Raw genomic sequence first — 57,671 nt, 5'->3', positions numbered from 1 at the left:
AATAAAGAAAACAACACGATTGTAGTAAAACGTGAATTTGCCGCAGACCTTGAATTAGTGTGGAAAGCGTGGACAACAGCAGAATTGTTAGACCAATGGTGGGCGCCTGCCCCTTGCCGTGCAGAAACTAAATCAATGGATTTTCGTGAAGGCGGATATTGGTTGTATTGTATGATTGTTCCCGAAGAAGGCAGTAGTGAAGCTAATCAAGTACATTGGGGAAGACAGGATTTTGAAAAAATTGTGTTGCACAAAAGTTTTTCAGGCACAGATGTTTTTTGCGATGAGAATGGCTATGCAAGTCCAGAACTTCCAAAAGGTAGGTTTGAAAATGTGTTTAGCCAGGAAACTGACGGGAAAACGCTTGTTGTCATTACTTCAACACACAACAGCCTTGAAGAGCTTGAGATGGTAATGGAAATGGGCTTCAAAGAAGGATTTACGGTGTCACTTGAAAATTTAGATAATTTATTATCGACTTTAAAAAAATGAAAAAGGAAACATTAAAAAGTACCGGGGCTGTTATTGCAGGATTTGCAGCATTGGTAATTTTATCAATGGCAACAGACAGCATTTTGGAAAAAACGGGAGTTATGAAAACCGAACCGTTTGACGAAAACCCTGTTTGGTTAATTGCAATAATTGTAGCCTATAGAACGATTTTCAACACAACCGGTTGTTATTTGACTGCGCGACTTGCACCAGGCAAGCCGATGAAGCACGCCATTATTCTTGGAATAATCTGTTTTGTTTTGACCGTTGCGGGACTTGTCGCTATGTGGGAACTTCCTCCACGTTGGTATCCTGTTTCACTTATGGTATTAACTTTGCCTGCTGCGTGGCTTGGTGGAAAAATGGCAGTAAAAAAAGGAAACGATCAAAACCGATCGTTTCCCTAAGTGCAGTTCAGGAGACTCCAATCGAACTCTTTACGAAACTTCTTGTCTTTTTGGATGGCCTAAAAAAGGTATAATTCCCCGGTGGTTTACTGTAGGCATACGTATTTTACGAATTGTGTGGATTATGGTGTTCCCTATTTGTTCCTCAGAAAATGGAAAGGAAAACGCTGAAACAAGGCCAGAACCCACCGCAAATTTTACGAAGGTTTTAGTCTTAGGATTTAATATGCAAAAGCGGTAGTTATCTATTTCTCTCCGGTTCGGGTGAAATATTTTCTTGTTCCATCGAAAATATGACACTTGTGATTTTCCATTCTTTATTTATCTTGACAAGCCCCCAGGATTCTTTTCCCCATAATCCTTTTTTCCCCCCGGCCCAGAAACTAAAGTCAAATGTAACCGAAGCGATGGCGCCGTCTGTATCGATATTAACGTTATAGAACTTCTCTTCTTTTATAGATCCCTTGGTTGTGCTTCTGAACCAAGTTTTATAATCGGCTACTTTGTAATCCAATGCACTACTATCTTTTTCCAGCCTTCTTCGTTGAGTTTTTTCTTTATATACACCTACCCAAGTCACATTTCCCTGATAAAACAGATTGTAAAGACTGACGCTGTCTTTTGTTTTTAGACTATTCATAAAAGTATTCAGCACTTCATTCAATGCTATTTTATCTTTGTCCAGTTCTGACTTGTCCTGAGCGTGTAAGGCATTAAAAACCAAAAAACAAATTCCAATAGTCAAAAATATTTTTTTCATGTGCTGTATATTATTTTAATGATACAACCTTCCTGACTCAACGATTCTGGGTTGTTAGCAATGGTTATTTCCTTTTTAATGAATTAATATATAGAAGAAGGGAATGAAAATTTCCGTCTATATATTATTCTGCTAAGGAGTGTGTACTATAAAAACAAGGTTTATCGAACTCGCGGGGTGCTACCTTTCTTGGCGCATAACTTACGCATAATGAGGGAGAAACATCTCCTTGAGGTAGATGAAAAAAGGGGAAATTTGTCAATTTCCCCCTTAGGTGTGCGGAGGAGGAGATTCGAACTCCCAAGCCCTTTCAGGCACTACCACCTCAAAGTAGCGCGTCTACCAATTTCGCCACCTCCGCAGGTATGAAGTGGTGCAAAAATAATCCGTTTTTGAGAATGTGCAAATTTATTATCCGCTCCCCATCCGCCGCACTCTACTTCCGCAGCACGATCCTGAACGTCGTCCCCTTGCCCACCTCGGACGAACGTACATACAGCCGCCCCTTATGGTATTCCTCTATAATGCGCTTCGCCAGCGACAGGCCCAGCCCCCAGCCCCGTTTCTTGGTGCTGAAGCCCGGTTTGAACACCTTTTCATAATACGGCTTCGGGATGCCCTTGCCCGTATCCGTCACGTCCACCGTTACCTCTGCCGGGTGGTTGGCAATATAAATGTCAATGGTTCCCTTGCCCTCCATGGCGTCCAGCGCGTTCTTCAGCAAGTTTTCCACTACCCAGTCAAACAGCGGGGGGGAGATCATGGCCGGTATGTCCCTCTCCATTGTATGCACGCCGATCTGTACCCGCTGTGGCGCCCGCTTGCGGATGTAGGCCGCCATATGTGATATCTGCTCCACCACGTTCTTCTCCTCCAGGTTGGGCACGCTGCCTATCTTGGAAAAACGGTCCGTGATCAGCTTCAGCCGGTCCACGTCCTTGCCCAGCTCCGTCACCATCGCCGCATTGTCCGGGTTGTCCTTCAGGATCTCCAGCCAGGCTTCCATGGAGGAGAGGGGGGTGCCCAGTTGGTGGGCCGTTTCCTTGGCCAGCCCCACCCATACCAGGTTCTGCGTGGCGCGGTTGGTGGAGGAGAGGGCAAACAGCGTTACCCCGATAAACAGCATCACCACCAGCAACTGTATATAGGGGTAATACCGCACCTGCTTCAGTATCAGGGAGTCCCCGTAGTAAATGTAGTTGTAGATATTGTGCCGCGCGTCTATCTCCATAATGAACGGCGGGTGCTTTTTCTTGAAATTGTCCAGTTGGCCGGGCAGGTAGCCGGGGTCCCGGGCTATCTGTACGGAGTCCAGGTTGCGGCTGTCTATAATATCCCCCGCCTCGTTGGTCAGTATCAGCGGGATGGTGGTATTGGTAGTCACTATTTCCACCGCCAGGTTCAGGTTGGCGTCTGCCGGCGCCTGCAGCAGCTCCCGGTTGGCCTCCACCCAGGTGGCCACTTTCTTGGTCTCTTCCTCCTGTATGCGGCGCGACAGGCTGCTCACAAACCAGATGGTGGCTACAATGATCACCACCGCCATGGATACCAGTACAAACTTCCAGCCGATGTATTGTTTAAACATTTGCAACTAAGTTAATATAATCCCCCGATACTGCAGGCCCGCCCTTTCCCCATACTACCGCATATGCGCTTTTTCCTGTTATATTTGCAGCACAAAAATATTGATCACGCATAAACGAATTTTCTTTTGCCAGTATTGCCATCAGTAGCCGTTGTTATTTTAAACTGGAATGGAAAGGGCTTCCTGGAAAAGTTCCTTCCTTCGGTATGCCGGTCTTCCTATGGCAATCTGCAGTTGTACCTGGCGGACAATGCATCCTCGGATGACAGCGTGGCCTTTGTACAGGAGCATTTCCCGCAGGTAAAGATCATCCGGAACCCGAAGAACAACGGTTTTGCCGGGGGCTACAACCAGGCTTTGCAGCAGGTGCAGGCGGATATTTATGTGCTGCTCAACCAGGACGTAGAGGTGGAGCCAGGCTGGATAGCGCCCGTGGTGGCCCTTATGGAGCAGGATACCCGCATAGCTGCCTGCCAGCCCAAACTGCGCGCCTACAACGACCGGGAGGCCTTTGAATACGCGGGCGCCGCCGGCGGCTGGATGGATATCCTGGGCTACACCTTTTGCCGGGGCCGTATCCTGTACACCACGGAAAAGGATACCGGGCAGTATGACGATGCGCAGGACGTGTTCTGGGCCACCGGGGCCGCCCTGTTCATCCGCGCGCACTGTTTTCATGAAGTAGGTGGTTTTGATGCCGCTTTCTTTGCCCATATGGAAGAGGTGGACCTCTGCTGGCGCCTGCAAAGGGCCGGCTACCGCATCAGCTATTGCCCGCAGTCCCTGGTGTACCACGTGGGCGGCGGCAGCCTGCCGCAGGGCAATCCCCGCAAGCTCTACCTCAATTTCCGGAATAACCTGATGATGCTCTGGAAGAACCTCCATCCGGCGGACCGCTGGATCGTGCTCTCACAGCGCTTTTTCCTCGATCTGCTGGCCGCGCTCAAAAGTCTGGTGGCCGGCAAGCCAAAGGATATGGCCGCCATCATCCGCGCCTACCGCGATTACCGCCGCTGGAAGCGCCGCTACGATGCCGCGCAGGACCAACTGCCCCGCAGAAAGCTGCTGCAGATGACCGGCGTATTCCACGGCATCATGATATGGCGCTACTATTTCCTGGGCCGCAAAAAATTCTCGGAGCTGGAGCGCTGAGCGGTATATATGGATAAATATTGCTTTGATTATTATTTCACATAATGTAAGTTTGCAACGCGAAAAGAAAAATTATGGAACAAAATACGATCGAAAACAAGAGCGATTTTTCCCGTGACTGGGTATCTTCTTCACGTTTCCTGTTTTATGTGAAGATTGCCTGCATCCTGGCTTTCGTACTGGGCGGCTGCTACAATCTCTACAAACATCGCTACCAGGGCAAGCCTGAAGTAGCCGTGCCTGAAAGCACACTCTACAATCCCAAGTATAAATAATTTGGATATTTCAGGGACTTTCTTATTTTTGCAGTCCGAAATTCAAAAACGGGAAAGTTCTTAACCAGCGGAAGTAGCTCATTTGGTAGAGCACGACCTTGCCAAGGTCGGGGTGGCCGGTTCGAGCCCGGTCTTCCGCTCAAAAGATAAAATAAAAAAGGCCGTCTCACCTGGGACGGCCTTTTCTATTTTATTATCCTGCCTTCACCTGCTTCAGATACGCCGAAGGAGGTATCCCGAACTGCGCTTTAAAGCATTTGCTGAAATAGAACGGGTCGTTCATGCCCACCTTGTAGGTGACTTCCGCTACCGTATAATCCCCTGTTTGCAGCAGCGTGGCCGCCTGCTTCAGCCGCACCAGCCGGATGTATTCATTGGGCGAGTAGCCCGTCAGCCCTTTCACTTTTTTGTAGAACAGCGTGCGCCCCAGCTTCATAGCGGCCGCAAATTCATCCACGGAGAATTGCGTATTGTCCAGGTTCTTTTCGATCACCAGGTGCAGCCGGTCCAGGAAACTGCGGTCCGCCGCCTGTTCCGTAATATGCACTTCGAAAAATCCCGGGTCATTGGAAAACCGCTTCCGGATCTTTTCCCGCTGCTCTATCAGCCGGATAATGCGGGTCAGCAGCAGCCGCGTGCTGAAAGGTTTGGTAATATAAGCGTCTGCACCGGCATCCACGCCCTGCAGGTGGTGCTCGTCGGAGCACAGTGCCGTCAGCAGCACAATGGGAATATGGCAGGTCTGGAACTCCTGCCGGATGCGCCGGGTTATTTCAAAGCCGTTCATCTCCGGCAGCATTACATCGCATACCACCAGGTCCGGGCTGCCGGCAATGGCCAGCGCCAGCCCTTCCCGCCCGTTATGCGCCGTTTGCACCTGGAAATAAGGCCCCAGTTGTTCCCCCAGGTAATCGCAGATGTCCGGGTGGTCCTCTATCAGCAGCACCTTGTATCGCGTGGCGGGCGCGGGCAACGTGATCCCTTCCGTGTCCGCTATGTAGCCGGGTTGCAGGGGGCTGCTGCCTGTGCTGCTGTCTGCCGGGGCGGCCAGTTCCGCGGCGGTATAGGCGGTTTTGAACAGCGGCAGGGTCAGCGTAAAGGTCACGCCGGCATCCGGGTTGTTCCGGAACGTAACGCTGCCTTTGTGCAGCATTGCCAGCTCACGGGTCAGCGATAATCCTATGCCCGTGCCCGTAGGAGAGAAGCTGAGCTGGCTGAAACGCTGGAATACCTGCTCACGCCGGCTTTCCGGGATGGAGATGCCCGTGTCGGACACGTGCACCTGCAGGGTGCCTGCCGCTTCGTCCACTTCGGCCCGTACTGTAATGGTGCCGCCGGCAGGGGTGAACTTGTGCGCATTGGAAAGCAGGTTGTACAGCATCTTGTCCAGCTTGGGCTCGTCTATCCACAGGTGGTATTCCGGTACATTGCTTTCAAATACCAGGTGAATGTGCTGCTGCTCCGCCAGGTCGTTAAAGTTGTCGCACAGTTCCTGCAGCAGCGCTATCACAGCCACCTCCTGCACCTGCAGCGGCATGCGCTGGTGCTGTATCTTGCGGAAGTCCAGCAACTGGTCGGCCAGCCGCATCAGCCGCTGCACGTTCTTTTGCATGATGTGCAGGTGCCGCCCTGCCTGCAGCGCGCCGGACCGCCCGCCAGGCAGGTGCTCCATGGCGCTCAGGATGAGCGACAGCGGCGTGCGGAACTCGTGGGAGATATTCGTAAAGAAGTTAAGCTTGTATTCCGTCAGCTCCTTTTCCAGGGCCACGGCATGCTGCAGCCGGAAAATACGCCGCCGCACCAGGTAAATGCCTGCCGCCAGCCCGCCCGCCAGGCACAGGTACAACAGTATTGCGGGGCGGGAGCGCCAGAAGGGAGGCAGCACGGTAATGCGCAGCGCCGCTTCCTGCCGGCTCCAACTGCCGTCATCATTGCTGCCCTTTACCCGGAAGGTATAAGTGCCCGGCGGCAGGTTGCGGTAGGTGGCTACATTGTAGCTACCGGGCGCGTTCCAGGCGTCTTCATAATTTTCCAGTATGTAGGTATATTTGTTCCGCTGCGGGTTGCGGAAGGCCAGGGCGGCAAACTCGATGCTGAACACTTTCTGGCCCGGCGCCAGGGTAATGGCCGGCTCGCTGCCGGCCGGCAGGGGCGCCGGGTGCCCGGCAATGCTGAAGCCCGTCAGCACCACCGGCGCATCATGCCGCCTGCTGCGCATCAGCGAAGGATGGCAACTGTAAAAGCCGTCCATGCTGCCCCACAACTGCTGCCCGTTCCTGCGCCGGCAACAGGCCGCTTCTGCAAAAAGATTGCCCAGCGTGCTGTTGGAAAAATAAAAGATCTCGAAAGTGTGCTGATCCGGGTTAAAACGGGTCAGCCCGTTCTCCGTGCTGATCCACAGCTCGCCCTGCCCGTCTTCCAGGATGCCGTTCACAATATCATGGGAGAGGCCCTGCTGCGCCGTGTAGGTCTGGAAATGGCCGGCCTGTTCGCCCTTTCCGGGCACAAAGCGGCTGATGCCGCCGCCGGAGGTGCCCACCCACAGGCGGCCCTGCCGGTCCTCGCAAAGTATTTTGATCACATTGCTGCCCAGCCCGTTCGGCTGCGCGGGGTCCGAGCGGTAGGCCCGGAATGCGCGCCGGTCCTGCAGCAGCGCTGCCGGGTCAAAGGCCAGCAGCCCGTTGTTGGTGCCGGCCCAGATCTGCCCTTCGCGGTCCTGTAGTAAACAACGTATATCCTTCAGCGTTTCATGCCCGCTGAAAAAGGAACTGAAATGTATGGCCTGGCCGCCTCCGTAGCTGGCCTGGTACAGCCCGGCCCCGAAAGTGCCTACCCACATGCGTTGCTGCCGGTCGGGTAACAGCGCATATACCAGGTTATGCTTGTTGCTGCGGTCGCCGGCGGTCGCCGGCAGGCTGAAGTGCCGGGCCGCCTGTTGCAGCGAGTCCAGGTGCACAATATATAATCCCTGTCCTTTGCTGCCCAGCCATAGATAGCCTTTTGCGTCTTCCGCAATGCAATAGATATTGGGGCTTTGCCCGGGAAACAGGTGGCCCATGGCCCCTATCTTCTCCAGCCGGCTGTTGTACAGGTGCAGGGCCCCGTTCTTGGTGCTGGCCCAGATGCGGCCCCGGCTGTCCTCGAACAGGGTCTTTACAATATTGGCGCTGTAGCGCCGCGGCGTAGTAGTGTCCGGGTAAAAATGCGAGATGGAAAAGGACTGCGGCATCAGCTTGTTCAGCCCCGTATGCTCCGTGCCGGCCCATATCAGCCCGGAGCGGTCCACCAGTACGCTCAGCAGGTAATTGGAGCTAAGTCCGTTGGCCCGGTCTGTGGCGTAGCTGAAATGCTGCAGCGTATCCGTATGCCGGTTGTAGCAGTACAGCCCCCCGCCATAGGTGGTGATCCAGGTGCGCTGCTGCCGGTCCCGGTGAAAGGTGAGACGCCCGTCGTCTATCAACTGCATCACCCGGGGGGGTATCAGCGTAAAGCGCCGGGTGTATTGCTGCCGCAGGTCGTAGTACCATACCTGGCCGGAATGGTTGTTCACCCAGACGCCCAGTGTATCGCTTACCAGGTCGGCCGGCCCGGGGATGGCCTCCCCGAAAACAGTGCTGGCCGGCAGCACCCGCCCGCTATGGGTGTGCAGCACCCAGGCGCCGGACTGCGGGGTGCCCAGCAGCAGTTGTCCTTCCTGCAGCAGGGCCGCGCCGGTTAGCGGCATCGGCCGCTCCATCCGCAGCGCGCCAAAGTGCTGCTGTGCTATGTTAAAACTGTATATGCCGCTCTGGCGGCTCACGAAATAAAGCTGCTCCCGGCCGGCCACCGCTTGTATGAAATCATGCCGCTGCTGCCCGGCGGCCGCCTGCCCGAAAGCGCCGCGAACCCGGCCCTGCGGGTCCAGCCGGTACAGGCCGTTTGTGGTGCCCAGCCATAAATAATGCATGGCATCCTCGAAAATAAAGTTCACCAGCCGCTGCCCCGGCAGGGCGTACTGCTTCGCTGTAAAAGCATGTCCTTCCCGGCGTATGCGCAGGCAGCCCCCGGTATGCCCGTACAGCCAGGTATCGCCCCTGCTGTCCTGGTACACCTGGTCATAGGCCGGCGGCTCCGCCTGCCCGGCATAGGGGATAAACTCCTCCCGGGCCGGGTCAAAGCAGTGGATGCGGCCGTCAAAGGTCTTTACCCAGATAAAGCCGTAGCGGTCCTCGTGCAGCTCCCGGATGCGCGCGTCTGTAATAGAGTGCGGATGCCCGTAGGCCGGCCGGTAAATGATGAATTTCTTCCCGTCGTACCGGTTCAGCCCGTTCAGCGTGCCGATCCAGATAAATCCTTTTTTATCCTGCAGCAGGCAGCGCACGGTGTTCTGGGAAAGGCCGTCATGGGTGGTCAGTTGCTCCAGGCACAGGCCGTTATTAATGGTACGGGTATCAGGGGCAGGGCCATTGCTGGCAAAGGCGGTGAAAGGGAAGGATAGCAGCAGCAGCCGGCTGCAAATGGCAAACAGGCATTTCAGTGATTGCATAACGGAACTTATAATAGGCTACCTGAATTTGACCTTTATTCTCCGGAAATGCATCCTATGCTTTCCCACTGCAGCAGCAGCATGTACATTTTTACAGCATAAAGCCAGTTTTTCCATGTTGCCGCCCTGTTTTTACAGGCATCTTTGCTACGCCTGCATTATTAAATCAACAGGCGGGAATTATGCGGCCGTTCATTTTTACAGGACTGCTATTAGTGTACGCCATCCTGTTAGGTCCCCTGGAGGGACTGGCGCAGGTGGGCAGGTATCAGCAGGGCTTTCACCGGGAAGGGAACATTTTTCATTTTATCACCACCGGGGCGGCGGTGCAATTGGAATTTTGCACCCCGTCCATGTTCAGGGTAAGGGTGAGTCGCAGCAGCGCATTTGCGCCACCCGAGCCCTGGATGGTGGTGCAGTACCAATGGGAGCAGGTGCCGGTACAGGCCGCGGAAACCCCGCAGCAGTTCGAGCTGCGTACAGCCGCCCTCCGGGTGCTGGTTAAGAAAGCGCCTTTTTCCCTGGATGTATATACGACAGATGGCCGCCTGCTGTCCGCAGAGTCCGGCGCTGACGGTAATGGCGCTTTCCTGGCAGGCGATACCGCGGGATGCCGCAAGGCCCTGCAGCCGGACGAGCATTGCTTCGGCTTCGGGGAGCGCATGGATGCCCTGGACCGCCGCGGCAGGAAACTGCGGCTGAATGTAGGCCGGGGCCAGGGCCGCCCGCACATTATCGGCGCTTACAATATACTGGAGGCCAACTACAGCCCCGTGCCCTTTTTCATGAGTACCCGCGGCTACGGCATTTTCCTGCATACGGCTTCCGCTTCGGAATGGGATATGGGGCATACCCACGCAGACCGTTATACGTTCTCCGCCGCCCCCGGCAATGGGGAGCTGGATTATTATTTCATCTACGGTCCCCGCTTTGCCGGCATCCTGGAGCAGTACACCGCCCTTACCGGCCGCCCGCCCCTCATGCCCCTTTTTGCTATGGGCCTGCATGTGGGCACCTACAGCGGCGGCACCTGGGGGCATGAGCAGCATACCTCCGTCAGCTACGTGCTGGCCCTGGCGCGCCGTTTCCGGCAACTGGGCATACCGGTGGATATCCTGTTCCTGGACTCTACCTGGCGCCTCTTTGGCAAGCAGGGCGGCAAAGGGGCCACCACCTTCGAGTGGCGGGAAACTTTCCATAACCCCCGCGCCATGATGGACAGCCTCTATGCCCTCCATTATAATATGGTGGGCCTCCACATCCGTCCCCGGCTGGACAATGGCCGCCATCATCACCTGCTGGACAGTGCGGCGGCATTAGGCTACACCTATCCGGAGGCTGACAACCCCGGCGAGTTCGTCAACTTTTTTGATACCGCCGCTGTCAACTGGTGGTGGAACCATGCTGCCATGAAAGTGGCCGGCATCGGCGCGCGCTTCTTCAAAACGGACGAAGGCAGCGCTTTTGGCCATCCGGCCAATGAAAGCAGCAAGACCGGCCCTACGGACAGCGTAGCGCTGCAGTTGCACAACGTATTTCCCATTGCCTACGCTAAGGCCGCTTATGAAAAGTTTGCCGCCCACAACGGCATGCGCGGCATGAACCATACCCGTGAAGGCTATGCAGGCATCCAGCGCTACCCCTTCATTTTTGCAGGCGACTGGCCCAGTGAGTGGCAATATTTTGGGCCGGTGGTGCAGGCGGGTCTCAACATCGGGCTGTCCGGCGTGGGTTACTGGGCGCATTGCATGGGCGGTTTCGAGCATCCCGCAGATCCCGAGCTGTACATCCGCTGGTGCCAGTTCGGCATGTTCAGCCCCGTGGCCATGGTGTTCGGCATGGACCATCCCGGCTACAAGGAGCCCTGGAATTACGGTAAGGAAGCCCTGGACATTTTCAAGCAGTACGCCCTGCTGCGCTACCGCCTGCTGCCTTACCTCTACAGTCATGCCTATGAGATGTATACTACCGGTAAGCCCCTCATGCGCGCCCTGGTGCTGGACTACCAGGACGATGTGAACACCTATAATATTACGGACCAGTACCTGCTGGGCAGCAGCATCATGGTATGCCCGGTAACGCAGAAAGGCGCGGCCACCCGTATTGTATACCTGCCGGAAGGCCGCTGGGTGGACTACTGGACGGGCAAAAGCTACGCCGGCAAACAATACCTGAACGTACTGGCCCCACTGGATAAAATGCCGCTCTTCATCAGGGCGGGCAGCATCATTCCCACGCAGCCGCCCCTGCAGTATGTAGGCCAGCGCACCGTGGACACGCTCACGCTGGAAATATATCCCGGCGACAGCGCCCGCTGCCGCATTTACGAAGATGATGGCAAAAGCCTGGAATACCGGCAGGGTGTTTTTGCGCTTACGGAGATCAGCAGCCGCACGATGCAGGGCAATATCATCATACAGATGGGTAAGCCCGAAGGCCGCTACCGGAGCCCGGTAAAAAGTTACCGGCTCCGGCTGCACCTGCCGGCGCCTCCAGCAGCCGTAAGCGGCAGCAGTCCCGTTCGCTGGGAATATGATGCCACGGAAAATGTGCTGCTGGTAAGCGGGCTGAGAGCGGGCAGCCGGTTAACCGTCACGAAAGGAGCGGAGGGCTGACGGGGCTGTAGCTGCCGGAATTTACAGGGATTTGTACGATCCTCCATTCCCGCCGCGCGCCGCGGCCGCTAATTTAGCCGGACGAGTTTATGCAGATGAAGCAGCAATTTAACCGGCAGAAAAACCTGGAACGCATTGCGAAGCTGAAAAGGCTGGAAAAGATATTGATCATCACTTTCATCCTTGTTTGTGCCCTCTTGTCTTTTTTCCTGTTATGAAATGAAACTAAAACTCTTACTCGCCGCTTTACTATTCTTCCATAACAGTTACGGCTACACCGGGGAGGATACCATCACGTTGTCAGGCAACTGGCAGTTCCGGGAAGACCCTGCAGACCAGGGCCTGCAGGAAAAATGGTACGCGCAGCGCCTGGGCGGCCGTATCCGCCTGCCCGGCTCCATGCGGGAGAATGGCAAAGGTGGTGAGGTAACCCTGCACACGTTATGGACGGGCAGCATCTATGATAGCTCCTGGTATTTTAATCCCGAAATGGCAAAGTACCGGCGGCCCGGCCGGCTTTGGTTCCCCTTCTGGCTTACGCCGGTAAAATATTACACCGGCCCCGCCTGGTACCAGCGCAGGATCAGTATTCCCGCTGCCTGGAAGGGCCGCCGCGTGGTGCTCACCCTGGAAAGGCCCCACTGGGAAACCACCGTATGGGTGGATGGAAAAGCCGCCGGCATGCAGAACAGCCTTAGCGCTCCCCATGTCTATGACCTGGGCACTGCGCTCACACCCGGGGCCCATACCATCACCATCCGCGTGGATAACCGGGTAAAGGAGATCAATGTAGGCCCGGACTCGCACAGCATTACCGATCACACGCAGGGCAACTGGAACGGCATTACCGGCCGCATGGACCTGGTAGCCGGCGCTAACATATGGCTGGAGGATGTGCAGGTGTACCCGGATGTGGATAACAAACGCATCAGGCTGCGCCTGCAGGTGGTGCAAAAGGGAAATACGCCCCTGGCGGCCAGGGTGCTGCTGGCTGCCAGCAGCTTCAACAGCGCCGTGCCGCATACGCCCCCGCCCCTGCAAAAGCAGGTGACCATCAGCGGGGATACCGCCCTGCTGGAGCTGGTATACCCGATGGGTAACGACCTGCAATTGTGGGATGAGTTCCATCCTGCACTCTACCGCCTCACGGTAACGCTTATACCGGAACATGGAGCGCAGGATAAAAAGCGGGTCAGCTTCGGCATGCGCGCCTTTAAGACCGATGGCCGTCGCTTTACCATCAACGGCCGGCCGCTGTTCCTCCGGGGTACGGTGGAGAACTGCGTATTTCCGCTCACCGGTTATCCCCCCACCAGCGAAGCGGACTGGCTGCGCATTTTCCGCATCGCCCGCGCGTTTGGGCTCAACCATATGCGCTTTCACTCCTGGTGCCCGCCGGAAGCCGCGTTCAAAGCAGCGGACCTTGTCGGGTTTTACCTGCAGCCTGAAGGCCCCAGTTGGGCCAATCACGGTTCCTCCCTGGGCGATGGCGCGCCCATTGACCAATACATCTACGATGAGACCAACCGCATGGCCAAAGCCTACGGCAATTATGCCTCTTTTTGCATGATGGCCTACGGCAACGAGCCAAGAGGCGGTAAACAGGCGCAGTACCTGGGTCGCTTTGTGAACTACTGGAAAGCAAAAGACCCACGGCATGTATATACCGGCGCTTCCGTGGGCATGAGCTGGCCCTGGGTGCCGGAAAGCGAGTTCATCGTGAAGTCAGGCCCCCGCGGCCTCCGCTGGTCTAAACCGCCCGGTACCGCTTTTGATTATTACGACCGCATAAAGGAACAAAAGGCGCCCTACGTGACCCATGAAATGGGCCAGTGGTGCGTATTTCCCGATTTCTCCGAGATACCCGCCTACACCGGCGCATTCCGCGCGCATAACCTGGAGCTGTTCCGCGATCACCTGCAGCGCCATCACCTGGCGTCGCAGGCCCGGCATTTTTTAATGGCTTCCGGCAAACTGCAGGTGCTGTGCTACAAGGCGGAAATAGAAGCGGCCTTCCGCACGCCGGGCCTGGCTGGTTTCCAGCTCCTGTCCCTGAACGATTACCCCGGGCAGGGCACCGCCCTGGTAGGCGTGCTCAATGCTTTCTGGAAAGAAAAAGGATATGTAACAGCGCCGGAATTCCGCCGCTTTTGCGATACGACCGTGCTGCTGGCAAAAATGGATAAGCTGGTGTACACCAGCGGGGAAACGCTGGAGGCCCGCGTAACGGTGGCGCATTTCGGGCAGGGCCCGCTGGCGCAGGTGCAGCCGCAGTGGCAGGTGAAGGATGCCGCCGGCAGGATAGTGGCGCAGGGCCGGCTGCCTGTGCAGGAAGTGCCGCTGGGCGATAATATTTCCCTGGGCGATATCCGCCTGCCCCTGCAGCGTTTTGACACGGCCGCCATGCTTACCCTCGAAATAGGCATCCCGCATACCGCCGTTGCCAATAGCTGGCAGTTTTGGGTATACCCGTCTGCGTTATCCATGCCGGATGCTGCAGGTATATATGTTTGCGATACCCTGGATGCCGCTGCCGTAAAGCGTTTGGAGGAAGGCGGCAAAGTGCTGTTGCTGGCCGCCGGAAAGGTGCAGCGGGGCAGGGAAGTGGTGCAGTCGTTCACCCCCGTTTTCTGGAACACTTCCTGGTTCAAAATGCGGCCCCCGCACACCCTGGGCCTGTACTGCGATCCCGCCCACCCGGCTTTCCGGTACTTCCCTACGGAATATCACAGCAATTACCAGTGGTGGGAGCTGGTGAATGGCGGGCAGGTGATGGACCTGGAAAGCTTCCCGCCCGGTTTCCGCCCCCTGGTGTACAGCATTGACACCTGGTTCCTGAACCGGCGCCTCGCCATGCTGGCAGAGGCCCGCATTGGCAGGGGCCGGCTGCTGCTGTGCAGCATGGACATCAGCCATGAGCTGCAGCAGCGCCCCGCAGCCAGGCAGTTGCGGTATAGCCTGCTCCGTTATATGCAGTCGGAGGATTTTCATCCGCCGGATGAATTACCGCTGGCTGCTGTACAGGATATTTTCACGCCGCCCGCCCGCCCGGCATTTAACCCGTATACAAAAGGCAGCCCGGACGAGCTGAAGCCGAAGAAACAAGCGAATTGATATTAAAAAAACTGTTCCACGATGAAGTATATTTTATACCGCAGGTTGATCTGCTGCGCCCTCTTGCTGTTGCAGCATTTTTACAGCCATGCTTTTCAATCCGGCCCGGATATCAGCGGCCGCGTACTGGATGCGCAGGACAGGACACCCCTCCCCGGCGTGAACGTGCGTATAAAAGGCAGTAACAATGGCGTGGCCACCGGCGCGGATGGCCGCTTTACCCTGCCTGCAGCGCAGGGCGCCGTGCTGGTATTTACTTATGTAGGCTATGAAACAAAGGAAGTAACGGTAACAAGTACACGCAATATGACCGTGCCCCTCAGCAAAAGCAACCAGGACCTGAACGAAGTGCTGGTAGTGGGCTATGGTACGCAAAAGAAGGCCAATGTGACCGGCGCCATCGCCACCCTCAATGCGCAGCACCTGGATGAGCGGCCCATTGCGCGGGTAGACCAGGCGCTGGTAGGGCAGATGGCAGGGGTGCAGGTAAAGCAGACCAGCGGTGCGCCCGGCAAGGGCTTCCAGGTAAAAGTGCGCGGCACCGGTTCCATCAACGCCGGCACAGAGCCCCTGTACGTGATAGACGGTTTTCCGCTGGATGTGTCCAGTCCCAGCGCCAGCGGCAACTTTGCCCAGGGCTCCGCGCTGGATAATATCAACCCCAATGACATTGCCTCTATACAGGTGCTGAAAGATGCTTCGGCGGCCGCTATCTACGGCTCCCGGGCGGCCAACGGCGTGGTGATCATTACCACCAGGTCCGGGAAGTCCGGCCGCAACCGCATGGAGTTCAATACCTACGTGGGCTGGCAGGAAACCGTTAAAAAGATCGATATGCTCTCCGCGGAAGAATGGATAGACCGCGCCCGGGAGATCATTGATTATAACTATGTGAACCCGGCCCTGGGCCGCCTGGCGTCGGACAACCCGCAGGTAAGGCGCGAAAAGCTGGGCGGCTTTGATTTTACCCGGATATATGATGAGCGCTGGTACCAGCCGGGACATCCCGGCCTGCGCTTTGTGAACTGGCAGGATGAGCTGTTCCGCAAAGGCCTGGTGCAAAGCTACCAGTTGGCCGCCTCCGGTGGCACGGATAGGATCACCTACCGCATTTCCGGCGATTATCTCAACCAGGAAGGTATTGTGATCCATACCGGGTATAAAAGATATTCCTTCCGTTCCAACGTGAACCTGAAAGCGAATGAGCGCATTAACCTGGGGCTCAACATCGCCACATCCTATAGCGCCGTTACTGATCCCGGCGCAGAAGGAAAGGACCAGCAGTTGCACAAGGCCGTGAGCGCCACCCCCATCGTGGAGGACAGCGTAGGGCTGGAAACCGGTGTGGTGCCCAACCCACGCTATGCCTGGGCCAGCTCCACCGTCAGCCCCGTAGCCGTGCTGCGGGAGCAGATGGGAGAGGAGCGCAGCCTGCGCACCCTGGGCAGCTTTTACGGCGATTACCGCATACTGGACGGGCTGGTGCTGAAAGCCACCCTCAACCTGGACAATACCGATTACCGCCGCAAATATTTTTCACCCAGCATCATCCGCAATGGCAATCCCGGCAGCGGTTCTTCCCACACCTACCGCAAGACCACGCTGGTGAACGAGAACACGTTGTCCTACAACAAACGCCTCGGCAATCATGATATAGCCGCGGTGGCGGGCTATGCCTATAACCAGACCAATTTCGAAGAGGCCCGCATCGGCGGCTCCAACTACAGTACGGACGATATCTATACGCTTAACGGCGCTACTACCCTCACACTATCAGGAACGTATACACGCGAAACAAAGAACGTGCTCATCTCCTGGTTTGGCAGGGTACAGTACGGCTACCGCGACAAATACCTGTTGTCCGCCTCCATTCGCCGCGACGGCTCCTCCCGCTTCGGCAACAATACCAAATGGGGCGTGTTCCCCGCCGTATCTGCCGGCTGGCGCATACTGGAAGAACCTTTCATGAAAGGGTTGCGCAATGTGAGCGAGCTGAAGCTGCGCGCCAGTTGGGGCCACTCCGGCAATAACAATATCGGCGACTTCAGCCAGTCGGCCCTGCTTGGCTTTGCCAACTATGTGCTGGGCACCGGCGAAGGCGCACTGGTAAAAGGGCAGGTGCCTTCCAACATTCCCAACCCGGACCTGGGCTGGGAAAAATCCGAGACCATTGATGCCGGCCTGGACCTGGGCCTGTTCGACAACCGCATTTACGCCTCTTTTGATTATTACCGCAAGCTGAACACGGACCTGTTGCTGAGCATCCCCGTGGCGGCCGTTACCGGTTTCAGCACGGCCATTACCAACATCGGCCAGGTGGAGAACAAGGGCTGGGAGCTGGAGCTGTCTACCCGCAACCTCACCGGGGCACTCGGGTGGAGCACCAGCATCAACTTCAGCCATAATGCCAACAAGGTGCTGCAACTGGGCCCCAATAACACGCCCATCATTTACGGTAATTTCGATAACATGGGCCATCACATCACCACCGTAGGGCAACCTATCGGCGCCTTCTATGTGATAGAAGCCATCGGTGTGCTGAAAACCGCGGAGGAAGCGGCTTCCAGCGCTATCATCACCGGGGAGGAAGCCGGCGATCCCAAATACCGCGATGCCAACGGCGACAAGGTGATCGATGTGAACGACGCGGTGATCATGGGGCAGCCGGACCCTAAATATGTATGGGGCATTACCAACAATTTCACCTACAAGGGGTTTGATTTCAGCTTCCTGTTCCAGGGGCAGTGGGGCAACAAGATCTACTCTACCTTTGGCCGCGCCATTGACCGGCAGGGCAGCGGCGTGTCGGACAATTCGCTGGGCATCTGGGCCAACCGCTGGCGCTCCGAGGCAGATCCCGGGAACGGCATCGTGCCCAAGGCCTGGCCCATCAGGTATGGCCGCCTCAAGGATTCCCGCTGGCTGTACAATGCGGCTTACATCCGCTTGAGAACGGTTACGCTGGGTTATGACCTGGCCCGCCTGCTGAAGCATATTCCCGGCGTCAACGGCGGCAGGATCTATCTGTCCGCAGAGAACGCCTGGGGAAAGGATTACTACGATGGCGGCTTCAACCCGGAAGCCATCAACGATTCCGGCGACGACTACGGCGCCTTCCCCCTGGCAAAATCATTCGTTTTAGGTCTTAACATCTCATTCTGATCATATGCAGGCAATCATCAAAAAAATATACCTGGCGGCGCTGCTGTTCCTCCTGGGCAGTTGCGCCAGCAAACTGGAAGTAAACCCGATCTCCGATCCCAGCGTGGACAATTTTTACCGCAACCAGCAGGATTTTGAGCAGGCGATAAACGGGGCGTACAACGGGCTGTCCGCCTACCCGCTGCGGCATTTCTTTTTGTCGGAAGTAAGGTCGGATAATATGTACGTGCCCGGTGAAGGCGGCACCTATGACTGGAACCCGGTCAACAATTTTACGCTGAACGCCTCCAACACGCTGATGTCCGGCGCCTGGAGCGACTGCTACACTACTATCATGCGCTGCAACGCCGTGCTGGATAATATTAATGAGCAGAAAGTGCCGGACGAGGCCATCCGTAATCAGTTCACGGGCGAGGCCCGCTTTATCCGCGCCCTCATGTACTTTGACCTGGTGCGCTTTTTCGGCGCCGTGCCTGAGATCGAACACCTGGTAAGCGCCACGGAAGCACAGGGCATCGGCCGCACGCCCGTGCCGGAAATATACGACCTCATTATCCAGGACCTGCAGGCGGCCGCGCAACTGCTGCCGCCTTCCTACGCCGGGGCAGCCAAGGGCCGCGCTACCAGCTATGCCGCCAGGGGGATACTGGCCAGGGTGTACCTTACCCGCTCCGGCCCGGTGCTGCTGGAAAAGGGACCGGTGCTCAACAGTAATGAATATACGAATGCGCGCGACCTGCTGCAGGAGATCATCAGCAGCGGGCAGTATGCCTTTATCAACGATTATGCGCAATTGTTCAGTTACGACAACGAAAATAACAGCGAATCCGTTTTCGAGGTGCAGTTCAAGAGCGGCGGTACCGGCACCGGTACGGTGATGCCGGCGGAAATGCTGCCCGGCAGCTACATGCGGGCCGCTAAAATACCCGTGGCCGGCGGCAATGATTTCAAATTTGTATCCGGCGACCTGCTGGACAGCTATCCTGCGGAAGACAAGCGCCTGGCCTTTAACATACTGCAGGGGTTTGTGGATGAGAACGGCAACTTCGTGAATCAAAATTATTTCAAAAAGTTCCTGGACCCCAAACGCTATGGCGTGGACCTGCGGGACTGGGGCATTAACCAGCCGGTGCTGCGCTATACGGATGTGCTGCTCATGTACGCGGAAACCCTGCTGCACACCGGCGGCAGCCAGGCCATCGTGGACAGCCTGGTGAACAAAGTGCGCGGCCGCGCAGGATTGCCGCCCCTCAGCGGCGTAACCATAGACCAGCTCATGGAAGAGCGCCGCCTGGAATTTGCGGCCGAAGGCCTGCGCTGGCACGACCTGGTGCGCACCGGCAGGGTAATAGCCGTGATGAACGCCTGGATAGTGCAGGAAGACGAGAAGCAGGTCATGAAACCCATGCAGGCGGAATATATTTTGTACCCCATACCGCAAACGGAGATCAACATTAAACCGGGATTGTATGAGCAGAATGCCGGCTACAATTAGTAATTTAAATAACGATGAACAGAAGGGCATTTATCACAGGCATGGGCGCATCATTCCTGTTCAGCAGGCTAAGCGCTTTCGGGAGCAGCGAAGACCCGGTGTCCGCTTTTTGTAAACGCCTGCAGCCGGTAGGGCGCGCGCTGGAAATGAAAGACTGGTACGTGTGGTGTAACAGCCCCTTGCTGGGGCCGGATGGCAAGGTGCACGTATTCTTTTCCCGCTGGCCTGCAGCCCGCGGCATGGGTGGCTGGATCAATTGTTCGGAGATTGCGCATGCAGTCGCCGACGACCCGGAATCGCCTTTCGAATTTGTGCAGACGGTGCTGTCGCCCCGCGGCCCGGGGCACTGGGATGCCACTACCTGCCACAACCCTCACATTCAGAAGATCGGCGACCGCTATTACCTTTTTTATATGGGCAATTCCAACGGCCGCACCAATACCAAGCGTGTAGGCCTGGCCGTGGCAGACTCACCTTTTGGCCCCTGGCGGCGCGGTGAGCAACCTTTGCTGGAAGCCGGCCCCAGCGGCGCCTGGGACGATCACTGTACTACCAACCCCTCCCTGGTACAGCACCCCAATGGCCAGTACTGGTTGTATTACAAGTCCTGGAACACGGCGGACTATGAGCAGCAGAAAGGCCCCATCCGCGGTAACCGCAAGTATGGCCTGGCAATTGCGGACAAGCCGGAAGGGCCTTATCGAAAATATGAGGACAACCCGGTCATTGATTTCTCCCACCTGGGCAACAACACGCAGCTGGAAGACGCTTTTGCCTGGTACGGGCAGGACCGCTTTAACATGCTGGCCCGGGATATGGGGGTGTTCAGCCATAAAGCAGGGCTGTACATGGATGCGAAGGACGGCCTGCACTGGTCTGACCCTTCCATTGCCTACTACGATGCCGCGCATTACATACAGGAGCCGCCGCCGGCCCCGCACCTCAAACGTTATGGCCGCTTTGAGCGACCGCAGTTGCTGATGAAGGACGGCAAGCCCGCCTATATGTTCACCGCTGCCCAGGGCGGACGGTATATGACCGCTTCCGCTTTTATATTCAGGATAAAATAACGACCACCATGCTGATGAAAAGAACCGGTTTATGGACGCTCTGCCTGCTCACGATCTGTTTAACTGCCAACAGCCAGGCGCTCCGCTGGCCCCCGGTGACCCGCGATGCAAAGCCCTGGACGCGCTGGTGGTGGCTGGGCAACGCGGTGGATACACCGGGACTGGCCTGGAACCTGCAGGAGCTGCAGCGGGCCGGCCTGGGCGGCGTGGAGATCACGCCCATCTACGGTACCAAAGGGTTTGAGCACAAGTTCATCGATTTTTTATCGCCGCTGTGGATGCAGATGCTGGACTACACCATACAGGAATCCCGGCGTTTAGGCATGGGCGTGGATATGAACACCGGCACCGGCTGGCCTTTTGGCGGGCCGGGCATCCCGCAGAAGGATGCGGCCGGTAAAGTATATTTTGAAGAATATACCTTGCAGCGTGGCCAGCGCCTGCGGGAGCCGGTACGCTATGCGGGCCGTACGCAGCAGCCTGCTCCGCTGGAAGTGCTGATGGCCTACGGTAAGGATGGCGCGCGCCTGGACCTCACGGATAAAGTGGGAGCGGGCGGTGTGCTGGACTGGACGGCGCCTCCCGGCTCCTGGCACCTGGTAGCCCTGTTCAATGGCAAAACCGGCCAAAAGGTGAAACGCGCTTCCCCCGGCGGTGAAGGCTGGGTAATGGACCACTTTTCTGAAAGGGTGGTCAACAGTTACCTGGAAGGCTTCACCAAAGCATTTGAGCAAACACACACACCGGCTCCACATACCTTTTTCAATGACTCCTATGAGGTGTTTGGAGCAGACTGGTCTGCCGACCTGCTGCAGGAATTTTCCCGCCGCAGGGGCTATCGCCTGGAAAACTACCTGCCCGCTTTCCTGGGCCAGGGTAATCCCGATACCGTGCGCCGCGTGATCAGTGATTATCGTGTAACCTTATCCGATATGCTGCTGGAGAATTTCACCCGCAACTGGACGGACTGGGCGCACCGTATGGGCAGCACTACCCGCAACCAGGCCCACGGCTCCCCGGCCAACCTGCTGGACCTGTATGCGGCCGTGGACGTGCCGGAATGCGAATCCTTCGGCACCACCCATTTCAATATCCCCGGCTTGCGGATAGACAGCAGCGAAATACGCCACACGGAGTCCAATCCCATGATGCTACGCTTTGCCGCTTCCGCCGCGCATATCACGGGTAAAAAGCTGGTATCTGCAGAAACCTTCACCTGGCTCACCGAACATTTTAAAACCGCCCTGTCCCAGTGCCGCCCGGAGCTGGACAATCTCCTGCTCTCCGGCGTGAACCATGTGCTGTTCCACGGCACGCCCTATTCCCCGAAGGATGCGCCCTGGCCGGGCTGGCTGTTCTACGCCTCCGTAGCGTTTTCCCCGTACAATACTTTCTGGCGTTACATGCCGGCTTTCAGCAGCTACATTACCCGGGTGCAGTCCTTTCTGCAGGCCGGGCAGGCAGACAATAACGTGCTGCTCTACTGGCCGGTGTACGATGTGTGGCAGTCGCCCATGAACGGACCCTACTACCAGTTCGTGATCGGCAAAACGGAGGAGTGGATGAAGCCCTTTCCTTTCTACGACGCCGCTACGGCGCTGGTGGATAATGGGTATGGAGTGGACTTTATTTCAGACCGGCTTTTGCAGCAGGCCAAAGCCAATAACGGTGAGATATATACGCCGGGCAACCGCTATAAGACCATTGTGGTGCCCGCCTGCAAATATATGCCCTTATCTACCCTGGAGCGCTTGCTGGACCTTGCAAAGCAGGGCGCTACCGTGGTATTCCTGCAGCAGTTGCCGGAGGATGTGCCGGGCCTGGAGCAGTATGTGCAGCGCCGCCGGCAGCTACAGGAGTTGAAACAACAGTTGGGCAGGCTTTCCTTTACCGGCAACAAAGTTGCTCGTTTGGGCAAAGGCCGCATCATCGCCGCCACGGTCGCCAGAGAGGCCATGCCGCTGGTGCCCGTGCCCCGGGAAACCCTGGTGGACACCGGGCTCCGCTACACCCGCCGCCGCCACGCCTCCGGCTATTACTATTTCATTGCCAACCAGCAGGCGCAGGATTTTGACGGTTGGCTGCCACTGGCTACGCCCCTGCAGTCCGCCGCGCTGTTTGACGCCTACACGGGCCAGAGCGGCATTGCCCGCATACGTCAGCAGGATGGCCAGTCCGCGGTATACCTGCAGCTAAAGGCCGGCCAGTCTGTTATTATTCAAACAGATACTGCGCATACCCTGCAGGGCCCTGCCTGGGCTTACCATCAGCCTGCCGGCCCGCCGCAGCCCCTCAGCGGTCCCTGGGAATTATTCTTTACAGATAGCGAGCCTGCCATCGCTCAAACCTTCACACTGGACAGTCTCTATTCCTGGACCCTGCTGCCGGACAGCGCCGCCAAAGTATATGCCGGGGCCGGGCGCTACCGCATCACTTTCAACATGCCGGCCACCCGTGCAGACGATTGGCTGCTGGACCTGGGTACGGTGCGCGAAAGCGCCGCCATCCGTCTCAACGGGCAGGCCCTGGATACGCTCTGGGCGCTGCCTTTCAGCACCCGCATAGGCCGCTACCTGCAGCCCGGCAGGAATACCCTGGAAGTAGAAGTGATCAACCTGCCCGCTAACCGTATAGCCGATTATGATAGGAAGGGAAAGGAATGGCGTATCTTTTACGAGATCAATTTTGTGAACGTGTTTTATAAACCCTTTTCTGCGGCAGACTGGGCGCCGGTACCTTCCGGCTTGCTGGGGCCGGTGAGGCTGGTGCCGTTGAGGAGGATGTAAGGGGGAAATGTATTTAAAAAAAGCAGCGCCGCCCTGGAAAGAGCGGCGCTTTTTTTGTCCTTAACGTGTTAAATGCTACCGGGGCTGGACAACCCCGGTCTTTATTGCATTATTCATATTTAAACTAAAACCTCGTGAAATATAATATCGTCTAGTAATTAAATCCCTTGCGTTTGAACATCCACAGGTTCCGCCATCCGTCACCTTGCTGCGCCAGCGTCAACTCGTTCTCGTTCAGCGTTACCACTACATAGGTAATGCTGGCGCCATAGCTGATATCGGAGCCCAGTATCTTGAGGGTCCGGTTCAGCGTGTCCAGCACAAACAGTCCCTTCGTAGTACCGGTAGGCGTTACTTTGGTGTAGTTGGCCGCCCCGTTCAGGTCAAAGGTCATTTCATCGTCCGCCACATCCCAGGATACCACGTCTGCCGGGGTAGGCTTCCACCATTCAGGTGCAGTAGCGGTGCCGGAGCCGTTGCCGTATGGTGCGCCGCCCGGCGTGTCCATAGCCCATACCCAGGTTTTGCCGGCGTCCCCGTTGGTCAGCAGGTTCCACATGGGACTGCTGAAATAATTGGCATCGTTCTCCGATACCTGGATCTGCACAGAGTCTTTTACAGGCCCGCCGCTGGTGTAGGCCACAAAGCGGATGTAAAAGCTGCCCGCAAAAGGAATGTTAATGGTATCCCTTTCCTTGTTGGAAATGCCCGTGCCGTAGTCCCAGTAGGGGATCACGCCTTTGGTGCGGTTCTCCAGGTAGATCACGTTGTCATACCCCTGTTGCTGGGTCACGGAAAAATCCAGGGCCGAGGCCTGCAGGGGGGTAGGCAGGTTGTCCCGGTCCTCCTGCGGATCGCAGGCAGCCAGGCCACACAGTGCCAGACAGGCTGCAAGCATATTTTTAAAGTATGTGGTGCTAAATTTCATTGGTTACTATTTTTCAGTCATTGTATTGTTTCTTACCTCCCGCATTCTACCTCCTACATCTTACTTCTCACTTCTCACTTCCTACTGATTCCATCCCGTGTTTTGCTGCAGGGTGCCGTTGGACAGGTTCAGCTCCTGTTGCGGTATCTGGAACAGGCCCTGTGTTTCCGGCCGGAAGGTGACGTTGAACTGTGCGTTCCCGGCGTTGTTATCTATCGCCTGTTTGGCGGCAGACACGCCCTGGCGCAGCAGGTCCCAGTAGCGGTGCCCTTCCAGCGCCAGCTCCAGGCGGCGTTCTTCCATGATCAGCTTTTTGCCGTTGGCATCCGGTGTTAATGTTCTGCGGTGGCTTTGGTCCAGGAAGGCCCGGTCCCGCACCCGGTCATAGTAGGCCTGCGCCTTGCCCAGGTCACCATCCAGGTTCAGCTCTGCGCCCATCAGCAATACATCGGCAAAGCGAATGGCCACGTAATCATAGAAATTGTCTATCTGGAAATTGCCTCCCTGGTCCTCCGGTTTCAGGTCCACCATGGGCATGTACTTCTTCCACATAAAGCCCGTTTTCTGCGGGTATGTTTCCGTATAAGTGAGGTTTTCTGCTTCCACGGAAATGATGGAGCCGCCCCGCCGGGTATCGCCGGCTTCATAAGCTGCCCAGAGGCTGGGGTTCACCGGCGCAGCGCCCCAACCCTGGTAATAGGGCGGCACGGCGCCATTGCGGAACCCGATCATTACCTGCATACGGTTGCCATCATGATTGTTCCAGTCGCCCAGCCCCTTGTAGGTATACTTTACGGCAAATACGGTCTCCTGGTTGTCTTCCCCGGCAAAGCTGCCCAGCGATGCCTGCCACAGGCGGGGGAATGAGTCTACCAGCCCGTAGCCGCTGGCATTGATCACGTCATCGATATACGTGCGCACTTCCTGTTTGGTAACGGCGCCGGCTATGTCCGGCTGATTATAGTAACCGGTATAGTACAGGAACACGCGGCCCAGCAGCGCTTCCGCCGCCCATTTGGTCACGCGGCCGTATTCCGCAGATGATATGGCGCCGTAGGGTGTGGCAGCTAAATTATCGGCGGCATATTGAAGGTCCTCCGCTATCAGCCGGTACACATCCGCCGGCTGGGCCTGCGGTACATTGTACTGGCCGGGTAGCAGTGGCTCGGTTACCAGCGGTACATGACCGAACATGCGCACCAGGTCAAAGTAGAAATACGCGCGCAGGAAGCGGGCTTCGGCAGTATAGCGAACTTTCAGCGTGGTATCGCTGCCCCAGTTTACGCCGTCCACTTTGCTCAGCAGCAGGTTGGCCCGGTAAATGCCGGTATAGGCTTTGGTCCAGTTGTCCAGGTTCTGGTTATTGCCGTTCTCAAACCGGTCCCATCTTCTCCAGGTCAGGTCCGATTCCCCGCCGCCGCCAAAGCAGTTGTCGCTCACGATCTCGCTTACCAGCTGGATGTTTTGATCGCCGGCGCCCTGCTGCAGCCCGTCGTATACAGCTACCAGCGCCTCCAGGGCATCTTTGGGTGTTTTATAAAAGGTCTCTTCCACTATCCGGTCTATCGGCTCCCGCTCCAGGAAGCTCTTGCTGCAGGACAGGGCAGTGGTCAGTATAATGGCAGATACGATGATCTTTTTCAGTTGCATAAACGTTGTTGTTTTGAAGTTTAAAACCTGGCATTCAGTCCTACGATCACGGTCCTGGGCTGCGGATAAGTGCCTACGTCCACACCGGATACCCAGGGATAGGGGCCATAACCCACTTCGGGGTCCATGCCTTTGTATTTCGTGAACGTAAACAGGTTGGACCCGGAAACGTACAGCCGTAACTGTTGTACCGGGAGCTGCTGCAGCAATACCTTTTTCAGGTCATAACCCAGGTTAATGCTGCGCACGCGCAGGAAAGAAGCGTCCTTGATGAACAGGTCCGAAGAGCGGGTCCAGTTCTGGTTACCCTCGTCGGCCAGCGTTACACGCGGCAGCGTGTTGGAAGTGCCTTCCCCGTGCCAGCGTCCCAGGATGGCCGTAGTATAGTTGCTCAGCGGGCTGGCAAAGTCACGGATACCGTCAAATACCTGGTTGCCGGACACCCCGTACAGGAATACGGAAAGGTCAAAGCCTTTATATCCCAGGCTGATATTGAGCCCGTAGCTCAGGTCCGGGTTCGGGTTGCCGATCATGGTCTTGTCCCGGCTGTCGATCACACCGTCGCCGTTCAGGTCCACAAAGCGCACATCGCCGGGTCTGGCCAGCGGCTGTATCAGGCTGCCTTCCTTGCTGGTATAGCTTTGCACTTCCGCTTCGTTCTGGAAGATGCCGTCCGTCCGCAGGCCGTAGAAATAGCCTACCGGGTAGCCTTTCTGCGTGCGGTATATTTCATCAATACCTACATAGGGCACGTCCTTTTCGCCGGGTATGATCTTTTCCGCGTTGGGTACGTCTATTACTTCATTCTTGTTGAAAGTAGCGTTGGCATTTACGCCCAGGCTCAGGTCGCCAAAGTTGTGGCTGTAGCCCAGCGCTATTTCCACGCCCTGGTTCTTTACACTGCCGCCGTTGATGGTAGGCGGCTCCGTACCGGCAATAGCCGGCACCGGTGCAGTAATGATCCAGTCCTTGGTGGTCTTGCGGTACCAGTCTACTGTCAGGCTGAAATCCTGCAGCAGTTGCGCGTCGATGCCAAAGTTGAGCTGCTCGGAGGTTTCCCAGAGCAGGTTGGGATTGGGTACGCGGTCCGGGGCGGAGCCTACGTACTTGGTGTCATCGCTGCCGAAATAATAATCCAGGTAAGAGGAAGTGATGGTAGCCATGTACAGGAAGCGGCTGCTCTCGATGTTGTTATAGGCGTACACCGCCGGCAGGTTACCGTTCTGTCCCCAACTGGCGCGCAGTTTCAGGAAGTCCAGCCACTTTGTTTTCATGAAAGACTCGTTGCTGGCCACCCAGCCGGCGGATACAGAAGGGAAGTTACCGAAGCGGTTGTTGGCGCCGAACTTCGTAGAGCCGTCCCGGCGCAGGATGGCCGTGAGCATGTACTTCTCCGCGTAGTTATAGGTCACACGCCCGAAGTAGGAGAGCAGCGCATCTTCGCTGCGGCCGCCAAATATCCGTTGTGTGCCGGTGCCGTTGTCTATAATGCCATGGTCCAGGTCCGGTATGGTCACATCTTCCCGGTAACCGTTCACATAGAAGGCATTCGTTTCGTTGGCAGTGGTGCCCAGTAATATGCTGGCGTTATGTTTCCCGAAATCACGCTGGTAGGAAATGGTGTTGTCCCAGTTCCAGGTGGTCGTGCGGTTCATGTCCTGGGTAGCGCGGGAGTGCTCGTTCTTGATATTCGCGGCCAGGTCATACACCGGCAGGAAGCTGTTCAGGTTCGTATATTTCAGGTCCAGCCCGAAATCGCTGCGCAGCTTTAGTCCTTTGATGGGCGACACTTCCAGGTAGGCATTGCCCAGTATGCGGTCCGTTTTGGTCTTGTTCTGGTTCCGGTAATCCATCAGGGCCACCGGGTTGGCCTCCTGCGGGTTGAAGGTGGACTTCGCATAGTTGCCGGCGCTGTCATACACCGGGAACAGCGGGCTGGTATTCACAATGGAGCGTAGGGTATTATCATAGATATTGCCCACGCCAATGCCCTTTTTATTGGAAAGCGTATAGGTAAAGTTCTCCCCGAACTTCACGATGTTCTTGTACAGGTTATGTTCGGAGTTCAGGCGGAACGCGATCCTTTCATACTGCGACTGTCCCTCGAAACCGATGGTGCCGTCCTGCTTCATGTAAGAAAGGGAAGTAGAGTACACGGATTTTTCGGAGCCGCCGGAAACGCTGATGGTATGGCTGGTGGTAGGCGCATCTTTGTTCATCACCGCTTCCTGCCAGTCCGTGCCCTTGCCCAGGGCATTGATCTGTTCCACCGAAAAGCGGGCGGGCTGACCGGAGTTGATATGGGCCTCGTTCATAATAATGGCAAATTCGCGGGCATTCAGCAGCGGCAGCTTGCGCGCCGGGTTCTGTACGCCGTAAAAGCCGTCATAGCTCACCTGCATGCTGCCTTTGCGGCCTTTTTTGGTGGTGATGATCACTACGCCGTTGGCAGCGCGGGAGCCGTAAATGGCGGCGGAGGCCGCGTCTTTCAGCACATCCATGGAGGCCACATCAGAGGAGTTCAGGTAGCTGATATCCGTGGTGGGCACGCCGTCCACGATATAAAGCGGGTCGGAATTGCCAACGGTACCGGTACCGCGTATACGCACTTTCATGCTCTCGCCCGGTTGTGCGGAGTTGGAGGTCACCTGTATGCCGGCGGTCTGTCCCTGCAGCGCCTGGTCTACGCGCAGCGTATGGGTTTCTTCCAGCGCGCCGCCTTTCACGCTGCCGATAGCGCCGGTGTTCAGCCTTCTTTTTTCCGTGCCATATCCCACTACCACTACTTCATCCAGACCGGTAGTGCCGTCTGCCAGTGCAATGGTCAGGGTGGTTTGTCCCTTTACCGGCACCAGTTGCCGGCTGAAGCCGATCAGGGAAACTACCAGCGTATCATTGTCGCTTACCTGGAGGGAAAAGTTACCGGTAGCATCTGTAATGGCGCCCGTGGTGGTGCCTTTGATCGCCACGCTGGCGCCGGGCAGGGGGCTGTTGTCTTTGGCAGCCGTTACCTTCCCGGACAACGGGTGTTTGGCAGCCTGGGCGGCAGCGCGCTGCCCGGCCAGTACCAGGGCCAGGAACAGCAGGCCGCAGCCCGCCCATGCTTGTAAGTTTTTGTACGCAGTTTGCATGTGAAATCTGTTTGATTGTCTTATTGGGTAATAATAGGTATAGAGATAATAGACCTGTTAACGGATATTGATCGTTTGCTCCTCACCGTTATAGGTTACAGTGGTGTCGGCCGCCTGGTCAAATTGCAGACCGGTGGCCTTGTTCCTGCCCACTTTTATAACGCGGACCGTGCGCTGCTCCAGCATGCCGGGGAAGCTGCCTTCCCGCTTGCCGATGGTCAGCGTTTGCGCGGCCTCATTGTAGGAGAGGGGGATGGAGCTGAATTTCCCCTTTTCATACTGGTAGTTCAGGCCCTCATCCTCATACAGTGTAAAGCGCCCGTCCTGCCCGGTGTACACATACAGGGTCAGGGTATCTGCCGGGCGCTGGCCGGTATACTGCAGTGCAGGTCCCAGCGGCAGTATGCTGCCGGCTTTTACGTAAATGGGTATACGCTCCAGTGGTGCGCCGGCCGTGATGTGCCGGCCGCCTTCATTATACTGGCCGGTATACAGGTCATACCAGCCATTGCCGGCCGGCAGGTATACGCTGCGGCTGCGGGCCTGGTAGGTATACACCGGGTTCACCAGCAGGGCCGGGCCGAACATGAACTGGTCTTTGATGTTACGCACGGTGGTATCAGCCGGGAAATCCATGATCAGGCCCCGCATGATCGTATAGTCATGATGGTAGGTGTTGCCCGCCAGCGTATAGATGTATGGCATCAGGCGGTAGCGTAGCTGGTCGTAATACAGCATGGATTGGTATTCCGGGCTGTCTGCAGGCGCTATGTTGTACATTTCCCGGTAGGGGAACTGCCCATGGCTGCGGAACAGGGGGCAGAAAGCGCCGTACTGGAACCAGCGGGTGTTCAGCTCGCGCCACTCCTGCCGGGCCGCGCCCTGCGGGGCCGGCATGTCATATTTGTCCTCTACGTAAAAGCCGCCGATATCGGTGGTCCAGTAAGGCAGGCCGGACAGGGAGAAATTGATGCCGGCCGGTATCTGACGGGCCAGCTCGTCAAAACGGGCGGCAATGTCGCCGCTCCAGGTAGCCGCTGCATAGCGTTGTATGCCGGGATAGGCGGAGCGGGTGAGGATAAATACCCGCTGGTCCGGTTTGGCCTGCCGCTGTCCTTCATAGATGCCGCTGGCATTGGCCAGGGCATACCCGTTGAAGTACTGCGTGGAGGGGCCCAGCGCCGTAGGGTTCATCAGCCTTTTGCGACGTTCGATGCTGGCGTTGGAAAGGATGTCCGGCTCCGTGGCATCCAGCCACCAGGCGTCCACGCCCTTGCTGAACAGGTGCTGGTCCAGCAGTTGCCAGAACAGCTTGCGCGCATCCGCATGATAGGCGTCGTAAAAAGTGGACACATATCCCTGGCCGATCCAGTCGCGCTGCCGGTCTTTGATGTTCTGTTTGTACAGCCATCCCTTTTCGTCAAACAGTTTATAATTGGGAATGCCTTCATAGAACTTGGGCCACACGGATATCATGAAGTGCGCATGATACTGGTCGTGCAGCTTTTGGATCATACCGGCAGGGTCCGGGAAGCGCGCAGGGTCAAACTCCTGGCTGCCCCAGGCGTCTTCTTTCCAGTAGGACCAGTCCAGTACGATATTGTCCAGCGGTATCTGCCTTTTACGAAACTCCTGCACGGTGCTTTCTATTTCCTCCTGGGTCTTGTACCGCTCACGGCTTTGCCAGAAGCCCAGCGCCCAGCGGGGCAGCAGGGTGGCCTTGCCGGTAATGTGGCGGTAGCCGCTGATCACTTCATCCGCTGTTTGCCCGTATACAAAATAGTAATCGGTCTTTTCCCCGGCTTCAGAGGTCAGCGCCCATTTATTGCGCAGGCTGTCGGGCGTAGGCGGCAGCCATTTCAGCGATACAAAGGCCTGGGTGGATTCCGGGGTCCACTCCACCTTCAGCGTATGCCGCTGTCCTTTATGCAGCATATGCCGGAATACACTGGGGCCGGGGTTCCAGCCTTCGCGCCATTTGTCCAGCACCAGTTGTCCGTCCAGCCATACCTTAATATAGCCGGAGCTGGTCATAAAGAACTTATGCTCGCCGTCCGCAGCCGGCTCCAGGGAGCCCTCCCAGGTCACCTGTCCTTTCGCCATCGGGAAAGCGGCGGGTATGTACTCCAGGTCTGCCAGGAACGTGTAGTCGATCTTGTTCTCCGCCTGGCGCAGGTACACCTTGCTGGGCTGCTGCCGGTCCGCATAGGTGGCGGTCAGTCCGCCGGCCTTTCCATCCTGGTCATACAGGGTCAGGCGGCCCAGTTGTTCATAAGGCCGGTCGTCTCCGAAGCGGGTAATGGAATAGTTGTCCCATAAGATGCCATAGTGGCGGCTGGATACCAGGAAGGGCACGGCTACCACGGAATTGTACTGGGTAAGGTCCACATCCTGGCCCTTGTAGTTCAGCACACCGGTCTGGGGCTGTCCAAGGCCGTAGAGGGCTTCGTCTGCCGGGGACTCGAACACCTGCCGCACGCGGTACAGCGCCTTCCCGTCGATCGTTACCGGTTCAAAGGTCTTGCTGCCGGTTGCCGCTTCCTGTAAAATGGTATGGCCGGCGCTGTCGCGGAAGATCACGGCCCCGGTTTGCCGGGATACCAGCGCGGTGATCACTTTTGTTTGCAGGAGAACAGTGTCTCCTTTTTCTTCGGATGTCCACTCCACCTCCGGGCCGCCGCTGTTCACCGCCATCAGGCTGGGGATAGTGGAAAGGGTATCTGCCGGGCCGGCAGATACATGGATCACCCGGTCGGTCATCACTTGCAGCTTTACCTGGCGGGGGCCGTTGGCGGCCGTTTGTTGCAGGTGGATCAGGAGCCCGTCCTGCAACTTTTCTACATTGCCGGTATTGCAATAGCTCATCAGTAACGCGGATAACACCACCGGAATGGTCCTCTTTTTGATCATATACATGGATTTAATTACAATGCTGGCAAATAGCGATTTAAATGTGCTGGCTGATGATAGTTTTTCTCGTTGGTCCGTGGATCATAGATCATCCGGGCAGGAATGAACTAATATCAGTTTTAGTTTAAACGTGTGGGGGCAAATGTAGCCGCCCCGGTGCAATGGCAGGGGACGGGATTGTTTTTGATTGGGGGCGCATATGTTAACCACCCGGGGGGAAAAGGGGCGCAAATGATACCGGAAAGGATATAGAATGTTAACCTGTGCAGGTATTTCCTGTCTGCAGTGAATTGATTATCAATACTGTGTGAAATTTCTTACAGGTCAGGGGAGCAACCTCCAATTGTTGCTGGAAAATTGCCCCGTCCCTCCCTGTTTTCACTGTCCACTGCGTTCATAGGAATGGTTAGCATTTACAGCAACAGTAAGGTAAGCACCCCGATGGTAACCAGGGCGTATAAGCAGATCTCTAAAAACAGGTATAATTTACGGTGCTGACGGTATCGCTTTGAGGACATATTCTTTAGTGCCAATCGATGCGCGAAGGTAGGGAGACCGCGCGGGCGTCATGCGTACGGTTTGAATATTTGTAGGGTAGCTTTTGTTAAATCAGGCCTCTTCCCCTGTATCGGGCGGCCGCTTTCCGTAAGCGGAAGGCAGCATGTTGTATTCCATCTTGAAGTACTTGGTAAAGTATTTCGGGTTGTTGAAGCCTACCTCGTAGGCCACTTCCGCTACGGACAACTGGCTTTTTTCCAGCAGCGCGGCCGCCCGCTTTAGGCGGATGGAGCGGATGAACACGATGGGCGTTTTGCCGGTAAGCGCCAGTATCTTTTTATAGGCTGATACCCGGCTCATATGCAGGGCGCGGCTCAGGTCCTCTACCGAAAAGTCCGGGTCTCCCATGTGCTGCTCCACCACCTGCAGCGCCTGCTGGATAAACTGCTCGTCGGCCGATGAAATGGCGATCTCGCTGGGATGGGCCTCTATATGCTTGCGGAAGGCCTGCTTCAGGGAATCCTGCTGGGAGATCAGGTTGCGGATGCGCGACAGCAGCACCTCGAAGTTGAAAGGTTTGGTAATGAAATCCGTGGCGCCCCGCTCCAGTGCTTCCAGTTGGTCGGTTTCCGCGCTGCGGGCGGTTAGTAATATAATAGGAATGTGGGCGGTAGCCTGCTGTCCGCGGATGCGGCGGCACAGCTCCAGCCCGTCCATAACCGGCATGCTTACATCGCTCACCACCAGGTCCGGCCGGTGCTGCTGCAGTAACTGCCAGGCGGCCTGCCCGTTTTCCGCCGTCATGACCTGATAGTGCAGGCCCAGGTTATCTTTCAGGTAAAAACGAAAATCCTCGTTATCCTCCACCAGCAGCACCAGCGGCTTTTTACTGTTGCGCGCCCGCCTGCCGGGGTCGGGGAAGGCGGCCGGTGCGGGTGGCGTAATGGTGGTGGCGGTAGCAGTGGTGCCGGGCGCCGGCAGGGGAGCGGAGCCGGTTCTCACCGGCAGCAGGATGGTAAAGCAACTGCCCATTTCCGGGGCGCTGTCCACCGTAATGGCGCCCCCGTGCAGCTTTACAAACTCCCGGGTAATGCTTAACCCGATGCCGCTGCCCTGGTTCAGCAGCGCGCCCTGTCCCTCGTGCTGGAAGAACCGTTCAAAGATGCGCTCCTGCTGTTCCAGCGGGATGCCGATGCCGGTATCTTTTACCGTAATGGCCAGCACCTTGTCGGGCTGCAGTTGCAGCGTTACCGATACGCTGCCATGTTCCGGCGTGAACTTGAAAGCATTGCTCAGCAGGTTGAAAATGATCTTTTCGATCTTGTCGGCATCGTATTGCATGGGCAGGCTGCTCACGTTGCTCTGGAAATCCAGTTGCACCTGCTTCTTTTCGGAAAGGTCGGAAAAGGAAGTGGTCAGCTCCCGTATAAAGGGCACGATATCGCCTTCGGTGGTTTGCAACTTTATTTCCTGCACTTCCATTTTGCGGAAGTCCAGCAACTGGTTCACGAGGTTCAGCAGGCGCCGCGCGTTCCGCTGTACCAGCTCCAGTTGCCCTTTCATGCTCCCTTCCTCCGCGCTTTTGATGATCTTTTCCAGCGGGGTGATGATGAGGCTGAGCGGCGTTCTGAACTCGTGGGAGATATTGGTGAAGAAACGGATCTTCAGCGCGTCCAGCTCGTGCATGCGCTGCGCCTGCTCCCGTTCCTGCGCAATGCGGTAACGTAGCCGCTCCCTTTCCAGCATCAGCCGCCGGGCCAGCAGCAGCGCGCCGATGATCAGCAGCGCGTACAGCGCAAAGGCCAGCGGCGTTCTCCAGAAGGGAGGCAGTATCTTAATATGCAGCTCCAGCGGCTGTGGTGTCCATACGCCGTCATTATTGGAAGCCTTTACCCGGAAAATGTACTCGCCCGGGTCCAGGTTGGTATAGGTGGCAATGCGCTGCTGGCCGCCGGTGTAGAGCCATTCCTTGTTAAAGCCCTCCAGTTGGTAGGCGTACCGGCTTTTCTCCGGGTGAAAATAGCTGAGCGCCGCAAACGCAACGGAAAAAACATTCTCCCCGTACTTCAGCGTGAGCTGCCGCGTGTTGGTAATATCCTGCTCCAGCAGTACGCGCCCGTTTATTTTATGGCCGGCCTGCACGCTTTGGTTAAAGATCCGGAAATCGGTAAGCACCAGCGGCGGCACATTTTTATTTTGCGTGATGGTATGCGGGTAGAACAGGTTAAAGCCGTTGCCGCCGCCAAACACCAGCTCGCCCCGGCGGGTACGCAGCGCCGCATTCTCGTTGAAGGCGGCGCCCTGCAATCCGTCAGATGCATCGTAGTTCCGGAAGTGGAACGTGTATTCCTTACTGTTAAGGGGCCGGGTGATGCGCAGGTTGGACAGCCCATTGGGAGTGCTCATCCACAGGGTATGGGCGCTGTCTTCCAGTATGTTCAGCACCGTGTTGTCCGGCAGGCCTTCTTCCCGCCGGAAAATGCGGAACTGCTGCTGCTGCGGGTCAAACAGGTTCAGACCCTCGCGGGTGCCGGCCCATATCCAGCCCCGGCTGTCCTCGAAGAGGCAGAGCACATTGTTGTTGCTCAGGCTGTGGGGCCGGTCGCTGTGCTGGTACTGGGTGATGCGCCCGGTTTGCGGATGCCGCACATCTATCCCGTTGTCCGTGCCTATCCACAGTTGGCCCTTTTTATCTTCCAGCAGGGCGGCTATGTAATCGGAGTGGATGGAGTTGGGCTGGCCCCGCCGCCAGGTCCGGAAGGTCTGCGTAGCCGGGTCGAACAGGTTCAGGCCCGCGCCCAGGGTGCCTATCCAGAGCTGCTGCCGGCTGTCCTCAAATATTTCCCATACGCTGTTGTTGCTCAGGGAAGCAGGGTTGGCCGGGTCATGCCGGTAATGCACAAAACGTCCTTGCTCAAACCGGTCCAGGCCGCCAAAGTAAGTGCCTATCCATAACTGCTGCCGGTGGTCTATCCACAGGCTCACGATCACGTCGCTACTGATGCTGCCCGGGTCGCGCGGATTGTGCCGGTATTGGGTGAACGTGTTCTTCTGCCGGTCAAAGTAGATCAGCCCGCCCCCGTTGGTGCCTATCCAGAGATTGCCCGCGGCATCTTCCACAAAGCGGTTCACATCATCATAGGGCAGGCTGTGCGCATTGTAGGGCTGGTGCTGGTATAGCGGGAACTTTACGATGTGCTCATGGTAATAGTTCACGCCCTTTTTATAAGTGCCCACCCATACAATGCCTGTATTGTCTTTATATAAAGTGGTGATGCTGTTCTGGCTGAGGCTTTTGGAATTTTCCGGCATGTTTACCAGGTAGTGTATGCTTTGCCGTTGTTTGTCAATGATGTTCACGCCCCCGTGGTCCGTGCCCACCCATACCAGGCCCTGGTTATCCTGCACTACGCCCCGTACAATATTATTGTTCAGCCTTAGCGGCCCGCTGTTCTGGTCATAGTGTGCAAAACGGCGGCTGTCCTGCCGGAAATGCCAGATACCCCGCGCTTCGCGCAGGCTGTATATCCACAGGTCGCCTTCCCGGTCGGCACTCATGGCATAGCCGGGCTGCCGGTTCCCGTTCTGTTCGTAGATATGGTCATTGCGGTATACAATGCGGCGGGTGGCGCCATCCATTTTTTCCAGGATGCCGTTGTTGTGCAGCAGCCAGTAATGCCCGTCCGGACCGGGGGCCAGGGCGGCAATGCTGTTGTCGCAGGGGGTGCTGCTGTCGCCCGGTATATGCTGCACGTGGAGTGTTTGCCGCCTGGCAGGCAGGTAGCAGTAGATGCCGGCCGTAGGGTGCAGGAACCAGTAATTGCCCTGCCGGTCCTTTACAATGTCATTCACTGCTTCCCCGGGAATGCCCATGGCCTGCAGCGGCGCTTGCACGCTGCGCCGGAAAACATCCCGGGCAGGGTCATACAGGTGCTGTCCTTCCCGGGTAGAGATCCACAAGAGGCTGTCCGGCCCCTCCACGATCTTTTCAATGAAATTGTCCGGCAGGGAAGTGGAGTCCCGCAGGTCATGCCGGAAGATCCGGAACTGGTAGCCGTCATAACGGTTCAGGCCGGAGGTGGTGCCAAACCACATGAATCCCTTGCTATCCTTGAAAATGCAATTGATCTCGTTGTTGGACAGTCCCCTGTCCGTATCCACGCGGGTAAACTGGTATTGTTGTGGTGGTTGCGGATATACAGCTAAAACCTGCAGGCAGGCCAGCAGGAATAATGTGACGGCTCTGGTACTCATTGTTTGTTCCGCCGTAAATTAAAGTAAAAAGGTCGAAAGAGTTCGACCTTTTGTGCTAAATTCCACGTTATGGTACTCAGGTCCATAATACCCGGTAAAAGTAAGCCCTGCTAAACGGTTGGCCAAATTTTAGCAAAGCTTTTTACGCAAACGATTGCACTGACGGGACTCATGATAGCCGGTGTATCATGCGGAAATGAACGGGTTAAATGTTAAGTGGACATTAATTTCAAATAAGCAGCCAAAAAATTTCCTTTTTTAAAATAATTCGATTAAATTCGTCACAATGTTTGTAATTGTTCAGAGTTTGACTAATACTAACATAAAAGTTACCTAACCAGAGAGATGCCAACTGCGAATCTCAAAATTTTGTTTGTTACTTGCATTGAGTAAGTTCAGGCATTCCATCTTACCTTTTTTTCTTTTACCTTAAGTAATTGTACTTATTGTAGCGGTAGCTGCATTTACCGGTTAACTATCAAAATAATCATTAAAAAGTATTTGCCTCAGGAATTGGACAGTAACCTTTTAAGTATGGACATCCATTCACACAACTTTAGTTGAAATTCCCGTTTTTATTAACTGTTTCGTTTTGCAGCAGCCAGGTATGCTGTTGCAGTAGTGTTATCTTTCCTTTCATTAGTTATGTTTGTTCAAACCATTGATCACCGTAGCCAGCAGAAATGTTCCCATAGTCCCTGACTAGGCCGGGAGCACTCAGTAACCCTATTACCGCTTGCAGTAAGGAATTGTTACCTGCTGTAGCGATAGCTTTATCCTGTAAAAAATACACAATGAGTAATTTTGTCTCAGGCTGGTATTTACTCTACACAAAGCCTCGCCGTGAAAAGAAAGTGGCAGACCGTCTCTCTGAAGAAAGCATCATGTTTTATTTGCCCACCGTAAATATCCTTCGCAATTGGAATGACCGGAAGAAAATGGTGGAAGCGCCGCTTTTCCCCTCTTATGTATTTATTTACCTGCAACAGCTACAGGACTACTATAAGGGCCTTGATGTAGAAGGGGTATTGCAATACGTAAAGTTTGGAAAGCAGATCGCAAAAGTAAGCGAAGACACCGTCAGCAATCTCAAAATACTGATCAGCCGCGGAAAGTACCTGGAAGTGTCCTCTGATTATTTTGAGCCCAGTAAAAAACTCCTTATCAAAGAAGGCCCCTTGTCCGGCCTCACCTGCGAGGTAGTACAGCATAAGAACCGGGAGAAAATACTGGTACGCGTTAACCTGCTGAACCGGGTTATCTTAATGGACATGCCGATCAGCCATTTAACAGCATCTCATTTCCCACCTGCTATAATTACCTGATATGGCAAGAATTGTATTCATTATGGATATTGAAGAAGGGCACTTTCTGCCTTCTTTTGGACTAGCCCATTCATTAAAGGACAGGGGGCACGAGGTCTGTTACCTGGGAGTGATTGACAATGCCCCCCTGGTAGCGGAACAGGGGTTCGACTTCCACCCGGTATTGAAAGACATCTACCACCAGGGATATAAGGAAAAATACAAACAGCTATCGCCTCCGCCCGGCGATAATAGCCTGAGCCCGGACCTGAAGAAAGAGTACGACGAACACATAGCGGCATTAATGGCAGGAGCTTATGATCCTTTCCTGGAGCATTTCCAATCCAGCCTGCTTGTTATAAGCACCTTCCTCAAAATTGATACCTTGGTCCTGCATTATAAATACAATATCTGCCCCGTTATATTCACCCCTTTTTTGCGGGAAGCTTCCAGTACCCCTGCTAAAGACTGCCTGAATTACCTGAAGGAGTTTCCTGTAGACGAGATTTTTCCCCTGGTAGATTTTGTGACCAGCTTCAGGGATGATTTTACCTCGCTGGCGGAGCTGGTAGCGCCGCTGGATAATTTTTGTGAGCTGATTGCCTGTCCGCACGAACTGGATGTTGATGATCTGCCGGCACGCGCCAACGCGCACTATATTGGCCCATCCATCCGTAAGGAAACCTGTGCGGGGGATATTGCATCCCTGTACCGGCAACTGGAAGGTAAAAAGATCATTTATGCATCCCTGGGATCGCAACCCCTGAGACATGGCGCCGTGCGTGACCTCTTCTTCCGGAAAATGATCTGTGTCATGAAAGAGGAGGAGTTGCAGGACTGCCATCTGATCCTTACGGTAGGTGATATCTATGATATAGACAACCTGGCCCCGCTGCCGGATAATGTTACCGTGCTCAGATGGGTGTCGCAGATCAGCATACTGAAAAGGGCTTCCCTGGCTGTTATTCACGGCGGGCTCGGGTCAGTAAAGGAATGTATCTATTACGGGGTGCCGATGATCGTATTTCCCCTCGGGTATGACCAGCCGGTGAATGCCAGGCGGGTGGCGCACCACAATCTTGGGCTCACAGGTGATATTGGGTCTATACCCGAAGGCGACCTGAAGGTAAAAATATTGCAGGCGCTGGGATGTGAGCATATCAGGGCCTCCGTCCGGAACATGCAGCAGTTGTTCCATGAAAAGGAATGCGCCAACCAGGGGGCAGACATCATTGAAGCGCTGCTCCGTGACAGGGAAATGATGTCACCCCAAAATAACACAAGGACTGAAAATGTACTATCTGATATACCTGCTGTTCGGGAAGAACAACAGCAGTTTAAAAAGTGAGCTGGTCTATTCCCTGCTGTCATTCGATAAAATGTCCGGGAACTGGAGCAAGCAGCATATTCAGGTCCTGGTTTATACAGATGAAATGTTCCACCTGCCGCCTTCCCTGGATAACCTGCCCATTACTTTCCGCATTTTATCTCACGATGATATTGATGAATGGATCCGTAGTGGCAACGGGCATACATTGGTGCTAAAGGCCAGGATCATGCAGGATTTTTTGCAGGTGTTCGGTGCAAACGGTATTTTGATAGATACGGATACTTTTTTCCTGAAAGACCCGGCCCCTCTTTTCAAAACAGTGCAGCAGGGACATTTGCTGATGCACCTGAAAGAGTACCCGCTTACGCAACGGCCGGCCATCTATACTTTCTTCCAGAAGAAGGTGTTCAGGAAACTGAACGGGGATACTTTCAGGGTCAATCCATCTTTCCATATGTGGAATTCCGGCGTAATAGGTATCGGCAGCGACTGTGCAGCCCTGATAGCGGAGATCGTTTCCCTGATCGGGCAAATAGCGCGGGAGCGGGAGTGGCCCTGGGAAGAGCAGCGTTTAATAGAGCAGACATCCTATAGTTATTACCTGCAGTTGCAGGTAACGGAGTTGATGGCGGCAGACGAGTTTGTGATCCACTACTGGTTCTTCAAACAGGCAAGGTACCTGCTGGCCAGCTACTTCAATTACTTTCATGGCGCAGATTATGCTACATTCACGCAGATACTGGCGGAGCAGCAGATACAGCACCGGGACCTCTCGGGCCTCGCATATGAAGACCTGCCATTGGTAATGATAAGGTTGATGAAAAATTATGACGTACTACGCGATTACCATTTTGAATGCCTTCCGCCCGGTTCATACATCGGGGAAGTGCTGAGAGCTGCCAGCAATTAAATTTGATGAGTAATGCAGGAAAAACCCCTTGTTTCGTGCCTTTGCCTGTCCTACCGGCGGCCCGGTTTTCTGACGAATGCTATTGAATGCTTCCAGTCGCAAACCTATCCCAACCGGGAACTGGTGGTGGTGGGTCATGCCGGGGATGAGGCTACCTGCCAGGTAGTCAGGAATGCGGCTGCCGCTAATATAAAATTCGTTGCTGCCCCTGCACTGTCGATGGGGCTGTTGAGAAACCTGGCTATCGAAGAATCCGCCGGCGAATATTTTTGCCAGTGGGATGATGATGACTGGCACCATAACAGCCGGCTGGAAATACAACTGGCCCAAATGAGAGCCAATGGCAAGCAGGCAAGTGTGGTGGCCTACCACCTGATGTACGACCGGCTCAATGAAGCGGCATACCTGTCTTTCCCCTTCATGTGGCCGCCTACCTTGCTTTGCAGCAGGAGCATCTATAACAGCGGGATCCAATATGAGGACATGCAGAAGGACGAAGGAGTGAACTTCCTCATGAAACTCTATATGTTTAACTACCTCTATCCCGTAGTGGCGCCTTACCTGTATACCTACATTTATCATGGTGACAACAGCCGGCAGTTCCGGCATTTTACCGGCCTCTTCTCTCAAAGTCAGCGGCTGTCAGCACAGGCCAGCATGATCGTGAAGCAGGCAGTGGGCGGAACGTATAATAAGGAATACGCTTCTGCGCTGCTGGCAGACACTGCGTTGGCAGACGAGTTTAACTATTTCGGCTATGCCGGTAATACTTATACCGGGCAGGAAGACGAACGCGGGGAAGAGTTTTTCAGGCTGCTGTCAGCAAAAACAGTGCTGAACGGACCTTTTAAAGGACTGAAGTACCCAGACCTGGAATCCGCCGGCAGCGCCATTATTCCCAAACTGACCGGCTCATATGAGCATGAGCTGTCGGAGATCATCTGCGGGATTATCGGGAATGACTATACGGACATCCTCGATATTGGCTGCGCAGAAGGCTATTATGCAAACGGGCTGGCGCTGAAGTGTCCCCGGGCCGCGGTATATGCTTATGACATTGATGAGAGGGCCAGGGACATTTGTAGAAAAATGGCCGTACTGAATGGGGTTAGCAACCGGGTGCATGTCAGGAGCGCTTGTACGGCTGCTACCATCGAGAATTTCAGGTTTTCAGGCAGGGGCCTGATCATATGCGATTGTGAAGGCTTCGAGTATGAATTGTTCAATGAAGATAATATTCAGCATCTCCGCGATTGCGACCTGCTGATAGAGACTCATGACTTTGTTAACATTAATATCAGTACCAGGTTGGCCGCGCTTTTCGGGCATACGCATGAGGTGGTGGTAGTAAAAAGTACGGATGATTTCCAGAAAGCCAAAAGCTATTCGTTTCCTCCTTTTCAGCACCTGACAGACCTGGCAGATAAAAAATACATCTACGCGGAGCACCGCCCCTGCATTATGGAATGGCTCTGGCTAAAGTCAAAGCGCTATGAAAAACTATAAACCTACCGTTTCCCAGCAACTGATCTGGCTGGACCAGGCCATTTCCCCCGGGTCTGCCAGGTATAACATAGGAGGTTACGCTTTCCTGGAAGGAGAACTGTCTTATGAGCACTTTAATACAGCCATCCGCGCAGTGCTGCAGAGTCAGGAAGTATATGCTACTGTTTTTTCTGCAGCAGGCGCTTTACAATGCCGGTTGCAGGAATTGCCGGCGGATTATGCCATGGGCATCATCGATTTTTCACGGGAAGAAGATCCGGAGCGGGCTGCCATGCGCTGGATGGAAGAGGACTTTGCCCGCTGCTTTGAAATGGAAGGCCGGCACCTTTTTCACTTTAAGCTATTGAAGGTCCATGCGCACCGGCATCTCTGGTATGCCAGGATCCACCACCTTATCGGGGATGGCTGGTCATTCAGGTTGTTGCTGAACCAGGCCGCCGGTTTCTACAGCGCATGCTGCGCGGGTGCACCGCTTACCCCACCGGAATATAAGTACAGCGACTATGCTGCGGAAGACGAAGCCTATTACCAGTCCGGCACCGCAGCGGATGACAGGGCCTTCTGGCTGAACGAGTACCGGGAACTGCCGCCTGTGCTTTTCAGGCCGGCATACCCGCTGGCGGATAACAGCATGGCCGGATCGGCCACGCTGCAGGTAGACCTGGCCATGAAGCAACGCTTGCAGCAAGTGGCGGATGCCGGTAAGGTCTCTCTTTTTCACCTGGTTACCGGCCTGGTGCTGGTGTATTTCGGAAGATTTACCCAACAACAGACCATTGCAGTAGGAGTGCCTGTACTGAACCGCACAAAAAAGAGCTACCGGCAAACCGCCGGTGTTTTCATGAACCTGCTGGCATTAAAGTTCACCGTCAATGAAGAAGATACTTTCCTTTCCGTATTAACGGATATCAAACAAAAAATGTCGGCTTCCCTGCGGCACCAGCGCTACCAGTATGGCAACCTGGTGAAGGACCTGCAGTTGCAGCAGGGCAACCGGCTTTTATATAATATACGCATCTCTTATGAGGACTTTGACTTTACGGCTGATTTCGGCGGGTTAAAGGCCGGCGCCGTTGCGCTTTCCAACCATGCGGAAGCAGATCCGCTGGCCATCTATGTGCGGGAATACAGCGGGCAGGGATTTGACGTGAGATTCATCTATAACCGCAGGTATTTCAGCCGGGAGGACATTGAGCTGCTGTGCAGGCGCATGAAACATATGATGGCGGCCCTGCCGGCAGATACCGGTATGCCGGTCCATGCGCTGCCACTGATGGATGAACAGGAACGCAGCGCAATATTGGCGATGTCGGCCGGCCCTGCAAGGCCACCGCAATACGCCACCTTTACAGCCATGTGGCAGGACGCAGTAGCCCGGTATCCGCAACATATTGCGATATCCTGCGGAGAGGAGCGTTTGACCTATGAAGACGTTCACCGGAAGGCCCTGCAACTTTCCCGGGCTATTGGCAGGTACAGGAACGGACCACAGGACAGGATCGCCATACTGGCGCCCCGCTCCGGCCAGGTGATCATCGCCATGCTGGCTGCGATGATGGCCGGGGTCCCGTACATACCAATAGACGAGCAGTATCCGGAACAACGTATTGGCTATATATTACAGGATGCCGCCTGCACCATATTGCTGACCTCCGGTAACGGGCCGCTGCCGGCAGGCATCCGGCAGGGACCGGCTATTGCCATACTGGATATTTCCCGCGTTATCGATTCTCCGGATGTGGAAGAAAAGGAGTATGCCGCTCCGGTACAGGCCGGCGATCCCTGTTACATTATCTACACGTCCGGTTCAACAGGGCAGCCCAAAGGGGTGCTGATCTCCCATCAGTCGCTGGCGGATTATACGCTTACTTTCCGGGAATACTTTGGCATTACCGCCCAGGATGTAGTGCTGCACCAGGCATCCGTCAGCTTTGATACCTCTGTGGAGGAGATCTTCCCTGTACTGTCAGCCGGTGGCAGGTTGCATATCCTCGAAAACGGGAAAGACCTGCTGATGTTAAAACATGCGCTGGAAGCCGGGCAGGTATCCGTACTCAGCACCAACCCCTGGGTGTTGAACTGGTTGAACCGGGAGCAGTTGCCGGCCACCCTGCGGGTGCTGATCAGCGGCGGGGATGTTTTAAAACCGGAGTACATAGGGAACCTGTTAAAGCAGGGCATTGCAGTTTATAACACCTACGGACCAACGGAAAGCACCGTTTGCGCTACCTACTACCAACTGAAAACCGCAACAGGGCCGGTCCCCATTGGAAGGCCCATTAGCAACCGGCAGGTGTATATCCTGGATGCCCGCCGGCAGTTGTGCCCTTTGGGAGCGGAAGGAGAGATATGTATAGGAGGCGAGGGACTGGCTTCAGCTTACCTGGACAGGGAGCGGCTAACTGCGGAAAAATTTCCGGATAATCCCCTGCTTCCCGGTACGCGCATATATACAACTGGGGACAGGGGAATAATGCTGGCAGACGGTAATATACTGTTCAGGGGTAGAATGGACGACCAGGTCAGCTACAGGGGATACCGCATAGAGCCACAGGAAATAGAGATGGTGATCAATGAGCATGAGGCGGTAGCGGATAGCATAGTGGAAGTGAAGGAAATAGCAGGTGCTCCTGTGTTAACGGCTTATATTAAATACGAGGGCAGCCGGCGGCTATCTTCCGCGGAGTGGCGGCAGTTGCTGGGCAGGAAGCTGCCTTCGCATATGATTCCCGGCGTATGGATGCCCGTGGACGCCTTTCCGCTGTTGCCCAACGGAAAGGTAGACAGGAAAGCGCTGCCTCTACCCGGCCCCGCAGCGGAAGACGAGGAGCCACAGGAAAAAATATTGCCGCGAACTGCCCTGGAGCGGCAGTTGCACGACATATGGAAAGAAGTGCTGCACCTGGACCGCATTGGCATAGATGATTCTTTCTTTGCATCAGGTGGCCATAGCCTGAATGTAATGGAACTTATTACCAGGCTAAGGGACAGGTTCAGCATCCACATAGCCTTGCATGATGTTTTTGAAAAGGATACCATCAGGGCGCAGGCAGCCCTGGTAGCAGAGGGCGCCCGTACAGAGAAAGCCGTTGTTAAGGAGGATGGCGCTTTACCTGCTGATGGTAGTTACCCGCTGACGCATGCCCAGCAGCGTATGTGGATATTAAGCCAGTTGGATGCAGCTTCGCAGGCGTATCATATTTCCGGTGTACTCAGGCTGCAGGGGGCCCTTGATCCCGCCCTGGTGGAGCAGGCTCTTGGCATCCTGTTGAGCAGGCATGATGCTTTGCGCACCCGTTTTATAGAGGACAGCACCGGCGTGGTCCGGCAGGAAGTTGTGCCGCCGGATTTGATAGGGAACAGCTTTCATGCGTTCGCGCAAATGGTTGATCCCTGCGATGAGAACAGCCTGCAGGAAAATATCCGCGCCGTGATTGCCTCCCCGTTCATATTATCGCAGGCGCCGTTGTTGCGCACCGCTTTGATCCGGGTAGCTGCTGCTGAATACCTGTTGGTGTATGTAATGCACCATATTATCAGCGACGGGTGGTCCATGGAGATATTATTACGGGAATTTATGACGGCATATGGTGCGCTGGCCACACAGCAGGAAGTATCCCTGCCGCGGCACCGCCATCCGCTCAGCTACTACATGCACAGGGTGGCTTGGCAGGATGAAGAACAGTGGATTGCTGCCGGCAACTATTGGCAGCAGCAGCTATCCGGCAGGCTGCCGGTAGCAGACCTGCCGGCGCAGCGTCCCCGCCCTGCTTTAAAGACCTACGCAGGCAGCGAGGTGGTAAAATATTTAACTGCAGATCACTACGAACGTTTACAGGCGTTCTGTGAACAGGAAGGCGTCACTTTGTTTACCGCGTTGTTTGCCACGCTCAACGCGCTCGTGTACCGTTATACCGGCCAGGAAGCTACGATGATCGGTACGCCTGTTGCTGACCGGGATGAAGCCGGCCTGCAGGACCATATAGGCCTTTTCCTGAGCATGCTGCCGGTGAGGACCCGGTTCGCCGGCGCCGCATCGTTCCGGACCTTATTGCAGGTACAGAAGCAGGCGCTGCTGGAGGCGTACCGGTTTTACAGGTATCCTTTAAATGAAATGCTGCAAAAGCTGCAATACAGGAATGATCCCAGCAGATCCCCCCTGTTTGACATACTGATCGTGCTGCATAACCAGTCCGTTGCCGGCGGAATCGCCGGAGAAGCGGCCGCCGGCGGCATACCCGGCGTGCAGGTAAGCGCATTTGAGCCGGTACCCAGGGAAACAAGCCAGTTTGATATGACCTTTGCCTTCTTTTATGAAGGGGGCTCCATAAAATTGCGCCTGGAATATAATACAGACCTCTTTGACCGTTGGTTTGCAATGCAGATGGCGGCACATTTCGTTGATCTGTCCCTGCAGATGCTGGAAGCTCCGGATCAGCCGGTTGCGCTTGTCAGCTACCTCGCAAACCATGATACAGCGATGTTACATCCTGGCGCTGCTGGCCTGGTCTCCGCCGGTCAGCATTCCCATATTATTGCCTGCCTGTACGCCCGTGCTGCGCAGCAGCCGGATGCTATAGCACTGGTGGATAACATGCGGCGGTTAACATACAGCGCCTTGCTGAAGCTGGTGCAGCAGGCAGCATCCTATCTGCAACATGAAAAGGGAGTGCGGAAAGGTGACTTTGTGGGCGTAATGCTGGAGCCGGATGGATGGCTGCCGGTTTGCATGTACGCAATATGGCTGGCCGGGGCCGTATACGTACCTGTTAATCCCGCTTACCCTGAACTGCGCCGGCAGATGATCATGACAGATGCAGGTTGCCGCGTGGTATTGACAGCCGAAGATATACCTGCGATCAGCGCGTATCCGGGTACGGGCCAGGTGCCGCAATGCCAGCCGGAAGCACTGGCCTACGTGCTGTATACTTCCGGTACTACCGGCCGGCCCAAAGGAGTGGCGGTTGCTCACATGGCGCTGCTGGAAAAACTGCAGGCGGAGCTGGATCTGCTGGCATTACAGGGGCCGGTGAACTCCTGCCTGATTACCAATTACTGCTTCGATGTTTCCTTCCTCGAACTTTTATTGCCCTTACTGTCAGCAGGCAGGCTAGTGGCGCCGGGCCCCGCTGCGCTTTTCCAGCACGAAAGCCTGGCCTCCCTGATGGTGACGGAAAAGATAAATGTCCTTCATGGCACGCCTACGTTTATAGACGCATTTTTCAGGTACCTGTCGGATGAGGTTTGTGAGCGCCTGTCCGGTACCTTACAGGTAATTTGCCTGGGCGGAGAGTCGCTTTACCGGAAACTGTTTGACCACCTGAAACGGCAGCTTCCCGGTGTGCAGGTCAATAACCACTACGGACCTACGGAGGCGATTATACACGCGGTAGTGAATGAGGATATCCGGTTCTTTGAAAGGAATATTATAGGCAAACCTATGAGGGGAGTACGCGCTTATGTAATGGATGCGCAGTTGCAACCTGTGCCGCCTGGCGTGACAGGGGAATTGTATGTAGGCGGCAAAGCTGCGCTGGCGGCGGGGTACCTGCACCAGGAGGAGGAAACGGCCGCCAGGTTTATTGACAATCCCTTTGTACCCGGTGAAAAGATATACAGCACGGGCGACCTGGCCAGGTGGACGAATGAAGAAACCCTGGAGTTCATTGGAAGGGCAGACAACCAGGTAAAGATCAGGGGGCTGCGGGTGGAGCCGGAAGAAATACAGCGTGCGCTGGAGCAGCATCCGGCCATCAGCCAGGTGGTTGTGCATTGTCATTGGCAGGGGGAGCACGCCTGCCTGGTAGCCTTTATAGTGTCGGGTAGCAGGCTGGAGCAGCAGACCGTAAAATCATATCTCAGGAAATTCCTGCCGGATTATATGATTCCCGCTTACTGCATACAGGTGGACCAGATACCGCTTAATGAGAACGGGAAGATCGACAAAGCATTATTGATGGAGCAGGTGCACCTGTCATTCAGCACAGCGGAAATAGCAGCGCCGCGCACTGCTACAGAACAGGCGCTGGTGAAGCTCTGGGAAACCCTGTTGCAAAGAGCGCCGCTGGGTATAAAGGATAATTTCTTTGACCTGGGAGGAAACAGTATGCTGCTGGTAAGAATGCGCATGGAGCTGAAGCAGCAGCTTGACATACACCTGACTGTAAAGGATCTGCTGGGCCTGTTGACCATAGAGGAACTGGCGGCTGCGGTAGATGGATTATTGTGGTTGAAGCAGGAGACTGATCCTGTTACAGGTCAGCAACTGGAAGAATTTATAATATGATCTCTGTTTTATGAAGCGATTCCTTGGCGTATTACTCCTGGTATTACTGGCAGCAGCCTGGCTATACCTGACCAACTATCATTTTCACGGGCTGGGCTCCCTGCAGCAACTGGCAGACTACCGGAAAGGCATACTGGGGAAGGAAGCCCTGCCGGAAAACAGCGGCACGGTGCTGGCCGGCCCTGCAGGTGCTGCCACCATAGACATTGATACGCTGGGCATTCCGCATATTTTTGGCAGCAATGCCAATGCCCTCGCATATGCGGCCGGCTACATGCACGCAAGAGACCGGTATTTCCAGATGGAACTGCTGGCCTTTGCCGTAATGGGGCGCCTGTCCGAGATCATAGGGGCCGATGGTATTTACTCCGACCAGAACTGGAAAAGGTTCGACCTGGAAGAAAGAGCCAGGCGGCTCCTGGATACCCTGGCGCTGACGCAGCCGGACCTCTTCAGTTATCTCAATGCCTACGCGCTGGGTGTGAATGCTTACATCAGCCGGGAAGATGACGCACACAGGGACCCCATGTACCTGATATGGAACTACCAGCCGGGCGCCTGGAAGCCTTACTATTCCTTCCTGGTGCAATGGTACATGAGTTTTGACCTGACCTTTTATGATGATTATTTTGACAGGCAGGAAATACTGGATAAGTTACCCCCGGCGGTGCGCAGCATACTGTATCCTGACCGCCCTGATAAGCCGTCTTTCATTATACCCGGGCAGGCCGAACCCACCCTGCAGGGTACACGCGGCAACATGCTGGCAGAATGCTTTAAACCGCACATCCCATCTGTTGGTTATGCCGCCAGGCCCACAAACAGGAGCCTGGGCAGCAATAACTGGGTGGTGGGAGCCACGCACACTGAATCCGGGCAGTTATTCCTGTGCAACGACCTGCACCTTTTCCTGACCAACCCCGGTATTTTCTACGAAATGCAGCTTAAATGCCCCGGGATGCACGTATACGGTTATACGATACCGGGTGTACCCCTGGTGCTTACGGGGCATAACGAGCGGATAGCCTGGGGTATTACCAACGGTGGCTGGGATGTAACAGAACAGTACCTGCTGCGGCTCAACCCTTCCAATAAGGGGCAGTACTGGCTGGACGGAAAATGGGCGGATATGGACACCCGGCACTATGCGATTCATGTAAAAGGACAATCGCCACAGCATATACAGGTCAGGTATACCGTATTCGGTCCTGTGGTGGAACGGGATTCCCTGGTATATGCCCTCCGCTGGCATCCCGCGCAGGGCGGCCATGCTATCCAGGCGTTCTGGAAGCTTGGCAAAGCAGGTAACTGGCCCGGGTTCAGGGAGGCATTACGCGGGTATGATTATCCTTCGCAGAATTTTGTATATGGTGATATACAAGGAAATATCGGCATGATCTGCGCCGGCAGCATGCCCGTCAAACCGCCCGGCTATGCCGGCGGGCTGCTGGATGGCAGGGTGTCGCCCTTGCGGCAGTATGTGCCTTTCGATGCGCTTCCGATGTCCTATAACCCTGACCGTAACTACCTGTTTTCTGCTAACCAGGAGCCGGTTAACGGCGACTACTATTATGCTGCCCGCTGGTTTGCCGACCTGTACCGGCCGTCCAGGATCAACAATATTTTATCCGCCGGGAAACATTTCAGCCGGGAGGATATGCGGCAAATGCAACTGGATGTAACCGATCTCTCGGTACAGGACCTGCATACATTGCTGGACAAGTATGCACACCCGGCAGTGCTGTCCGCCAACTGGCAGGCTATCCGGCAGTGGGAGGGCCGGATAGACGCCACAAAAAAGGAAGCCGCCTTCTATAAAGCATTCCGCGAAGCAGCAGGCATCAGCAGCAGGCGCCTGGCAACCTCACTGGATGTAAGATCTCCCCCTTCATTTGATCAATTTATGCACTTCCTGTTGTGCAATGACTCGTTAACGTACAAAGAACGTCCAATAACGCCCCGCAAGTGCTTCCTGGAACTCATGGCGCTTACAGATTCCGTATACGCAGCCGGGAAGCACGCGGGCGCCGCCTATGCTTTTAGTATTCCCCAGTTCACTTTCCTGCCCGGCCTGGACATCCGGGTAGAGGGCCTGGGTGGCAATGACAACACGATCAATGTAAATCACGGTGCGCATCCTGTTATCCGTACCATCATTGAGCTGAAAGGAACCGGTATCCGCTCCTGGATGGTAAACGCTATCGGGCAGACCGGCCGGCTGAACGAAAAGAACTATACACAGCAACTGGCGTCCTGGAAAGAGAACCAGGTGCATCCCACCCGCTTTGTTACCTCTCCTGGCGACCTGGAGGGCATTACAGAACGGATCATCTTTTCACCTAAAGAATAACCTGTTTTATGAGGAACAAATATGGCTACTACGCGCTGCTGCTGTTGCTGCTGGCAGGCATGCACCTGTTGCTGAGCGGTGGCTGGCTGGCTGCAGCATGGTGCATCCTCGGCATCTTGCTGGCGCTCCGGCTAAGGCGGGAGCGGTTCCTGCTGCTGTACGTACTCGGGATGGAAACGGTTATCGGCGCCGGCTATGGTTTTTTTACAGGGTATAGCGGCGGGCAACTGGATTACCTCGCGCAGCGGTCTTCCATACCCGTGCCGGCCTGGATCGGTATATCCGTTGCCGTGAATGTTATAACCGCAGTTTTATGTATGGCAGCTTCCTACTATGGCGTGCTGCTGCTGAAAAGGACCCAAAAATAACCTACTATGAGTCAGGAACTAATGTACTTAAAACCCAATGTGGTCATTGAGCCTTTGATCGATTCCTGGTATGCATGGACGCACCTTGTGTCGCCGGCTACTGCTGCCATGAATATTGTTAAGCGGCATATGGAGATTATGGACTCTTACCTGCAGAACCCCGCGGCCCATGTACAGGCCGTGGCAAATCCCCGGATGCTCGGCGGTCCCTTTATGGACCTGAAGGAAGAGCGGGCGCCCGAAGTGAAAGCATTGCGGGAAAGGACCTTGCAGGAGCGGGCAGATATGTTTGAGCTGGCAAAGGCTATCCGGGAGCTGAATACCATGCTGCAAACGCACGCAAAGGGCTACTCCCTGGAATCATTGTACAGCAAAGTGCCCGATGTGCTGAAAGGCTTCGTGGAACTACACTACGATCTGAATAATAATCCTTCTTTCCGGTTCTTTGAATCACTACTCTATAAGAGTAAATATTATGATCCTGCGGCGCAAAGCATTGCGCTGTGGATCACGGATAATGATCACCGCCCTTTTGTGCTCAGCACGCCGCGGCTGGAGGAGCCGCATGTGCTCCGCCTGCCTGTACCTTTCAGCCATCCGGGCATAGATAAACTGGCCATGATGAAACGCTCGCCCCGGTCCCTGGAGCACATCCGGCAGTTGCTGGAAATAACACCCGACCAGGAACCGCTTTTCAGGCAGTTGTTCACAACAACGCCCCATCCGGCCTATAACAGGTACACGGGCGATAAAATAAGAATGCGCTACTTCGGGCATGCCTGTATACTGGTAGAGACAAAAGAGGTAAGCGTGCTGCTGGACCCCCTCATCAGCTATTATGGCTATCATTCCAGCATCGAGCACTTTTCGGACGTGGACCTGCCGGATGTGATAGACTATGCGGTGATCACCCATAATCACCAGGATCACATCCTGTTTGAAACGCTGCTGCCTCTGAGGCACAAGATCAGGAACCTCATCGTTCCCCGTACAAGGGGCGGGAGGCTGGAAGACCCGGCGCTTAAGCTGATGCTTAACCAGATAGGGTTTAATAATGTGGTGGAGCTGGATGAAATGGAGACCATCACCTTTGAAGATGCGGCTATTACCGGCCTGCCCTTTACCGGCGAGCATTGTGATCTGAATATCCAATCCAAGCTTTGTTACCATGTACAGATAGGCGCTTTCAGTCTCCTGTTCATGGCCGATTCGAGAATTATGGAGCCTGCGCTGTATCAGCATATTCACCGGGAAACAGGAGATGTGGACGTTATCTTCCTGGGTATGGAATGTGATGGCGCGCCGCTCAGTTGGTTATACGGCCCCCTGATGCCCAGGAAGCTTCCCCGCGACCAGGACGGCAGCAGGAGACTGGCAGGTTCGGATTGCGCAAAGGGAATGGCCCTGGTGGATATTTTCAATCCCGCAGAAATGTACGTATATGCCATGGGACAGGAGCCCTGGCTGGAATTTATCAGCAGCATTAAGTATACAGATGAATCTAACCCCATAGTTCAGTCCAACAGGCTTATTGAGCGCTGCCGGGAAAAAGGGATCATAGCGGAACGCCTGTTTGGTGAAAAGGAAATTTTGTATGAAAAACAAGAACAATTCATCCTCAATAAATAAAATATGGGATCAATACGGCCAGAAACAGATTTAGACCGGTTTATTGGATCTATGAGGGAGCGGGGCGTGATTCTGAAGGTGGACGAAGAAAATAACCTGGATATTGATGCGCCCAAAGGGGTACTGGAACAGTCATTTGTGGAAGCAATAAGATCAAGGAAGCAGGAGCTGCTGGATTATCTCAGGAATATCACGCACAATGCCGGGGCAGAGGGCAGTATACCCAGGGCGCCGGTATTGCCTGCATATGACCTGTCTTCCTCGCAGATGAACGTCTGGATCACGAATGAGATCTGGGATGATCATACGGTGAACAATATTGACACCACAATGGTCTGGACGGCGGATTTTGACCCGGTGAAATTTGAACACGCGGTGCAGGCCATGATCGAACGGCATGAGATACTCAGGACCGTATTCAGGGAAGATGGGAACGGTAAAGTAATGCAGGTGGTGCTGCCACCGGAGCAGGTGGATTTCAGGTTGTCCTACTTTGATTTCCGGTACGAGCAAGACCGGTATGAGAAAAGGGAAATATTGCTCAGGGAAGATGCCAACAAGCCTTTCAACCTGCGTACAGGCCCCTTGCTCAGGGTTACCTTATACCGCCTGGAAGAGGAAACCTACTACATACATCCCACCATGCACCATATCATCAGTGACGGATGGTCATTAACGGTGCTGATAAGAGAAGTTTTTATTTATTACGAAGCGCTCATAAAAGGGGAGCCGGCTGCGCTGGAGCCGCTCAGGATACATTATAAGGACTACGCCGCATGGCAGCAGGAGCAATTGCATACGGAGAAGTTCCGGGAGCACCAGCTTTACTGGACGGCCCGTTTCCGGGAAAGCTGGCAGTTGCTGGACCTGTTTGCCGGCAATGTCCGTCCTGCCGTGCAAACGATCAATGGCCGGGTCCTGAGGACTGTGATCAATGAAACGCTCGCCACGCGTTTGAAGGAGTTTTGCCTTAAGCAGAAGGGAAGCCTGTTTATGGGATTAGTGGCTTTACTGCGTGTATTCCTGTACAGGTACACGGGGCAGAAAGACCTGGTGCTGGGCACGCCGGTGGCAGGCAGGAATCACCCGGACCTGCACAACCAGATCGGGTATTACATTAATACCCTGGCATTAAGGACCCCCTTGCAGGAAGGGGACACCTTCACGGGCCTTTTTGACCGTGTGCGCACCGACGTTATGAATGCATTTGAGCACCAGGACTATCCCTTTAATAAGCTACTGGAGGATATAGCAGTGAAAAGGGACCTGAGCAGGAATGCGTTGTTTGATATTATGATCGGCCTGCAAAATTTCAGTGATAACCCGGATCATAACTATGCCGCCGCAGGTATGGAGGATGCCATTGAGGACTGGGGCTATTCCCGGCCCAGGTATGACCTGTTCTTTGAATTCATAGAAATGGGTAATGAGCTGGACATGCGGCTGGAGTTCAATACGGATATTTATGACAAGGCTGCTATGCACCGTCTTATAGCGCATTATAAGTGTCTGCTCGAGGCGTTGCTGGCGCAGCCGTCCGCACCGGTGGCTGAAGTAGACTACCTGTCGCCTGCAGAGCGGAAGCAATTGCTGACGGCTTTTAATGATACGGCAGTGGTCTACCCTGCTGATAAGACTATGCTCGACCTGTTTGCTGCACAGGTGGAACAGCGGCCCTCCGGTATTGCGGTTGTTGATGAAGAAGGCAATGCCATCAGCTACCAGGAGCTGGATGAGCGGGCTTCCGCCCTGGCGCGTTACCTGCGTAGCTGCGGCGTGCAGCAGGAAACGCTGGTGCCCCTGCTGCAGGAGCGTTCGGTAGAACTGATCGTCAGCATGCTGGCCGTGTTGAAGGCGGGGGGCGCTTATCTGCCCATTGATCCTTCCTACCCACAGGAAAGAGTGGCTTACATGCTGTCGGACACCGGCGCAGGCCTGATCATCGCGCATAGTAAATACGCCCGCCTGCTGGAAGCGCAGGAAACGCTGCACCGGGTTTATATAGATCGTGACAGGGCGCTGCCGGACAATCTTCATGAGGTATTACCTCCGCAGGTGCAGCCATCAGGCCTCGCCTACATCATTTATACCTCCGGCTCTACCGGCCAGCCCAAAGGGGTGATGATCACGCATACCTCCGTGGTGAACCTGGTGCACTGGCATATCAACCGTTATGATGTAAAACCCGGGGCACACGCTACAGCTATGCTGGGCCCGGGTTTCGATGCCTTTGCGCTGGAGGTGTGGTCTGCCCTGTTGTCCGGTGCCGCGTTATATATAGTGGGAGATGAGCTGAAGCTGGACCCTGCCGCGCTGCTGGATTTCTATAAGGCAAACGGCATCACGCATACATTTGTACCGACAGCACTGGTGCAGGGACTGGTTAGCCAGGAACAGCCGGAAGGCTTGTTGTTAAAATATGTGCTGATCGGTGGCGACCGCCTGCCGGAAGTAGCGATCGGCCATTTGAGCTATACGCTGGTCAACCAGTATGGCCCCACTGAGAGCACGGTGATGGTCACGGATTATCCTATACTTGAACAGACGGGTAAACAGCCGCCGGTGGGCAAGCCGCTGTGGAACACCTATGTTCGGATACTGGACAGCCATCAGGGACTGGTGCCGGTAGGGGTGGCCGGAGAGTTGTGCATAGGCGGCGTACAGTTGGCGCGCGGCTACCTGAATAAACCGGAGCTGACGGCGAGCCGTTTTATATCAGACCCTTACCTTCCGGGGGAGCGTCTGTACCGGACGGGAGACCAGGCGCGCTGGCTGCCGGATGGTAACATTGCGTTTATCGGTCGTATAGACGACCAGGTAAAGATCCGGGGTTACCGCATAGAGCCGGGAGATGTTGAGCATGGTCTGCTTCGTGTTCCCGGCATCCGGGCTGCAGTGGTGAAGGTGGTGTTTGAGGAGAACGGCGCCGCGTCGCTGGCGGGATATTTTACGTCAGAAGAGCCGCTGTCACCGGCGCAGGTACGCGCGCAGTTGTCCGGTCATTTGCCGGCTTACATGGTGCCGGCGTACCTGGTGGAGGTGGAGGGTTTTACGTTAACGCCGAACGGGAAGGTGGATAAGGATTGCCTGCCGCATCCCTCTGAGCTGGGTCTGGTGAGCGGGGTTGAATATGTAGCTCCGGTCAATGCGGTAGAGCATGCGCTGGCGGAAGTATATGGAGAGGTGCTGAAGCGCGAGCGTGTGAGTGTGCAGGACAGTTTTTTTGACCTGGGAGGAGATTCGATCAAGGCGATCCTGCTGATCAACCGCCTGAAGCAACGTGGCTATACGGTGAAGGTGGGAGATGTGCTGAAGTACCCTGTGATAGCGGAAGTAGCGAAGCATACGCGGGTGGTGACACCGGAGGCGCCGGAGAATAATAAACCTTTGCAGGAGGGCTTTACCTACCGGCAGCTACTCCCGGAAGAGCTGGAAGCCATCTGCAGTGCCGGTGAGGTATCGGATATTTACGAACTGTCGCCGCTGCAGGAGGGCATTTATTATCACTGGCTGGCTGAGCCGGGTACCACAGCATATGTACAACAGACATCCTACCGGATGAAAGGCGCCCTGCAGGTAAAGGTTATACAGGAAAGCTATGAATACCTGGTGGCTCGTCATGCTGTGTTGCGCACTTCGTTCAGCCATGAATATGGTTCCCGGAACCTGCAGATAGTAAGGAAGCAGGTGCAGGCCGGTTTTATATACCAGGATATAGGCAACCTGGAAGATAAAGAAGCGTATGTTACGCATTATAAGCAGCAGGACCGCAAAAAAGGTTTTGACCTGGGCAGTGGCTCCCAGATGCGACTGTCCGTACTGGACCTGGGAGGTGAGGAATATGAGTTGGTATGGAGCCATCATCATATACTCATGGATGGCTGGTGTGCTACGGTGCTGATCAATGAATTTTATGTCATTTATCAATATCTTTTAAATGACCGGCCTCCCTTGCTGGACAAGCCAGCGGCATATGTCAATTACATCCGTTGGTTGTTCCGCCAGGACAAGGCCCGGAGCTTGCAGTACTGGAAGGAGTACCTTGCAGCATATGGAAGCCTGGCTGCTATTCCTTTCAGGGAAAAGGCACAGGAAGGAACGCCGTATGTTTTGGCAGAAACACATTTAATGCTGGATGCGGAAAAGCTTGCTGCTATACAGGCGGTATGCCGCCAGGCAGAAGTTACTGAAAATACTTTTGTACAGAGTGCCTGGGCCTACCTGCTGAGCTGCTATAACCATACCCAGGATGTGGTGTTCGGCGCTGTGGTCTCGGGGAGGCCCGGAGAGCTGGACGGTGTGGATACCATGATGGGACTGTTCATTAACACTATCCCTGTACGTATAGCCTACGACGATAGTACTACGGCCAGGTCGCTGTTGAAAAAAGTGCAGCAGGAAGCGATCGCGTCATTGCCTTATCACTACCTGCAGTTGTCGGAAATACAGGCAGAGAGCCCGTTGGGGAATAAGCTGTTTGATCATGTACTGGGTTTCCTGAATTACCCGGAGGAATTAAACATACCGGGTACGGCTGCGGAAACCGGGGGGCTGGAAAAGCTGGAGCTGCTGTCCCAGGACGCAGTGAACGAATCGAATTATGACTTTAACATTATTACTTTCCTGGTGCCCGGCGGCATGTGGGTGATCTTCAGGTACAATGCTGCCGTGTATTCCGCTGCATCTGTGCAGCGGATAAAGGAGCACTTTGCGGGCGTGCTGGAAGGTTTTATGACAGGAGCAGACAGCCCCTTAACGGCTATGGATTACCTTCCGGCTGGAGAGCGTCATCAGTTGCTGTACGATTTTAATGACACGGCATTTCCTTACCCTGATGCCCAGTCGATCCCGGACCTGTTTGCGGGGTGGGTGGAGCGTGTTGGCGACAGTGCAGCGTTGGTGCATGAGGGGCGTACGCTGAGCTATCGGGAGCTGGACGAACAGAGCAATCAACTGGCGCATTACCTGCAGCGGCAGGGCGTAGGGGAGGGCAGCGTGGTGCCGGTGCTGCTGGACCGTTCTTTGGAGCTGGTGCTCAGCCTGCTGGCAGTGCTGAAGGCAGGCGGTGCTTATGTGCCGGTTGATCCGGCCTACCCTGCGGAGCGTATTTCGTATATGCTGTCTGATACAGGATCGCGGCTGCTGTTGACGCATAGTTATTACACGGACCTGCTGGAAG

Annotated in this window: 28 protein-coding genes and 2 tRNA genes (1 of these 30 running past the window's edge); 21 read left to right on the top strand and 9 right to left on the bottom strand. The window is 55.2% G+C overall.

Annotated features, from left to right (window positions below; all coding sequences use genetic code 11):
* A protein-coding gene (locus tag LX66_RS26160; RefSeq protein ID WP_145719038.1) for an SRPBCC family protein crosses the window boundary here: on the top strand, nt 1–492 show its 3' portion. 33 nt of this gene lie to the left of the window's left edge; only the last 492 of its 525 coding nucleotides appear in the window; its start codon lies beyond the left edge, outside the window; its stop codon occupies nt 490–492.
* Entirely contained in the window at nt 489–899 is a 411-nt protein-coding gene (locus LX66_RS26155) for a hypothetical protein (RefSeq protein WP_145719036.1), read from the top strand. The genes LX66_RS26160 and LX66_RS26155 overlap by 4 nt, the downstream gene beginning before the upstream one ends.
* 241 nt (nt 900–1,140) lie before the next feature.
* Here LX66_RS26155 and LX66_RS26150 read toward each other — a convergent pair whose 3' ends face one another.
* The 3 genes from LX66_RS26150 to LX66_RS26140 all read right to left on the bottom strand — a co-directional run bounded on the left by LX66_RS26150 (nt 1,141) and on the right by LX66_RS26140 (nt 3,244).
* Entirely contained in the window at nt 1,141–1,659 is a 519-nt protein-coding gene (locus LX66_RS26150; RefSeq protein WP_145719035.1) for a hypothetical protein, read from the bottom strand.
* A gap of 277 nt (nt 1,660–1,936) precedes the next feature.
* Nucleotides 1,937–2,020: transfer RNA gene (locus tag LX66_RS26145), tRNA-Leu, on the bottom strand.
* 75 nt (nt 2,021–2,095) lie between these two features.
* Nucleotides 2,096–3,244, bottom strand: a complete 1,149-nt coding sequence (locus tag LX66_RS26140) for a sensor histidine kinase (protein ID WP_145719033.1) — start codon at nt 3,242–3,244, stop codon at nt 2,096–2,098.
* Nucleotides 3,245–3,370: 126 nt separating this feature from the next.
* Here LX66_RS26140 and LX66_RS26135 point away from each other — a divergent pair, with 126 nt between their 5' ends.
* From LX66_RS26135 to LX66_RS26125, 3 genes are all read left to right on the top strand, one after another.
* The gene (locus LX66_RS26135; RefSeq protein ID WP_145719031.1) at nt 3,371–4,396 is read left to right on the top strand and encodes a glycosyltransferase family 2 protein; all 1,026 of its coding nucleotides are present in this window, start codon (nt 3,371–3,373) and stop codon (nt 4,394–4,396) included.
* A 74-nt stretch (nt 4,397–4,470) separates the two neighbouring features.
* Nucleotides 4,471–4,671, top strand: a complete 201-nt coding sequence (locus LX66_RS26130) for a hypothetical protein (RefSeq protein WP_145719029.1) — start codon at nt 4,471–4,473, stop codon at nt 4,669–4,671.
* A gap of 67 nt (nt 4,672–4,738) precedes the next feature.
* Nucleotides 4,739–4,811, top strand: a tRNA-Gly gene (locus tag LX66_RS26125).
* A 53-nt stretch (nt 4,812–4,864) separates the two neighbouring features.
* Here LX66_RS26125 and LX66_RS26120 read toward each other — a convergent pair.
* Nucleotides 4,865–9,196, bottom strand: coding sequence for a hybrid sensor histidine kinase/response regulator (locus LX66_RS26120; RefSeq protein WP_145719027.1), 4,332 nt, complete (start codon nt 9,194–9,196; stop codon nt 4,865–4,867).
* Nucleotides 9,197–9,378: 182 nt separating this feature from the next.
* Between LX66_RS26120 and LX66_RS26115 the strand changes: the two genes are divergently transcribed.
* From LX66_RS26115 to LX66_RS26090, 7 genes are all read left to right on the top strand, one after another.
* On the top strand, nt 9,379–11,811 hold the full coding sequence (locus tag LX66_RS26115; protein WP_145719025.1) for a glycoside hydrolase family 31 protein: 2,433 nt from the start codon (nt 9,379–9,381) through the stop codon (nt 11,809–11,811).
* Between the two features lie 95 nt (nt 11,812–11,906).
* Nucleotides 11,907–12,029 (top strand): hypothetical protein, encoded by a 123-nt coding sequence (locus tag LX66_RS28555; protein WP_262713229.1) that lies wholly within the window; start codon nt 11,907–11,909, stop codon nt 12,027–12,029.
* 1 nt (nt 12,030) lies between these two features.
* Nucleotides 12,031–14,925: an exo-beta-1,4-galactosidase gene (locus LX66_RS26110; protein WP_145719023.1), complete on the top strand. Its 2,895-nt coding sequence runs from the start codon at nt 12,031–12,033 to the stop codon at nt 14,923–14,925.
* A 21-nt stretch (nt 14,926–14,946) separates the two neighbouring features.
* The gene (locus LX66_RS26105; protein ID WP_145719021.1) at nt 14,947–18,087 is read left to right on the top strand and encodes a SusC/RagA family TonB-linked outer membrane protein; all 3,141 of its coding nucleotides are present in this window, start codon (nt 14,947–14,949) and stop codon (nt 18,085–18,087) included.
* Between the two features lie 4 nt (nt 18,088–18,091).
* On the top strand, nt 18,092–19,582 hold the full coding sequence (locus LX66_RS26100; RefSeq protein WP_145719019.1) for a RagB/SusD family nutrient uptake outer membrane protein: 1,491 nt from the start codon (nt 18,092–18,094) through the stop codon (nt 19,580–19,582).
* A gap of 14 nt (nt 19,583–19,596) precedes the next feature.
* Nucleotides 19,597–20,652, top strand: a complete 1,056-nt coding sequence (locus LX66_RS26095; protein WP_145719017.1) for a glycoside hydrolase family protein — start codon at nt 19,597–19,599, stop codon at nt 20,650–20,652.
* A gap of 8 nt (nt 20,653–20,660) precedes the next feature.
* The gene (locus LX66_RS26090; protein ID WP_211366580.1) at nt 20,661–23,438 is read left to right on the top strand and encodes a glycosyl hydrolase; all 2,778 of its coding nucleotides are present in this window, start codon (nt 20,661–20,663) and stop codon (nt 23,436–23,438) included.
* 151 nt (nt 23,439–23,589) lie between these two features.
* Here LX66_RS26090 and LX66_RS26085 read toward each other — a convergent pair whose 3' ends face one another.
* The 5 genes from LX66_RS26085 to LX66_RS26065 form a co-directional block, all read right to left on the bottom strand.
* Nucleotides 23,590–24,336 (bottom strand): hypothetical protein, encoded by a 747-nt coding sequence (locus tag LX66_RS26085; RefSeq protein ID WP_145719015.1) that lies wholly within the window; start codon nt 24,334–24,336, stop codon nt 23,590–23,592.
* 111 nt (nt 24,337–24,447) lie between these two features.
* Nucleotides 24,448–26,016 carry a RagB/SusD family nutrient uptake outer membrane protein gene (locus tag LX66_RS26080; RefSeq protein WP_145719013.1) on the bottom strand — a complete coding sequence of 523 codons (1,569 nt, stop codon included), beginning with the start codon at nt 26,014–26,016 and terminating at the stop codon, nt 24,448–24,450.
* A gap of 20 nt (nt 26,017–26,036) precedes the next feature.
* Nucleotides 26,037–29,147 carry a SusC/RagA family TonB-linked outer membrane protein gene (locus tag LX66_RS26075; RefSeq protein WP_145719011.1) on the bottom strand — a complete coding sequence of 1,037 codons (3,111 nt, stop codon included), beginning with the start codon at nt 29,145–29,147 and terminating at the stop codon, nt 26,037–26,039.
* Nucleotides 29,148–29,204: 57 nt separating this feature from the next.
* Entirely contained in the window at nt 29,205–32,057 is a 2,853-nt protein-coding gene (locus LX66_RS26070; RefSeq protein WP_211366578.1) for a TIM-barrel domain-containing protein, read from the bottom strand.
* Nucleotides 32,058–32,666: 609 nt separating this feature from the next.
* The gene (locus LX66_RS26065) at nt 32,667–36,809 is read right to left on the bottom strand and encodes a hybrid sensor histidine kinase/response regulator transcription factor (protein WP_145719009.1); all 4,143 of its coding nucleotides are present in this window, start codon (nt 36,807–36,809) and stop codon (nt 32,667–32,669) included.
* 794 nt (nt 36,810–37,603) lie between these two features.
* On the opposite strand from LX66_RS26065, the gene nusG reads away from it, so the two are divergent.
* The 9 genes from nusG to LX66_RS26020 form a co-directional block, all read left to right on the top strand.
* The gene (gene nusG / locus LX66_RS26060) at nt 37,604–38,134 is read left to right on the top strand and encodes a transcription termination/antitermination protein NusG (protein WP_145719007.1); all 531 of its coding nucleotides are present in this window, start codon (nt 37,604–37,606) and stop codon (nt 38,132–38,134) included.
* 1 nt (nt 38,135) lies between these two features.
* Complete coding sequence (locus tag LX66_RS26055) at nt 38,136–39,461, top strand: glycosyltransferase (RefSeq protein ID WP_145719005.1); 1,326 nt, start codon at nt 38,136–38,138, stop codon at nt 39,459–39,461.
* Nucleotides 39,406–40,353: a putative nucleotide-diphospho-sugar transferase gene (locus LX66_RS26050; protein ID WP_145719003.1), complete on the top strand. Its 948-nt coding sequence runs from the start codon at nt 39,406–39,408 to the stop codon at nt 40,351–40,353. The genes LX66_RS26055 and LX66_RS26050 overlap by 56 nt, the downstream gene beginning before the upstream one ends.
* A gap of 12 nt (nt 40,354–40,365) precedes the next feature.
* Nucleotides 40,366–41,859, top strand: coding sequence for a glycosyltransferase (locus tag LX66_RS26045; RefSeq protein WP_145719001.1), 1,494 nt, complete (start codon nt 40,366–40,368; stop codon nt 41,857–41,859).
* Nucleotides 41,846–48,145 (top strand): non-ribosomal peptide synthetase, encoded by a 6,300-nt coding sequence (locus LX66_RS26040; RefSeq protein WP_145718999.1) that lies wholly within the window; start codon nt 41,846–41,848, stop codon nt 48,143–48,145. Before LX66_RS26045 ends, LX66_RS26040 begins: the two co-directional genes overlap by 14 nt.
* Before the next feature lie 10 nt (nt 48,146–48,155).
* The gene (locus LX66_RS26035; RefSeq protein WP_145718997.1) at nt 48,156–50,495 is read left to right on the top strand and encodes a penicillin acylase family protein; all 2,340 of its coding nucleotides are present in this window, start codon (nt 48,156–48,158) and stop codon (nt 50,493–50,495) included.
* Between the two features lie 8 nt (nt 50,496–50,503).
* Nucleotides 50,504–50,863, top strand: a complete 360-nt coding sequence (locus LX66_RS26030) for a hypothetical protein (RefSeq protein ID WP_145718995.1) — start codon at nt 50,504–50,506, stop codon at nt 50,861–50,863.
* Between the two features lie 6 nt (nt 50,864–50,869).
* A complete protein-coding gene (locus tag LX66_RS26025; RefSeq protein WP_145718993.1) occupies nt 50,870–52,492 on the top strand; it encodes an MBL fold metallo-hydrolase in 1,623 nt (540 codons plus the stop codon).
* A gap of 51 nt (nt 52,493–52,543) precedes the next feature.
* Nucleotides 52,544–57,671 (top strand): non-ribosomal peptide synthetase (locus LX66_RS26020; protein ID WP_158642769.1); only part of this gene is annotated, 5,128 nt, incomplete at its 3' end.

The organism is Chitinophaga japonensis (assembly GCF_007830125.1).
In the GTDB taxonomy this organism is placed as follows: Bacteria; Bacteroidota; Bacteroidia; order Chitinophagales; family Chitinophagaceae; genus Chitinophaga; species Chitinophaga japonensis.
The sequence above is the reverse complement of the archived record's forward strand: the minus strand, read 5'-3'. Positions and strand labels throughout refer to the sequence as shown.

Bases quoted from the DNA above. Each gene is read 5' to 3' on its own strand.
- LX66_RS26090 (WP_211366580.1), top strand. From the start codon at position 20,661: ATGCTGATGAAAAGAACCGGTTTATGGACGCTCTGCCTGCTCACGATC.
- LX66_RS26035 (WP_145718997.1), top strand. From the start codon at position 48,156: ATGAAGCGATTCCTTGGCGTATTACTCCTGGTATTACTGGCAGCAGCC.
- LX66_RS26080 (WP_145719013.1), bottom strand. From the start codon at position 26,016: ATGCAACTGAAAAAGATCATCGTATCTGCCATTATACTGACCACTGCC.
- LX66_RS26100 (WP_145719019.1), top strand. From the start codon at position 18,092: ATGCAGGCAATCATCAAAAAAATATACCTGGCGGCGCTGCTGTTCCTC.
- LX66_RS26050 (WP_145719003.1), top strand. From the start codon at position 39,406: ATGTACTATCTGATATACCTGCTGTTCGGGAAGAACAACAGCAGTTTA.
- nusG (WP_145719007.1), top strand. From the start codon at position 37,604: ATGAGTAATTTTGTCTCAGGCTGGTATTTACTCTACACAAAGCCTCGC.
- LX66_RS26030 (WP_145718995.1), top strand. From the start codon at position 50,504: ATGAGGAACAAATATGGCTACTACGCGCTGCTGCTGTTGCTGCTGGCA.
- LX66_RS26150 (WP_145719035.1), bottom strand. From the start codon at position 1,659: ATGAAAAAAATATTTTTGACTATTGGAATTTGTTTTTTGGTTTTTAAT.
- LX66_RS26045 (WP_145719001.1), top strand. From the start codon at position 40,366: ATGCAGGAAAAACCCCTTGTTTCGTGCCTTTGCCTGTCCTACCGGCGG.
- LX66_RS26075 (WP_145719011.1), bottom strand. From the start codon at position 29,147: ATGCAAACTGCGTACAAAAACTTACAAGCATGGGCGGGCTGCGGCCTG.
- LX66_RS26120 (WP_145719027.1), bottom strand. From the start codon at position 9,196: ATGCAATCACTGAAATGCCTGTTTGCCATTTGCAGCCGGCTGCTGCTG.
- LX66_RS26095 (WP_145719017.1), top strand. From the start codon at position 19,597: ATGAACAGAAGGGCATTTATCACAGGCATGGGCGCATCATTCCTGTTC.
- LX66_RS26055 (WP_145719005.1), top strand. From the start codon at position 38,136: ATGGCAAGAATTGTATTCATTATGGATATTGAAGAAGGGCACTTTCTG.
- LX66_RS26040 (WP_145718999.1), top strand. From the start codon at position 41,846: ATGAAAAACTATAAACCTACCGTTTCCCAGCAACTGATCTGGCTGGAC.
- LX66_RS26085 (WP_145719015.1), bottom strand. From the start codon at position 24,336: ATGCTTGCAGCCTGTCTGGCACTGTGTGGCCTGGCTGCCTGCGATCCG.
- LX66_RS26155 (WP_145719036.1), top strand. From the start codon at position 489: ATGAAAAAGGAAACATTAAAAAGTACCGGGGCTGTTATTGCAGGATTT.
- LX66_RS26115 (WP_145719025.1), top strand. From the start codon at position 9,379: ATGCGGCCGTTCATTTTTACAGGACTGCTATTAGTGTACGCCATCCTG.
- LX66_RS26070 (WP_211366578.1), bottom strand. From the start codon at position 32,057: ATGATCAAAAAGAGGACCATTCCGGTGGTGTTATCCGCGTTACTGATG.
- LX66_RS28555 (WP_262713229.1), top strand. From the start codon at position 11,907: ATGAAGCAGCAATTTAACCGGCAGAAAAACCTGGAACGCATTGCGAAG.
- LX66_RS26105 (WP_145719021.1), top strand. From the start codon at position 14,947: ATGAAGTATATTTTATACCGCAGGTTGATCTGCTGCGCCCTCTTGCTG.
- LX66_RS26065 (WP_145719009.1), bottom strand. From the start codon at position 36,809: ATGAGTACCAGAGCCGTCACATTATTCCTGCTGGCCTGCCTGCAGGTT.
- LX66_RS26140 (WP_145719033.1), bottom strand. From the start codon at position 3,244: ATGTTTAAACAATACATCGGCTGGAAGTTTGTACTGGTATCCATGGCG.
- LX66_RS26025 (WP_145718993.1), top strand. From the start codon at position 50,870: ATGAGTCAGGAACTAATGTACTTAAAACCCAATGTGGTCATTGAGCCT.
- LX66_RS26130 (WP_145719029.1), top strand. From the start codon at position 4,471: ATGGAACAAAATACGATCGAAAACAAGAGCGATTTTTCCCGTGACTGG.
- LX66_RS26110 (WP_145719023.1), top strand. From the start codon at position 12,031: ATGAAACTAAAACTCTTACTCGCCGCTTTACTATTCTTCCATAACAGT.